The 45,915-nt window shown below is 50.3% G+C and carries 37 protein-coding genes and 1 pseudogene; 27 read left to right on the forward strand and 11 right to left on the reverse strand.

What is annotated here, in order from left to right; genetic code table 11:
• The first annotated feature begins 19 nt into the window (after positions 1 to 19).
• Positions 20 to 727, forward strand: a complete 708-nt coding sequence (locus AC2215_RS26440; RefSeq protein WP_486813026.1) for a uracil-DNA glycosylase — start codon at positions 20 to 22, stop codon at positions 725 to 727.
• 82 nt (positions 728 to 809) lie between these two features.
• Here AC2215_RS26440 and gshB read toward each other — a convergent pair whose 3' ends face one another.
• Positions 810 to 1,778 (reverse strand): glutathione synthase, encoded by a 969-nt coding sequence (gene gshB / locus AC2215_RS26445; RefSeq protein ID WP_486813027.1) that lies wholly within the window; start codon positions 1,776 to 1,778, stop codon positions 810 to 812.
• A gap of 286 nt (positions 1,779 to 2,064) precedes the next feature.
• Here gshB and AC2215_RS26450 point away from each other — a divergent pair, with 286 nt between their 5' ends.
• On the forward strand, positions 2,065 to 2,865 hold the full coding sequence (locus AC2215_RS26450) for a TPM domain-containing protein (RefSeq protein WP_486813028.1): 801 nt from the start codon (positions 2,065 to 2,067) through the stop codon (positions 2,863 to 2,865).
• Positions 2,866 to 3,072: 207 nt separating this feature from the next.
• Positions 3,073 to 3,702, forward strand: coding sequence for a precorrin-8X methylmutase (locus AC2215_RS26455; protein ID WP_486813060.1), 630 nt, complete (start codon positions 3,073 to 3,075; stop codon positions 3,700 to 3,702).
• Between the two features lie 67 nt (positions 3,703 to 3,769).
• Here the strand turns inward: AC2215_RS26455 and AC2215_RS26460 are convergent, their stop codons facing one another.
• Positions 3,770 to 4,612, reverse strand: a complete 843-nt coding sequence (locus AC2215_RS26460) for a YaaW family protein (RefSeq protein ID WP_486813029.1) — start codon at positions 4,610 to 4,612, stop codon at positions 3,770 to 3,772.
• 307 nt (positions 4,613 to 4,919) lie between these two features.
• Here AC2215_RS26460 and AC2215_RS26465 point away from each other — a divergent pair, with 307 nt between their 5' ends.
• Positions 4,920 to 6,101, forward strand: a complete 1,182-nt coding sequence (locus tag AC2215_RS26465) for an aldo/keto reductase (RefSeq protein ID WP_486813030.1) — start codon at positions 4,920 to 4,922, stop codon at positions 6,099 to 6,101.
• A gap of 45 nt (positions 6,102 to 6,146) precedes the next feature.
• Here AC2215_RS26465 and AC2215_RS26470 read toward each other — a convergent pair whose 3' ends face one another.
• Entirely contained in the window at positions 6,147 to 6,773 is a 627-nt protein-coding gene (locus AC2215_RS26470; protein ID WP_486813031.1) for a TetR/AcrR family transcriptional regulator, read from the reverse strand.
• Positions 6,774 to 6,911: 138 nt separating this feature from the next.
• On the opposite strand from AC2215_RS26470, the gene AC2215_RS26475 reads away from it, so the two are divergent.
• Positions 6,912 to 7,655: an SDR family oxidoreductase gene (locus AC2215_RS26475; RefSeq protein WP_486813032.1), complete on the forward strand. Its 744-nt coding sequence runs from the start codon at positions 6,912 to 6,914 to the stop codon at positions 7,653 to 7,655.
• Positions 7,656 to 7,734: 79 nt separating this feature from the next.
• Here the strand turns inward: AC2215_RS26475 and AC2215_RS26480 are convergent, their stop codons facing one another.
• The 4 genes from AC2215_RS26480 to AC2215_RS26495 form a co-directional block, all read right to left on the reverse strand.
• Positions 7,735 to 7,875, reverse strand: a complete 141-nt coding sequence (locus tag AC2215_RS26480; RefSeq protein ID WP_486813033.1) for a hypothetical protein — start codon at positions 7,873 to 7,875, stop codon at positions 7,735 to 7,737.
• Between the two features lie 197 nt (positions 7,876 to 8,072).
• Positions 8,073 to 8,963, reverse strand: a complete 891-nt coding sequence (locus tag AC2215_RS26485; RefSeq protein ID WP_486813034.1) for a PstS family phosphate ABC transporter substrate-binding protein — start codon at positions 8,961 to 8,963, stop codon at positions 8,073 to 8,075.
• Positions 8,964 to 9,346: 383 nt separating this feature from the next.
• Positions 9,347 to 10,858 (reverse strand): mechanosensitive ion channel domain-containing protein, encoded by a 1,512-nt coding sequence (locus tag AC2215_RS26490; RefSeq protein ID WP_486813035.1) that lies wholly within the window; start codon positions 10,856 to 10,858, stop codon positions 9,347 to 9,349.
• Positions 10,859 to 10,905: 47 nt separating this feature from the next.
• Entirely contained in the window at positions 10,906 to 13,476 is a 2,571-nt protein-coding gene (locus tag AC2215_RS26495; RefSeq protein WP_486813036.1) for an adenylate/guanylate cyclase domain-containing protein, read from the reverse strand.
• A 725-nt stretch (positions 13,477 to 14,201) separates the two neighbouring features.
• On the opposite strand from AC2215_RS26495, the gene hisA reads away from it, so the two are divergent.
• The 3 genes from hisA to AC2215_RS26510 all read left to right on the forward strand — a co-directional run bounded on the left by hisA (position 14,202) and on the right by AC2215_RS26510 (position 16,456).
• The gene (hisA, locus tag AC2215_RS26500; protein WP_486813037.1) at positions 14,202 to 14,975 is read left to right on the forward strand and encodes a 1-(5-phosphoribosyl)-5-[(5-phosphoribosylamino)methylideneamino]imidazole-4-carboxamide isomerase; all 774 of its coding nucleotides are present in this window, start codon (positions 14,202 to 14,204) and stop codon (positions 14,973 to 14,975) included.
• A gap of 84 nt (positions 14,976 to 15,059) precedes the next feature.
• Positions 15,060 to 15,263, forward strand: a complete 204-nt coding sequence (locus AC2215_RS26505; RefSeq protein ID WP_486813038.1) for a hypothetical protein — start codon at positions 15,060 to 15,062, stop codon at positions 15,261 to 15,263.
• A gap of 35 nt (positions 15,264 to 15,298) precedes the next feature.
• Positions 15,299 to 16,456 carry a response regulator gene (locus tag AC2215_RS26510; protein ID WP_486813039.1) on the forward strand — a complete coding sequence of 386 codons (1,158 nt, stop codon included), beginning with the start codon at positions 15,299 to 15,301 and terminating at the stop codon, positions 16,454 to 16,456.
• A gap of 89 nt (positions 16,457 to 16,545) precedes the next feature.
• Here AC2215_RS26510 and AC2215_RS26515 read toward each other — a convergent pair whose 3' ends face one another.
• Positions 16,546 to 18,303, reverse strand: coding sequence for a DUF2079 domain-containing protein (locus tag AC2215_RS26515; RefSeq protein ID WP_486813061.1), 1,758 nt, complete (start codon positions 18,301 to 18,303; stop codon positions 16,546 to 16,548).
• Positions 18,304 to 18,471: 168 nt separating this feature from the next.
• Between AC2215_RS26515 and AC2215_RS26520 the strand changes: the two genes are divergently transcribed.
• The 5 genes from AC2215_RS26520 to AC2215_RS26540 all read left to right on the forward strand — a co-directional run bounded on the left by AC2215_RS26520 (position 18,472) and on the right by AC2215_RS26540 (position 23,180).
• The gene (locus tag AC2215_RS26520) at positions 18,472 to 19,644 is read left to right on the forward strand and encodes a histidine kinase (protein WP_486813040.1); all 1,173 of its coding nucleotides are present in this window, start codon (positions 18,472 to 18,474) and stop codon (positions 19,642 to 19,644) included.
• Between the two features lie 173 nt (positions 19,645 to 19,817).
• The gene (gene pgl, locus AC2215_RS26525; protein ID WP_486813041.1) at positions 19,818 to 20,549 is read left to right on the forward strand and encodes a 6-phosphogluconolactonase; all 732 of its coding nucleotides are present in this window, start codon (positions 19,818 to 19,820) and stop codon (positions 20,547 to 20,549) included.
• 511 nt (positions 20,550 to 21,060) lie between these two features.
• Positions 21,061 to 21,795 carry a double zinc ribbon and FHA domain-containing protein gene (locus AC2215_RS26530; RefSeq protein WP_486813042.1) on the forward strand — a complete coding sequence of 245 codons (735 nt, stop codon included), beginning with the start codon at positions 21,061 to 21,063 and terminating at the stop codon, positions 21,793 to 21,795.
• A 58-nt stretch (positions 21,796 to 21,853) separates the two neighbouring features.
• On the forward strand, positions 21,854 to 22,312 hold the full coding sequence (locus AC2215_RS26535) for an FHA domain-containing protein (protein ID WP_486813043.1): 459 nt from the start codon (positions 21,854 to 21,856) through the stop codon (positions 22,310 to 22,312).
• Complete coding sequence (locus AC2215_RS26540; protein WP_486813044.1) at positions 22,302 to 23,180, forward strand: type IV pilin-like G/H family protein; 879 nt, start codon at positions 22,302 to 22,304, stop codon at positions 23,178 to 23,180. Before AC2215_RS26535 ends, AC2215_RS26540 begins: the two co-directional genes overlap by 11 nt.
• Before the next feature lie 258 nt (positions 23,181 to 23,438).
• Here the strand turns inward: AC2215_RS26540 and AC2215_RS26545 are convergent, their stop codons facing one another.
• Entirely contained in the window at positions 23,439 to 24,401 is a 963-nt protein-coding gene (locus AC2215_RS26545) for a DUF1517 domain-containing protein (RefSeq protein WP_486813045.1), read from the reverse strand.
• A gap of 166 nt (positions 24,402 to 24,567) precedes the next feature.
• On the opposite strand from AC2215_RS26545, the gene AC2215_RS26550 reads away from it, so the two are divergent.
• Genes AC2215_RS26550 through AC2215_RS26560 form a run of 3 tightly spaced genes read left to right on the forward strand, consistent with a single transcriptional unit; the run spans position 24,568 to position 27,585 of the window.
• A complete protein-coding gene (locus tag AC2215_RS26550; protein WP_486813062.1) occupies positions 24,568 to 26,313 on the forward strand; it encodes an Rqc2 family fibronectin-binding protein in 1,746 nt (581 codons plus the stop codon).
• Between the two features lie 52 nt (positions 26,314 to 26,365).
• Positions 26,366 to 26,821 (forward strand): hypothetical protein, encoded by a 456-nt coding sequence (locus AC2215_RS26555; RefSeq protein WP_486813046.1) that lies wholly within the window; start codon positions 26,366 to 26,368, stop codon positions 26,819 to 26,821.
• 17 nt (positions 26,822 to 26,838) lie between these two features.
• Positions 26,839 to 27,585, forward strand: coding sequence for a hypothetical protein (locus AC2215_RS26560; RefSeq protein ID WP_486813047.1), 747 nt, complete (start codon positions 26,839 to 26,841; stop codon positions 27,583 to 27,585).
• Between the two features lie 7 nt (positions 27,586 to 27,592).
• Here the strand turns inward: AC2215_RS26560 and AC2215_RS26565 are convergent, their stop codons facing one another.
• Complete coding sequence (locus AC2215_RS26565; protein WP_486813048.1) at positions 27,593 to 28,123, reverse strand: gamma-glutamylcyclotransferase family protein; 531 nt, start codon at positions 28,121 to 28,123, stop codon at positions 27,593 to 27,595.
• Positions 28,124 to 28,356: 233 nt separating this feature from the next.
• Here AC2215_RS26565 and AC2215_RS26570 point away from each other — a divergent pair, with 233 nt between their 5' ends.
• The 4 genes from AC2215_RS26570 to AC2215_RS26585 all read left to right on the forward strand — a co-directional run bounded on the left by AC2215_RS26570 (position 28,357) and on the right by AC2215_RS26585 (position 31,714).
• On the forward strand, positions 28,357 to 28,758 hold the full coding sequence (locus tag AC2215_RS26570; protein WP_486813049.1) for a RidA family protein: 402 nt from the start codon (positions 28,357 to 28,359) through the stop codon (positions 28,756 to 28,758).
• 5 nt (positions 28,759 to 28,763) lie between these two features.
• Positions 28,764 to 29,465 (forward strand): response regulator, encoded by a 702-nt coding sequence (locus tag AC2215_RS26575; protein ID WP_486813050.1) that lies wholly within the window; start codon positions 28,764 to 28,766, stop codon positions 29,463 to 29,465.
• 397 nt (positions 29,466 to 29,862) lie between these two features.
• Positions 29,863 to 30,957, forward strand: a complete 1,095-nt coding sequence (locus AC2215_RS26580) for a sensor histidine kinase (protein WP_486813051.1) — start codon at positions 29,863 to 29,865, stop codon at positions 30,955 to 30,957.
• Positions 30,958 to 31,366: 409 nt separating this feature from the next.
• Positions 31,367 to 31,714, forward strand: coding sequence for a hypothetical protein (locus AC2215_RS26585; RefSeq protein ID WP_486813052.1), 348 nt, complete (start codon positions 31,367 to 31,369; stop codon positions 31,712 to 31,714).
• Here the strand turns inward: AC2215_RS26585 and AC2215_RS26590 are convergent.
• Complete coding sequence (locus AC2215_RS26590) at positions 31,694 to 32,002, reverse strand: DUF4282 domain-containing protein (protein WP_486813053.1); 309 nt, start codon at positions 32,000 to 32,002, stop codon at positions 31,694 to 31,696. The two genes, AC2215_RS26585 and AC2215_RS26590, sit on opposite strands and share 21 nt — an antisense overlap.
• A gap of 721 nt (positions 32,003 to 32,723) precedes the next feature.
• Here AC2215_RS26590 and AC2215_RS26595 point away from each other — a divergent pair.
• The 7 genes and pseudogenes from AC2215_RS26595 to mrdA all read left to right on the forward strand — a co-directional run bounded on the left by AC2215_RS26595 (position 32,724) and on the right by mrdA (position 45,480).
• Positions 32,724 to 36,527: a CHAT domain-containing protein gene (locus AC2215_RS26595; protein WP_486813054.1), complete on the forward strand. Its 3,804-nt coding sequence runs from the start codon at positions 32,724 to 32,726 to the stop codon at positions 36,525 to 36,527.
• Positions 36,528 to 36,553: 26 nt separating this feature from the next.
• Positions 36,554 to 36,682 (forward strand): annotated as a pseudogene (locus AC2215_RS26600) (resolvase); the annotation flags it as partial.
• Positions 36,683 to 37,021: 339 nt separating this feature from the next.
• Positions 37,022 to 39,427, forward strand: coding sequence for a GUN4 domain-containing protein (locus tag AC2215_RS26605; protein ID WP_486813055.1), 2,406 nt, complete (start codon positions 37,022 to 37,024; stop codon positions 39,425 to 39,427).
• A 73-nt stretch (positions 39,428 to 39,500) separates the two neighbouring features.
• Entirely contained in the window at positions 39,501 to 40,946 is a 1,446-nt protein-coding gene (locus AC2215_RS26610) for a pyridoxal phosphate-dependent aminotransferase (RefSeq protein WP_486813056.1), read from the forward strand.
• A gap of 44 nt (positions 40,947 to 40,990) precedes the next feature.
• The gene (locus AC2215_RS26615; RefSeq protein WP_486813057.1) at positions 40,991 to 42,439 is read left to right on the forward strand and encodes a hypothetical protein; all 1,449 of its coding nucleotides are present in this window, start codon (positions 40,991 to 40,993) and stop codon (positions 42,437 to 42,439) included.
• Positions 42,440 to 42,575: 136 nt separating this feature from the next.
• Positions 42,576 to 43,421, forward strand: coding sequence for an SAM-dependent methyltransferase (locus tag AC2215_RS26620; protein ID WP_486813058.1), 846 nt, complete (start codon positions 42,576 to 42,578; stop codon positions 43,419 to 43,421).
• Positions 43,422 to 43,698: 277 nt separating this feature from the next.
• Positions 43,699 to 45,480, forward strand: a complete 1,782-nt coding sequence (mrdA, locus tag AC2215_RS26625) for a penicillin-binding protein 2 (RefSeq protein ID WP_486813059.1) — start codon at positions 43,699 to 43,701, stop codon at positions 45,478 to 45,480.
• Positions 45,481 to 45,915: the final 435 nt, after the last annotated feature.

The raw sequence follows: 45,915 nt of genomic DNA on the forward strand, positions 1-45,915 counted from the left end.
CTTATCTTAATGTCTAATAATGGCTAACGAAGACCAGCTCAGTCTCTTTAATCTGGGCGAGGGCGCGCCAGCCCAGACCGAACCGGAAATCGATCGCGATCGCATTCCCACCGATGCGGCCGTTCCCATTCCCCCCGGAACCTACCAATCCATTGACGAACTCGCCGTTCACTGCCGCCAATGCCATCGCTGCGGCTTGGGAGAAACGCGCATCAATGCCGTGGTGGGACGGGGCAATCCCGAGGCGGATATCGTCATTGTCGGGGAAGGACCGGGGCAAAATGAAGACGAGCAGGGTAAACCCTTTGTGGGAAGGGCGGGAGACCTGTTGGAAAAAATCCTCGCCTCCGTTAAACTCAGTACCGATCGCGATGTCTACATCTGCAATACGGTGAATTGCCGACCCCCTGCCAACCGCACCCCCACGCCGGTAGAAGTGGCGGCATGCAAACCGTACCTCCTCGAACAGATTCGCATGGTCGATCCCAAAATTATCCTGATGACGGGGGCAACGGCGGTGAAAGCCCTCACGGGAGACAAGCGTGGTATTACCAAAATTCGCGGTCAGTGGACAGAATGGGAAGGGCGATTGTCGATGCCGATTCTCCATCCGGCTTATCTCCTGAGAAATCCTTCGCGGGATAAGGGCAAACCGAAGTGGCTGATGTGGCAGGATATTCAAGCTGTGCGCCAGAAACTCGACGAACTGCGTGCTGAGGGAGGATGACACGGTGACGCGGAGACGCACAGAGGGGGAGAACGCGATTCGTGAATTTTGTATATTTACGATCCTTCAACCGGATTTGATATCACCCCCTCACCTTCTCCTCCACCCAAGCGATCGTTTTTTCTCCCAACCGAACATCGTTGAGTCGATCGATTTCTCGAATGCCCGTGGGACTGGTGACGTTGACTTCCGTCAGGTAGCCGCCAATAATATCGATGCCGACGAAGTACAAACCATCGCGCCGCAAAACCGGGGCGAGTTGGGTGCAAATCTCTCGTTCGCGATCGGTAATATCAACTTTGGCTACCCGTCCGCCAACAGCCATGTTCCCGCGAAATTCGCTGCCCGTGGGAATCCGATTGACAGCCCCCAGCGGTTCTCCTTCAATCAGGATAATCCGCTTATCTCCCTCTTTCGCCTCCGGTAAAAAGACTTGTAGCATCACCGGAATTTGCCCTTGCTGGGTACTCAGTTCCACCAGGGAGTTCAAATTGCGATCGCCCGCTTCGAGAAATAAAATCCCTTCCCCGGCTTTTCCCCCCAGGGGTTTGAGGATGGCGCGTCCTTTTTTCTCCACAAACTCCCGAATCACCTGCTTATCCTGAGTGACGATGGTTTCGGGAATCGCCCCGTGGAACTGGAGGGCGTACATTTTCTCGTTGGCCGCCCGCAATCCCCTCGGTGCGTTCACCACCAGGGTTTTATCTGGGTTGACGTAATCCAAAATGTAGGTGGCGTACAAATAGGGCACGTTTACCGGGGGGTCCGTGCGCATGAAGACCGCATCCATCGTTTCTAGGGGTAAGAGGACGCGATCGCCCAGTTCGTACCATCGATCGACGCTCACCCACCGATCGTCCGCCAGTTGCACCGGCGTGATTCCCACTGGCTGCATCGTTGCCCGTGCGATACCATCAGCCACTCCCAAATCATGGGCTTGAGTTATCCACACTTCGTGCCCTCGGGCGATCGCCGCTTCCATAAATGCCACTGTCGTATCGTGGCCGGGATCGAGTCTTTCAATGGGGTCTATGATAAACGCAAATTTCACCGAACTGTCAACCTGTTGGGTAATGGCTGTTACCCATTATTCCCTACCCGTGTCGCGATCGGGGAATGGATTTGGGCGCGGGAGGAGCGTCACCGTATCCTTTCCATTCCCCGTTCCAAATTCCGCGCTTCCGAATTCCGCATTCCGAATTCGATACTTTACGATCGAGCCGGTCTTGACGTAAAGTAAACAAATGTAACAAATATGAGCAGTAAGTTAAAATACATTAAAAATTTAAAAACAATCGTAATCTATCCACTGTCGATCGAATTTTATCGGTAAAGTCATGCAGCATCGCTTCTTTCATCGTTTTTTTGCCTCCCTCGCCGCGTTTGGTATTGCATTCTCTGCCTGGGCGATCGCACCACCCGCCTATGCCTTTGACAATCCCGAACTGCTCCCAGATATCCAAACACCAATTATCGACCTAGCGGAGGCACTGACTTCGTCCCAAGAAGAACGGCTGACGGCCGACCTGGCGAAACTCGAAGCGGAAACGGGTTTCAAACTGCGAGTGCTCACTCAGTTCGATCGAACCCCCGGTCGCGCCGTCAAGAAGTTTTGGGGTTTAGATGATAAGAGCGTGTTGCTGATTGCCGACCAGCGGGGGGGCAACCTCCTCGGATTCAACGTTGGGGATGATGTCTACAATCTTCTGCCAAGAACCTTCTGGATCGAACTGCAAACCCGCTACGGCAACCAATTCTTCGTCCGCGATAACGGCGAAGACCAATCGATCCTCCAGTCGTTGAAATCCGTGGAAGGCTGCTTGAGACAAGGGGGATGTAATGTGGTTCCCGGACTACCCCGAGAGCAGTGGATTCTAACCCTAATTACCTCCGTCCTCGGGGGTTTGGTACTCGGATTTGCCGCTCAACCCCGCGATGGCAAAATTGTGGCGTGGCAGTGGGCTTTAATTTTCTCTCCCCTGTGGGGTATTCTCTTCGTTGCCTTCGGGATCGGTCCGGTGATTACTCGCACCTCTGACTGGCTGCCTCTGTGCCGGAACGTTCTCGGTTTTGCCTTAGGGGCGCTGGTTGCTTACCTGACTCCCGTCCTAGCACAATCGCCCACCTCAGAAACTTAATAGCTCGAACCCCTCAAAAGCGCTCGACTGGGGCACAGACCTGGTAAGCTGATAGCTGATACTTTTGCGCGACGAGACTCGAGCTGGGAAAAATCTCTGCAATGGATATCTTTTCCCCTTAACTAAGCTAAATTGACTCATTTTCGAGCGCAAAAGGCGGGCTTAACGCAATCCGCCCATCCTTCTGGTCACTTACCCCCAGTCAATATGGAATGGCACGTTTCAGATGCCCAAGGTCTGGCAGTTATCGATCGCGAAATCGGTTCGCACATCTTCTCTCCGGCAGAATACGAAATTGTGCGTCGGGTCATCTACAATACTGCCGATTTTGAGTACAAATCTCTGATTCGGTTCGCGGATTCAGCTTTGCAAGCGGGGGCGGCCGCACTTGCTGCCCGCACGACGATTGTCGTCGACGTACCCATGGTGCAGGTCGGCATTGCCCCTCACATCCAAACGACCTTTGCCAATCCCGTCTATTGCAGCATGGAGGCTCTCACCCGACCGCAAAAGGAAAAAACCAGTGCGGCCTGGGGAATTGAAACCTTAGCCAAGCGCTATCCCGAAGCAATTTTCGTCATCGGTCAAGCGGCCACCGCCCTTACCTCCCTGGTGGAGTTAATCGAAGCCGAAGAAATTCGTCCTGCCTTGGTTGTCGCGACTCCGGCGGGTTTTGAAGGGGTGGATGTGGTTAAAGAACGCCTCAACGACTCGATGGTTCCTCATATTCGCAGTGCCGGACGCAAGGGTTCGGCAGTCGTGGCCGTAGCCGTTCTCAACGGACTCGTCGATTTGGCTTGGCAGGCTTACGGTCAAGAAAATGGGATGGGCAGTTAGAGGGAATCTCGACGGGAGACTCGAAAATAATCAATTAACTTTAAATAACGCCTCAATAACGTCAGTTCTAAGCTGCTTCCCACTGTTCCGTACGGGTTAGGCGAATTTGTGCCAGGGCGAAAATGGTGGGAATAATGCGACCGTAATTGGTGGCGATCGCCCGCCAGCCAATATCTGCAAAAAACCACGTCCACAGTGCCGGACCGACCAATGCAAACACGCTTCGCATTGCACCGTAGCGCGCCGCACTCAACGCCATCCCCCGACGCGCGCCCTGTAGAACCACGTAGGCTTTAAACTTAGAAGCTGCCGCCGCACCGCCTCGTTTGAGAACTTCCTTCGCCATCTGATGCCGCGCGAACTGGATGGCGAACTGGCGGGCTACTTGATGAAGTAACATCGGCTGAATTACCGAACTGAGGGCCAGGGCACTTCCCCCTTTGACGAGTAACCGCATCGGATCGCGCTGTACAGAGAGGGGCAACGGTTGGGTGAGGTTGGATTTGGCAAGCGATCGCTGCACCCGTAGCGTTAAAGCTTCCTGTTCTGAAGCGGGTAACTTCTGCCATGCTTGACCGATGAGGTGGAGAAAGACTTCCGCTTCTAAATCGATAGTGGAGAGGTTTTCGGAATAGGGGATTTTAAGGTAGCGACACACTTGAATTAAGGCTTGACGGTAGGTCACTCGATCGGAACGACCCCTTAAAACGGTAAAACCATCCGCTGCCAGGAAGCGAAATCGATCTTCGAGGGTTTCGATCCAAATCCCTCGACTTTGACTTTGTAAATCGATCGGGTCGGGTGCGCTGAGATAATCGAGGGGATTGAACCGAGGTTGAAACAAAATTTGTGTCAACCCCTGCAATTCTTCGTCGTTTGCCAACTCCAGAGCAGCTCTTAATTCGTTCACGGTGTTCCTTTTCAACCCCAGGGTGAAGTGTCTGTCTTTGATTTCATGTTTAATATTCTAGCGGAACCGATCGAACTAGCCATCGCCCCTGTAGCTCGCCCATCGGTCACCTCTAAAAGAGAAGATTTCCCAATCAAATCAATTATTCCCCCCCTTTCCCTTAACCCTTCCCCCTTTAACCCTTTTTCAACACACGTCTAGTTGGGATATCCCACACCGTAGATCCAAAAACCGCCATAGCCCCACGGTCGGGGGTACGCTACACTGCCAAAAGTTTCGCTCGATTGTTTACCCCATCGCCCTGAAGATGCTATACCGAAAATTTGGGAGAACTCAACTCCAAATGCCTGTTTTTTCCTGCGGTGGAATGCGCTACCAGCATTCTTGGAAAGACGTTCCCCCGATCGTGATTCCCGCGGAGAATCAGCGGAATTTAGATGCCACGATTCGGAGATCGCTCGACCTGGGAATCAATCATATCGAAACGGCTCGCGGCTACGGAACTTCGGAAATTCAATTGGGGAAAGTCCTGCCGAAACTCCCCCGAGAAAAACTTATCGTTCAAACGAAAGTTTCACCCAAAGCCGATCCGAAAGAATTTCGCAAAAATCTCGATAAATCTCTGAATAATTTAAATCTCGATTATATTGATTTATTGGGAATTCATGGAATTAATACCCCGGATTTAATCGAATATAGCGTGCGTCCGGGGGGCTGCTTAGATGAGGTTAAAAAACTACAGGAGCAAGGTCGAATTCGATTCGTCGGTTTTTCTACCCACGGACCGACAGATGTTATTGTCAAGGCGATTGAAACCGATCGATTCGACTACGTTAACCTCCACTGGTACTATATCAATCAATTCAACTGGCCGGCCATCGAAGCCGCAAACCGCCACGATATGGGGGTATTTATTATCAGCCCTTCGGATAAAGGCGGCAAACTCTACGCGCCGCCTCCAAAACTCGTCGAACTGTGCCAACCTTTAAGCCCAATGGTATTTAACGATCTATTTTGTTTGAGCCATCCACAAGTTCATACCCTCAGTTTAGGGGCAGCTCGACCGAGCGACTTTGACGAACATTTAAAAGTCTTACCGTTATTAGAACGCGCCAATGAAGTTCTGCCGCCGATTTTAGAAAAATTGGAAGGAGAAGCGATAAAAATATTAGGAGAAGATTGGGTTAAAACCTGGCATCTTGGCTTGCCAAAACCCGAAGAAACTCCCGATGGGATTAATATTAAAACCATTCTCTGGCTGCGCAATTTAACCCTCGCTTACAATATGGTTGAGTATGCTAAAGCGCGCTATAATTTGCTGGGAAATGGCGGGCATTGGTTCCCCGGCAATCGAGCGGCGAGCGCGGGGAATTTCGACCTGAGCAAATGTTTGGCAAACAGTCCCCATGCCGATCGCATTCCCAGCTTTCTTGCCGAAACCCATCAAATACTCGGAGGAACCACGCAAAAACGTCAATCGCAACAGTAATATCGAGTTGGGTTGAATACTTACAATGACCGTTGTGGTGAGAATTTACCGTGACGCAGTATGAGCCTGCGTTTTCTTCAAGGGAATTTTCCAACTTTGTATCAAGTCGATCGCGATCCGGACTGCACCTTGAGAGGCTCGTTTATCCCCAGCGAACCGATTGACGATATTGAAACCACTCATTGCACTCATTAAGTAGTCCACACAGTCTCCTAAATTGAGATCGGCTCGAATTTCTTGGCGTTGTTGCGCTCTTTGCAATGCTCCGGTTAGGGTCTGTTTGGTGTATTGCAGGTGAGATTGAACCCGAGTCTGCACCTCATTCCCGATTTGCGGTCCTTCCAAAATCATGTTGACAACCAAACAACCATAGCAAGATTCAGAGAACCCACGACTCGGGTCTGAAAAACTTTGTAGCAATGTTTCGATCGCATCGATTCCACCATCATCGAGGATGCGATCGAAAAACTGTTGGACTCGTTCCATGTAGAGCGTCAAGCTGGCGAGTAGCAGTCCTTCTTTATCTTGGAAAGTACTGTAAATGCTAAAGCGAGTAATCCCGAGTGCTTGTTCGAGATCGCGAATCGAGGTGGTTTCATAGCCGTACTGCCAGAAGGTCATCATCGCTTTCTGGAGCACTTGGCTGGGGTCGAATGCTTTAGTTCTGGGCATCAGAGCACTCCCGATCGAAAAAAAACGAAACTGTACTTGACAGTATATCAAAATGAACGTTATGTTATTTATATCAAAACGATCGTTTTGAATTACGGGTCAATTTTTCACTCATTCATTCTTTTCTCGGAGTATCCCATGAGCTATGACATTCAAGGCAAAACTATCCTCATCACCGGTGCAAATCGCGGTATCGGTCGCGTGATGGTCGAGTCCTTCATCGAACAGGGTGCGGCAAAAGTGTATGCAGCCGTTCGCAGCCTTGAGAGTGCATCTCCCCTGGTGGAAAAATATGGAGATCGAGTGGTTCCGATTCACATCGATTTGGGGAATCGTGCGTCTATTGCAGCGGCGGCCGAAACGGCCCAAGACGTCGAGGTGGTTATCAACAATGCTGGTGTTCTCAAAACATCAACACCCCTCAACGAGTATGCGATCGCATCCATCGAATTTGAGATGAACATTAACGTTTACGGACTCATTCACATGGCTCAAGCATTTGCGCCAGTTCTCAAAGCAAATGGCGGTGGAGTTTTCGCTCAGCTCAACTCGATCGTTTCGATGAAAACATTCTCAAACTTTACGACTTATTCCGCATCCAAAGCCGCGTCATATTCGATTACCCAAGGATTACGGGATTTACTGAGCGAACAGGGAACCATTGTCTTGAGCGTTCATCCAGGTCCCATTGCCACGGATATGGGGGATGCCGCAGGACTCACAGAAATTGCCGAACCGCCCTCCCTCGTCCCCGAAGCCATAATCGCAGCCTTGAAAGCTGGGGAATTTCATGTTTTTCCCGACTCCATGGCCAAGCAAATCGGGAGTGCGTACGATAGCTTTGCCAAAAACGTCGTAGAGGCCAGTATTTCCGAAGGCTAAGGCGATGGGGGGAGACACGGAGACACGAGGACGCGGTGACGCGGGGAGGGAAGATCTGACAGGTGTAGATTTTTGACAATTAGGAGGAGTTGTGGACAAAAAAAGAGTCCATCGGGGTGTGAGGAAAATGCCGCCAAGGAGAAAGGCGAATGGGCAGATTGTTGAGCAAATTGGCAATGCCTGCGTTCGATCGCATCATTGCTCGAAAAGCCAATGGCATAGCTGACTCGAGAACGTTCGCACACCCGGAGAATTTCGGGTCCCCGCATCGGCTCGCAAGAGAATCGAGACCTTGGGGCAGGCAATCGTGGTGGAGGAGTGAATGGACAATGGACAATTGACAATGGGTTAATTGCAACGATCTTTCCCCACACCCCACACCCTACACCCCATACCCTACACCCCTCTCACCGCAGCTTACTCGATCGCCTCTAGCCAGGTCGTTCTCGATCGGTTGAGATCCGACAAACTCAGGGGAAACAAACCCACATCCTCGATTTCTTTATTGACGTGGGCGAGGTAGAAATGAATAAAGGCGATCGCCTGGGACTGTTGTTGGAGTTGGTTGGCATCAGTATAGAGATACAGTTTCCGAGTCAGCGGATAGGTTCCGTTTTCGACAGTATCGCGATCGATCGCCACCCCCTCCACCGAAACCAGACGAAACGCGCGAGCCGCCTGTTGGTACGCCGAATAATTCAAAAACCCCACCCCGTGGCGTGCCGTACTCAGTTCTTGAATCAGCGGTGCGTTGAATTGGAAAAACGCGGTATTTGGTGCGTTCAGTACCGACTCTGCATTCCCCTCAAACACCTTCTCGACCATCAAATCCACCGATGGCGATTTCGGACCGATAGCAAATCGCTCGATCGCAACATCGGGCCAATCCGAGTTCGCCTCCGACCATTTGCGAGCGGATATGACATCAGCTAGCTCGGAGAGCGAGACATTTTTCACGAACGCATCCAGCCGATTCACCGCAATTGCCAATGCATCTTGCGCGATTTCCAATTCGAGCGGTTGGCGACCCTCCTCTTCGCACGCAATTCGTTCCCCTTCGGTCATCGGACGAGTCACTGTCACCAAATCGAACGTTCCCTTTTGGCACAATCCTCGAATCGCTGAGGTTGAGTCCATTTCGTTTAAATCGATGGTTCCGGCATAACCTTCTCGAATAAAACGCCGATAAATCCGCTCGTTGAGGGGATCGATGCTCGTCGCGCCCGCCAGCACCAGGTCTCCATCAACTTCCAGGGGAACCACCGCCGGCAATGGCATCCCTTCATTCTCCTTCCAGGCAGACTGCACCTTCACTCGACCTGGCAGATCTGATTCTGAGCTTAATGGCTCTAGTGGGGCAACCGCTTCGACAAACCGAACGTAGGGATCTTTCGGATTCTCCTCGTTGGGTTCGAAATTCTCTGATTCCAGACTTTGAAGGTTACACGACATGGGCAACAACATCAGGAGAACGAATAGACTTCTCCGGACAAGGGGGAAGGGGGAAGGGTTAAGGGGAAAAGCCAGAAGAAATTCATGATTTCGGTATAGAAATTGTAGGCATTTTTGATTTCTGGAGATGTCTAATAGATAGCGATAGGAGCGAGCTATCCACCGGTTCCGCATGGGTTTTGCGAATGGATGCCGAGGATCGTTCGCGATCGTCTCAACTTTTGCTTTCACGGGTCTTGTCATTCCTTTCCCTTCTGGTGCGTCAGCCGCTCTAGCAAGGAGCGTTCCTCCAAGGGCACCTTGCCGTTTTTACCGGCTTCTAATGCATTCTCGAGATTCTGAATCCGATGGAGCGATCGCTTGCGCTCTTCAATAAAGCCGTTCATTTCTTGGGTAAAGCGAGGGCTGCTGTCGATCGCCCGTCGAGCCAATTCCGGATACACGATAATCACTTCCACATCCTGGGTGGCGATCGCCGAAACGGGACTGGGTTCTCCCAGCAGCGCCATTTCGCCGAAGAAACTGCCCGGAAATACCCGATCGATGTCCTGTTCGGTACCCCGAAAATCCTGTGCCGTCAGCTTCACCTCTCCAACTTGGAGGATATATAATCCCTCATCCGGTTCTCCAGCCACAATAATCTGTTCCCCGACTCCGTAGGATTTCACCTTCACTTCCTCAATGAGATTGTCGAGAACCGCTGGGTTGAGAGCACTCAGATAGGGAAGCGAGCGCAGATAGTCCGCAATTTGCAATTGTTTTGCGGAGGCTGCCTCAAGCAGGCTTTGTTTGGAGGGAGGATCTTGCTCTGCAACCGGCATCGTCAACCCATATCGCTTTGCCGCGTAGTAAATGCGAGCTTTGATTTTGGCTGTAATTTCCCACTCTTGCATCGTAGAGGTTTGTATCCACAACTCATAGGTGGTCCAGTAGTCGTCATAAGAACTCAGAGACGGAAAGACATTCAGAACCCCATCAATACCCACCGTGGCGTTTTCGAGAGCCTCCAGCACCCGATTGGGCGGATCGTTGCGATCGAATCCTACCTCGATCGCACTCCACACAAGCCCCGAAACCTCGGGCGTCGAGGGATACTTTTTGATGGTCGCGCCCCCCAAAACTCCGTTGGGAATCTCGTAAGTATCGCCAATAAACGTCTTCAGTATCACCGATCTCCAGGTAATATCGATCGCTCGACCCTTAATCCCATCCACCTCAATCCAGTCTCCCACCTCGAACGGTTTGGAAGCCAAGAGTAAAAAGCCCGAGACCAGGTTACTCAAGGTATCTTGCAGCGCAAAGGCGATGGCTAAAGACCCTACCCCCAGGGCCGTGGTGATGCCCTTAATATCAACAGTCCAAATCGATCCGAGGACGTGGGCGGTAATTCCCAACACCACCAAACCTCGGAGGGCTTGGAATAAGAGGTTGGGTATCTGAATTTGAAACGTACCGGGTTCGCGAGTGGTCAATACGGCATTGAGCAAAGCCAACAACGTGACGATAACAGCGATCCAAAATCCAGTTTCTACCAACTTCAGGGCAAGGAAGGTATCCGGTAGCTGCAATAGCCGTTCCATCACCACCAAAATAGCCGCCGATGGCAACAGATATCCGCGCAGATGGCGCAAGACGGATGTGAGCCGACTTCCCCGACTCTCAAAAAGATGAATGCTCTCTCCGAGAACGATCGCCAATGTCGGAACACCTAAAATAATGACGAGTCCCCAAAATACAATTGATGTGTCCATCAGATGCTAAGCTCCCTCAAGGCGCTCGTTAACTAAATTCTCTTCCATTAAGCTTCGGTCGCCTCCACAGTCAGGGATGGCTCGCGCTCGACACGCTCTTCTTCAAGATGGTCTTTGTCAAAATCTTTGCCCGAATCCAACGATGCCTCTCGCATCGCACCGCTCAAGAGGGTATAGGTGTTAACCCAGGCTTTTTTGATGCTGGGGGTGAAGTTATCCCCGAGTTTTTGTTGGAGTGCCCACAACAGCACCTCGCCGACGGTTTGGTAATGTTTTTCTTCCACGCCACGGTCCGCGTACTGGCGGCCGAGGTCTTGAATCACGGGCAACAGTTTATCTAAATTGCTTAAGCCATTGACAGCGATTTGTAAGGTTGAGGCAAATTTCCGTTGCTGTACCGAAATGTCTTCGTCGAAGAGAGGGCGGATTTCCGGAGCCATTTCAAACAACCGGTCGTAGAAGAGCTTGGCAGTGGATTCGATCTGAGGCAGCAACTGAGTCAAGGAAGTTTGCACCAGACTCGCTTGTTGGGAGAAGGTACTGACTGGGGTAATTAAACTCCAAGTGGGCAGTTCTCCCACATCTTCAATTTCAATGGGTTGGTAGCGGGCAAATAGATATTGTTCTTCGAGGCGATCGCGCACCGACTGGGTGACTAAGATATTGTTTGCAGTTGCTCGATAGGAGAGTTGAGTGACCGTGCTGATGGTTTCGCCCCACAGTTTATAGACAAACTTCTTCGAGCCGACAATTCCTCCCTCGAGGGAACCGCAGTCAATACCGCCGTGCAAACTCAGTTCGAGCTCGAATTCCTGGTTCGCCCCTTGCAGGATTTCGAGCATTTCCAGGGCTAGCTTCATCGTCCGCTCGCTACTATCGAGATAGGCTTTGGACAAGCCGCAGATCGCCAGGTAAGTGGGGCTAATGGTATTTTGTCGCTCCAAGCCCAATTGCTCGGCTTTCTGGTCAAACTCATCGACGAGTCGATTCAAAATCGTATCGACCTCTGCGCTCGAAAGGTGTTGGGAAGCTTTCGCCAGACCGCCGAGTCGAACAAATAGAACTGTGGCTTGAGCGATCGAATCGACAATTTGCGTTTCTCCTTGCTGCACTCGTTCTACCACTCGATCGGGCAACAGATTCAGCAGTAGGGCTTCGTTCTCTTCTTTTTTGCGAGCGACTAACGTGGTTTGAGTTCTCAAATCCCGTGCCATGCCTTCAATGGCTCTGCCCAACTCGCCAAACTCATCTTCCGTATTCAGATTCACGGCCACATCTCGATCTCCCTCGGTCACTTGACGGGCGGCGCGACTGAGGGTTTCGATGGGCTTGACAAAGATTTGCGCCGCTAAGTTGGAGATGAAGGTAATGGCCAGGATGAGAATGGCAGCCAAAATAATCAGGTAAACTTGCAGGGTATCGAGGGGTTCAAAGGCTTCGGCGCGATCGATTTCTGCAAGAATTCCCCATTCGAGTCCTTCTACGTTCAACCGGGAGAAGGAACTGAGGACGCGAACGCCGCGATAGTCATCGACGATCGTCGTGCCCGACTCTCCAGTAATGGCCGAGCGAGCAGCTTCGGTTTCTACCGGTTGCAGGAGAATGGAGGTATTCAATCGTTTAATCAGGTCGATGGTTTGGCTCGAAATCCCAGCATCGTGCAAATCGGCTTCGTATCCTTCGGGATCTTGAATCAAAAATCGAGAAATCGATCGCATCAATAAATCCGCACCCACCAGGTACACTTCCCCGGTTTTACCCAAACCATTTTTTTCCCAGTTTTGGTTCCCCGTCATCACGTTATTGATGTTATCCACGGGCAACTGCACCGCGAGAATTCCCACGATATGGGGACCGTTATAAATCGGGGCGGCAAAGAATGCAGCCGGTGCGCCGTAGGAGGGAACGTAGGGTTTGAAATCTACCACTTGTACGAACCGCTGACCGGGATTATCTCGCACTTTCTCGATGGCACTGGCAAGATTGCTGCGTCGGTACGGGCCGCGATCGAGACTGGTGGCATAGTCGGTTTCTTTGTACACCGAGTAGACAATTTCCCCGGTCTCGAAATCCACTAAAAATAAATCGTAGTAGCCAAATTTCTGAATTAAATTGCGAAATAGGGGATGATATTTTTGGTGAGCGCTGCTATATTGGCTACCATCTTTGGCATCGGTTAGTTCGTCTTTTTCCCCGACCGGTGATGGATTGCCGGCCAGGTAGAGATCTTGAAGGTACAAACCGGCTTGAGTCGTCGGTCGGTAGTTGGAAAAAACCTGCTCTCCTTGAATATTTTCTGAGAGTCTGGGAAAGAATTCTTGAGTGTAGTAGTTTTCGATTTTTTGAGCGGTTTCTGCAGAAATCACCTCATTTTGCAGCTCTTTAAAGGCAGAGTTAAAATTCACCATGGCCGAGACCACCATCCGATCTTCACTGAGGGTTTCTACGTGATTGCGCAGAATTCTCATGTAAGATTCAATTTGATTTCCCTTGGAGGCTCGGACGCTGGTGAGTCGATCGAAAGTTTGAGTGGTGAAGGTACTTCTAAATCGCAACCAACTCAACAATCCCGCAATCAGCAGCGATCCTAAACTGACCCCTAAGAGTAGGGCCATCATCCGAGACTTAATACTGAGCTTATTCAGAAACAACACCGAAGCTAAATCCCTTATTATAATAAACTTTTAAATCTGTCTCGATTTATTTTTGTAAAGTCTACCGTTAACCCAATTATTCTGTTTCGTGTTGGGCTGACTGGTCTTTATAGAAGGCCAAGAAAAAAGCGCGATGAGAAGAAAATATCATAAAAATCGTGAATTGAAAGATTCATCGGTGTCAAGATATCGCAATTCTCGCCTCTTATGAGGTATACCCAAATTCTATTTTCCATTCCCTATTCCCCATTCCCCATTCCCCATTCCCCGTTCCCTGTACCCTAAAACCAGAAACTCTGTACCTCATGAGTATGAGAACCGCTACATTAATTGAGTGCATTCGTGCAACGCGATCGATCCCAAATCAGAGATCCGCACTGTAACCCCCGATCTCGAGACCGTCTAAACTCCAATCGCGATCGCTCGTGCCATCCCATCTCACCGGCCAGTCCCCCCGGGTGGGTAACCCTTTAAACCTTGAAAACTTGGTAAGATCGAACCCAGAACGTACTAAACTCTAAACTTAAACCAACCTATTTAAAACATTTGGCAAACAACCGGCACAACGGCAGCGCCGGCGCTATCCACTAAAGATAGCCCGATGCGCAAGCCAGAGAACTTGGGTCTGATGTCGAGGGTTCTAAATTGAAAATAGGGTCGAGATCGAGTGACGAGGCGATCGAACGTATATGCATATTATTCCAGCGATTGATTTACTAGAGGGACGCTGCGTCCGTCTGTATCAGGGAGACTACAATCGCTCTGAGACTTTTAACGACGATCCCATCGCTGTTGCCAACCAGTGGGTGGAACGAGGGGCGCAATGGTTACATTTGGTCGATCTCGATGGTGCGAAGGTCGGTCAACCGAGAAATCAAGAAATCGTAGCCGAGATTGCCCGCACGGTACCCGTGCCCGTTCAGGTAGGGGGTGGGCTGCGCGATCGCACCAGTGTCGAAAATTTATTGTCTTTAGGGGTAGAGCGAGTTATCCTCGGGACGATCGCGGTCGAACAACCGGATTTAGTCGCCGAGCTGTGTCGGGAGTTTCCCGGCAAAATTGTTGTTGGCATCGATGCCCGGAACGGACGGGTGGCAACACGGGGGTGGTTGGAAACTTCTGAAGTCCTGGCAACGGATCTAGCGGCGCAAATGGCGGGTTTGGGTGCGGCGGCGATCGTCTACACGGACATCCATCGGGATGGAACCCTCAGCGGTCCGAATTTAGATGCGCTGCGGCAGTTGGCTGGGGCGATCGATATTCCGATTGTGGCCTCGGGGGGGGTGAGTTCGATTACGGATTTGCTGAGTTTATCGGCTCTCGAGCCGCAAGGTGTGACGAGTGTTATTGTCGGACGAGCGCTCTATACGGGTGATGTGTCTCTCGAAGAAGCGCTAAAAGCCGTCGGACCGGCTCGCATTCTAGACGTTCCTCCGGATTTTGGATCGTCGACTTGGGCTTAGAAAATTGGTGAAGGCACTCGATTCTCCGTTGAACTTTTGTTTAGCGAGGTCGATTGCCAATTTGATGTCAGCAACCGCGATAGGATGCTGTATTTTGCATACTCGATCGAACAATTTTTGGGTGCGTTTATTGTGAAAATTACGCCAGAAGAACTTCAGTATTTAATCCGAAAAACGGTTACGTACCTAGAGTTTCACAACGATAACTCTGCCATGGAGTTGGTGGCGCAGTGGCAAGAGATTCTCGCTCGTATCGATCGCCTGAAACAACAGAAACGCTCGTTATAAGTTTCAATTCCATCAGTGCATTCCCCCTAGATACTATGCCGAATTATCCTCCTGTCAACTTCTTGCACGATAAGCTCATTCAAGCCAGTCAAAAGCAACTCACAGGTCGGCTGGAGGTTCAATCGGGTCGTGGGAAAGGGTGGGAACTTTATTTTTGCGTGGGATACCTGTCTTGGGTTTCGGGAGATTGGCATCGAATTCGCCGCTTTCGCCGGCAATTGAAGGCTCAAAAAGTGAAAATTGACTGGAATCTCTTGTCCCTGCGAGATAACGATGAAATGTTTCCTTGGGATTTTCAAGCCATTCAATTTTTAAAAAAACGGGGCGTCCTCACGGAAAAGCAGGTTTTTGAAATTGTCGATGCGATCGCCATCGAAGTTTTTTTTGATATCTTATTGTCCGGAATGAATTCCGATCTGAGTTATACGACTAACTTACAAGAAGATACGCTTTTATTTCTCAAAATGCCTTCGTTTAAGTTGAGTATTAAATCAATTTTTGCGAAAGTTGAAAAGCAAATTGATACCTGGATTCGCTCGGGATTGAGTTCAATTTCTCCCAACGATGCTCCCGTCATTAAGCATCCCAAAAGCTCTATAGATAATTCTAATAAACTATATCAAAAAATTGCGTCTAAAATCAATGGAAAAAGAACCTTAAGGGAACTCTCGCAAGGATTCAAGACCGATGCCTTTAAACTGGCGAACTTCATGACTCCCTATATTCGAAAAGGGTGGATTGAAATTATTGAAGTTCCAGATATTTCCTATAAATCAATTCCCACGTCACAACTGCCTAAATCTCAAACTCCGGAAATACCGTTAATTGTTTGTATTGATGATAGCATTCAAACCATTAAAACCATCGAGCCGATCGTCAAAGCAGCGGGCTATCGATTTCTGGCAATTCAGGACTCTCTCAAAGCGGTTTTGACCTTAATCGAAACTAAGCCGGATTTAATTTTTCTCGACCTCATAATGCCTGTTGCCAACGGATACGAAATTTGTACGCAGCTTAGACGAATTTCTCAATTTTCGAAAACGCCGATTATTATATTAACCTCCAATAAAGGAACGATTCCGCGAATGCGAGCCTCCGCAGCTAAAGCAACCGGTTTTATGAGTAAACCGATTTACCCGCAAAAAGTGTTGGCGGTGATACGTAAATACTTGGGAAAGTCGGAGCGCGCTTAACGTCAGTTCGGGATCGGACAGTTTCTGGCGCTGAGTGGGCTGTGGGGGATCGGAGTTTTACGGTTCGAGCCATTGACTTTGTCTAAACTCTAAAGTCTAAAATCTAAATCGCCCCCAAGGGGTGGCAAGTCGATTTCTTGCCGCCAAGCGTTCCATTTCGTCTCGGCTTCTGGATCGGAATTCGCGTCGCGCTGCAGCAATATTATCCCATCCTGAAAGTCGAGGATGCCGTATTCCCCCGATGCTGTCAATCCATCGATCGCCCAAACTAAGGCTTGCAGTAAATAGCGATCGTGTTTGAATGCCACCTGATATTCCTGAAGATGCCACAAATCGGCGATCGCGTAATCCATCCGCACCACGTTTCTCGCATCATCGACCACTTCCAACAGCGGAAACCGAAAGGTTTCCCCAGAACCCGAAGTGGGATCGCGCAACACCAGCATCGCTGCATTCTCGAAACCGACAATTCGGTTATCTTCCGCATAACGAGACAAATCCGGGTGGGGTAAGCGCAACACTTTTCGCCGTCCCGACAGCTGGGGAATAAAACCGGTGGTTGCCGCGACGCCCGCATCATCGGGAATCTTTGCCAGCAGCGGATAAGCCTGACGGGCGTGTTCCCACTGACGACCTAAGGGCACGTAAACCAAAGGTTGAATCGAATCGGGAATGGCAAACGACAGCGTCCGGTTGGGATTAGAAACCAAGGTAATTATGAGCGACAGACTCATGCAAAAGATCCAGAACCGGCGAATTGAAACCTTGTCAAACCGTTCGGGATTCTTCGACCACCATTGAATCGCGCCATAACATAACCCCGGTACGATCGTCATCGCATAGCGAATATTAATCGAGAGCACCGTTTGTCCTTGAGCGATCAGGAGTTTGAATAAAGGCACCCCAGCAATGACCCAAGCGGTGGGGGAAAGTGCTGGAACGAAGGCTAGGGGAAGCCACTGACCCAAAATGTAGTTAATGGTGCGATCGAAGGGGGTTATTAGTTCGCGAATCAAAATCTGAGGCTGGCTCAACATCCCCCAAATAATTTCCAAGGTTGAGGCTTCGGTACCATCGGCATACTGACCGAAACGTTCGATGGTAAATCGCCGAGAGACATCCTCGGAAAATAAGGGCATAATTGCATTCGTCAGCACCAAAATATAGCCGAAACTCAGGACGCAGACTGCTAATCCCGCGCGGGGGTAGCGGCGACTCAACACTAAATATACCCCCACGCCAAATAAACTTACCCCCGAGTCTTCTCGCACCATCAAAATACACCCGGCGAGCAGCCAAAATAACCACCACCATCGCTTTTCCATTGCTAGCAGCAAGCTAAACATAAACAGGGGTAGCTGGCAGCTATCGTGAAAGTTGCCCAGAGTCGGACCGAGAATAGCGTTGGCGGTGTAATAACTGATGGTAATTGCGGCGGCAATGGGAGAGGAAACTGACTGCCGTGCCAGAATGTAAAGAACGATCCCAGCGGCTGTCACCAGAACCACTTGCAAAACGCTCAGCGTCACTGCAGTGGGAAACAGGGCGTAGAACGGCAGCCAGATCAGCAGAGCCGGGGTAAAATGCTGTCCCAGGCGGCGATAGTAGACTTCTGGAACTTGGTTATCTCCCACCACGTCGATCGAAAGGGAAGAAGACAAAGAGCTTTGAAACCAGCGACCGTGGGCATTATTCCAAAAAACTTGATTGAAAATGCCCTGATCGAAAGATGCATAAAACGTATAGTAGCGATGAAGAATCAGTACCAAACAAACCCCAAAGAAAACGATCGCCGCTCTCACGGTCAGTCGGAACCAAGGATTTTTGTGCCAATCGAGAGATTTTATCAATCTACTTCTCCGAACTGAGAATACAAGGACGACAGAATGTACCGGAACAGGCTATTATATCGAAACCTAAAGAAGTTATTAAGATAGAAAAAAAGTCATTTAATTTTCTCTCCTTCGGCTCAGGTCCCTCGACTCGATCGTTAATCATCCTGCCATCGAGATGGTATGCCAGCATCTCCCTCTCCATTTAAGTCTTCAGAAGCTCCCCTGCAATTATTGCTATTTGTCGATGGACGCCCCGATTCTTGGGAGCAACTTCGGCAGGTTCGCCAGTACCTCAAAGATAAGAATAACGAAGTTGACTGGGAACTCGAAGCCATCGAAGTGGGAGAAAAACCGTATTTGGTCGAGCATTTTAAGTTGGTCGCGACTCCGGCGCTGGTTAAAATTCATCCCGAACCCCAGCAAACCTTAACCGGCAGCGATGTTGTCGAGCAACTCGCTCGGTGTTGGCCGCGCTGGCGGCGTTCTGTTGAAGATTATATTCGGCAACGGACCCAAGCGAATTCAAGATCCCTCGGGGACGGGAGCGAACATTCCCTCGGTTCGATTGCCAACTCCGCTCAAGTCATTCAACTCTCCGACGAAATTTTTCAACTCAAACAAGAAAAAGAGGCCCTTGAAGAACAGTTGCGGTTTAAAGATCGATTGATTTCCATGCTCGCTCACGAAATTCGCAATCCACTGACGGCCACAGCAATGGCGATCGATACCCTCGATGCTGTCGGGTATACCAATCTCGCCGAAGGTAAAAAGCTAACCCCCGCGCAGTTTACCAGCCTCATCAAACTCGCGCGATCGCAAACTCGCGCGATCGATAGCATGATCGGCGATATTCTCCAAGCTTCCCGAGGGGAATCGAAATTACAAATTCAACCCAAGCAACTCGATCTGAGCGATCTGTGTTTTGAAATTCTCGAACAGCAGCACGAGCGACTGCAAGCGAAATCTCTACAGCTTCAAACCGATATTCCCAACGATTTGCCCTATGCCCATGCTGATGGCGAGCGCATCCGACAAGTGGTGATGAACTTGCTCGACAATGCACTCAAGTATACCCCTGAAGGCGGTTGCATTGGGGTCTCGATTTTGCACCGCACCTCCCAAAAAATCCAAATCGGCATCAGCGATACGGGACCGGGTATTCCCAGCGACGAGCAACAGAGTATTTTTGAAGAGGAATTTCGACTGCAACGCGATCGAAGCAAAGACGGTTACGGCATCGGTTTGGCGTTGTGCGAGCGCATCGTCCGCTCCCATTACGGCAGAATTTGGGTGGATTCGGTTTCCGGTCGGGGCAGTACCTTCTACTTTACTTTGCCCGTCTATCGGTCTTAGGATGGTGACGCGAGAAAGTAGGTTCGCCCACACCTCGCATATCGGCATCAAGGGGAGTCACTAGACATCTCGAGGAAAAGGGGGAAAGGGGAAAGGAAAAGGGGAAATCTAGAAAAAACTGAGAAATTCAGCCTTAAAATTGATTCTATTTTTGATTTCTGGAGATGTCTGCCATGAAGACAAAAAATATTGAAGTTTTACCCGATAAGGAAGCTCTCGTGAGGCGTGCGGGGGAACTGGTGCTCGAACAAATGCGATCGAGTCTCGAAGCGCGAGGTCAATGTACGATCGCCCTGTCTGGAGGGAGTACGCCCAAACCCCTGTACGAGTTTCTCGCCACCCAAGATTTACCCTGGGATCGGGTGTACGTTTTCTGGGGAGACGAGCGTTACGTACCCCCTGATGATTCCCAAAGCAATTACCGGATGGCGCGAGAAGCGTGGCTGGGGAAAATTGACATTCCCACCCAGAACGTCTTCCCCATGCCGACGATGGCCCAAGATCCAGCTGCAGATGCGCGTACTTACGACGGTCAACTGCAAAAGTTTTTCGGTCTGGAACCGGGAGATTTTCCGGTCTTCGATATCATTTTGCTCGGACTCGGAGACGACGCGCACACCGCATCCCTCTTCCCGAACACCGAAGCCCTGCAAGTGTGCGATCGCTCGGTTACCGTGGGGAACAAAGATGGCGAACCCCGAATTACCTTGACCTTTCCCGTCATCAATCTCGCTCGTACGGTGACCTTCGTGGTTGCCGGTGCCAGCAAACAAGCCGCTCTCGATCGCATTTTTGCCCCCGAAGAAGACGATCTGATCTATCCGGCACGGACGGTTTCGCCTTTAGAAGGAGAACTGTGGTGGTTGCTCGACGAAGCCGCGGGTGCGGCCGTATCCCCGTCGTAGTCCGCGTCGTAGTCCCCCACGGACTTTCTGCTTCAACCCGGACTGTCTCCCAACTGTATCCCACTCGATCTGGGAACGGGAGGTTCGCTCTGGCTCTGATTCATCCCCCTGGATACGTGATAGATTGAACTAAGTGGAAGCGGCGATCGACCGCGACAAAACCCAGCATTTAACCACGATGCCGAACCTTGACAATTGAATCTATTGCGTTCTACTTCATTGTTCTAGATATCCTCCTAGAAGTGGGTAAAAGATTCATAGGAACTAGACGATCGGCCCGAAAGATCGAACAAATTTGGCAACAATGCACGATGGTAAGGCCTACCAACAGTAATACTTGGTCGGAGAACGACCTCTAGCTGGGACTTCCCAAGGAATCCTATCTGAGTAGACTCCACCCACCAAGAATCTCTCGTCATTTGCACGGGAGAGTGTCAAAATTTGAGCAGATCCCCTGTTTTCATAGCAGGAGCTTCACCGTTCATCGCAAATAGGATTTAGGAAAAGCAGGATGATTGTCTGCCCGAATTGCGAGCACCAAAATCCCGATGGCGCTCTAGCGTGCGAAGCTTGCTACACGCCTTTACCCGTGATGACTGAATGTCCGAGCTGTCATGCACCGGTCCAAGCCGATGCCAGCTTTTGCGGTCAGTGCGGGTTTAGTCTTCAAGGAAACCTCGCGGGGGAAGCGGCAACGAGTCCCGAACCCCCCGAAGCATTAGTTCCGCCGACGGTCGTTCCCGATGCCGCCACCGTCCCCGAACCGATTGTCCCCGAACCGCTCCTCGAACCCAGATCGGAAACCCCACTGCCCCCAAGTCTTGGAGTTGCGCCCGATCCGACACCGCCTCCCCCAACCATCGAAACCCCCGTCCCCGTGGCGGCTTCCCCACAGGGCTCTGCAACGCAGCTACAGGTTCCTCAAGCTCAACTCTTGCACGTGCAAACGGATACGATCGTCAGTTTGCCTTCTCATTTGAGCGTGATTCACATCGGCAAGCCCAATAGTCGGATTCCGCCCGATATCGATGTCTCTGGTTTTCCCAACTCGGCCGTGGTCTCTCGGGTTCACGCCGATCTTCGCATTGAAGCCGGAATTTACTACATTGAGGATGTGGGTAGTTCTAATGGAACGTATATCAATCACGCTCCCCTGGCCCAAGGGAATCGACACCGCCTGCGACCGGGCGATCGCATTGCGTTGGGGAAAGGGGATTTGATGACGTTTTTGTTTCAAACGCCCTAAACGAATCCACCGCCTCGATCCGAGCCAATCTTTTCTACTTTAGCGTTGCGCTACGAATGTGATTAAACTGACCCTTCTACACCCCAAGCAGGCGATTCCCGTCAAAAGTTGGATTTTCGAGCGCGAATCCGTTATCCGCATCGGACGCTCGAATAACAATCACGTCGTACTTTACAGTGCCGTGGTTTCTCGCCATCACCTCGAATTGAGACAGCAGGGCGATCGCTGGACGATTATCAACCTCGGCGTCAACGGAACCTATTTGAACGACAAACCCATTACCCAAATTTTGGCCGTGGATGGGATTTCGATTCGACTGGCTCGATCGGGACCGCAAATCCGGATCGACTTCGATGCCGATGCGGGCGATCTGGCACCGGAAAACGAACCGCCTTTACCGGTGGAGATGTCCGAACCGACCGATGATATCCCAGAAGATACCAGCTTGCTGGGAACGACTCTGTTAACGGAAGAGTACGACGAGGATGGATTGTCGGGAGAGTCCGATGAAGGGTAAGTTCGGTTGGGGGTTCCTGGGGTCGATATCGGTGCTGGTACTCGGAAGCTTGGATGCGATCGCCCAAATGCTTCCCCAAGACATTCTCGAAGTACCGGTGCATGTCGCCCAAACCGCCAATCGAGAGGCAAACACCATCCCGAACCCCATCGGACGGTGGTATTCCCCCGATGGTCTGTTCGGTCAAGAACTGACCTTAATTTTTACCCCGGAAGGGGTTTTATTTTTTATCGTCCGCTTGCCGGTGGGGGCACTGGCGGCTGAGGAATTTGGCTACCAAACCTATCCAGAGAGTCAACCGTTGGCGATCGATCTGACCCTCGCCAACGGGGATGTGGTGGAAACGATTTGGGAAATCGCCCCCACCGGTCAACTGCGATTGCAAATCGCCGGAACGGCCCCCGGACAACCCAGACCGCGATCGTTTAGTCCGGAAGCGGGTTTGTTTGAAAAAGTCTCCGATTCGATCGCCCTGCCTGGGGAAATCGTCGAACGGGAAGCCCAAGATAAACTCGTCGAGATCGCTCGCGCCCAACGCACCTACTACCTGGAATTTCGGGTGTTTGCTGGGTCGATCGAGCCGCTCTACATCGATTTTCCCATGGAGACGGAGAACTATCTCTACGAAATTCTGCCCCAGGGAGATGGCACCGAAAGCGTCCGAGTGACGGCAAGGGCGTTGCGGGATGACCTCAGAAGCTATACCAGTGCGGTGTTTATGGTGAATAACGAGCGCGGCTATCCGGTTTCGGTGGTGGGGACTTGCGTAACGAACGAACCCTCGATCGTTCCCCCAGAAATGCCTGCCGCACCTACGATTCCCGAGACGAGTGCGATTCAATGTCCGGCGGGTTCGAGGGCGTTTTAAGTAATGGGGAATGGGGAATGGGGAATGGGGAACGGGAAACGGGGAATGGGGAATGGGGAATAGAGAATGGAAAAAACCTATTTCGCGCGCGATCGTGTAAATAAACTGCGGGCGAAGTGAAGCGGAGGGGTTGCGCTATAGATACCGACGTTATAAATTTGTTGTCCCTTTTCCCCTTTCGCCTTCCTCTCGGTTCGAGATGAATAAAAAATCGCGCCCACCCAATTGCAAGCGCGAAATGTGGTTTTCAAAAACGATTCAAACGATTTTCAAATCCGGGTAGGCGGCCACCAAATCATCGGCAGTTAGGGTATCCCCTTGGGCTTGCGGCGTCCACAGCACTTCTACAGCTAAAAGTCGATCGCTCGATACGCCACCGAGTAGGCGCAACGCCGATGATAAGTCTTCAGCATCGTCGATTTTCGGTAACTCGACCTTTCCTTGCACGCCAGCGACGATCGTCACCACGATGTATTCTCCCGGAGCATCCTGGGAGGGGACGATTTCCCCGGAGATTTCCCCCGGTTGCGCTGCATTACTGACTCCTTTGAGCTGCGCGTTATAGTTGGAGAGGGTTTCGTCGGTAAACTTGCTGCGTTCGGCGATCGACCATTGATTGAACTTCGCCTCCGCACTATCCAGACGCGCCTGTTGAGCTTCGGCGGTTCCGTAGGCAAAATATTCCGGATGGCGCAGGAGTGCTAAAGTAGACTCTTGCAGCACCTGAGCGCGACCCGCAGCTGTACCGGTATCGGCAACGTTGGCTAATTGGTCTAACTCTGTTTGCAAACTCCGCGCTTCGGCGAGCAGTCCCACTTGCACCCGGCTGACGGAGACCGTCGGATTGGTATATTCCTCTTGTTCGGCGCGATCGCTCACATTGCGAACGGTATTCACCAAGAAGTTGGCGATGGCGATAAAAATCAGGATGCTAAACAGTCCGCCGAACCCACCCCCGAAACCGAAAAACGGCATCAGGAAGGGAAAGCCGAATCCGCCGCCATAACCGTAACCGTATCCCCCCCGCGCCGGTGCGGAGTAGGTGCGAGTCGGCGCGCCATAGCTGCGACTCGGGGCGCGAAACGATCCGCCACCAATGCGTCCCCCACTGCGAGCAGCCAGGGCGCCATCCGCTTGAGAGAAAAAGAGGACGAAAACCAAACCCAATAAAACCAGGGATTTTAAAGCGGGTTGGATCGCACGTAAAAACTTTCGACCCATATAATGATGTAAATTTAACGTCAGTTTTTATCTTAACGCCGGCTCTGATTCTGGAGCAGTGGCAATTTCCGGGGGTGAAATCCCCACCGCCACAGCAGTTCCCACGTCCGAACCCCACATCGCGATGGGTTTTGTCGCGATCGCACCTACTCCCCCACAAACTGCCATGCAACCCGTTGACTTTACCACCCTCACTGCTGCCTGCACCGAATTACGCACCCAGTGGCTGCCGGCAAGAATCGAGCAAATTTTCCAGCGCGATCGCACTCACCTCTACTTTGCCCTGCGAACTCTCAACCGTCGCGGCTGGCTGACTCTCTCCTGGCATCCCCAAGCCGCACGAGTTTGCATCGGCACTCCCCCCCCGAAAGCACCGGATACTTTCACCTTTAGCGACCAACTGCGCCACCAACTCAAAGGACTCGCCTTAGTCGCAATCGAGGCGATCGCCCCCTGGGAAAGGGTTCTAGACTTCCAGTTCGCCCGCCGTCCCGGCGATCCGATTCTCTGGCACCTCTACGCGGAGATTATGGGAAACTACAGCAACGCCATTCTCACCAACGCCACCCATGAAATCGTCACTGCCGCCCACCAAGTTAGTGCCGATAAATCCCGCGTTCGTCCAGTTCTCACCGGCGATACCTACGAAGTTCCCCCCGCACTCACCGATCCGATGCCGAGTTTGGAGGAATCTCAAGGGCATTGGCAAGAACGGGTGAGTTTGGTGCCCGGAACCTTGCGTCGGAATTTGGTAAAAAACTATCGGGGGTTGAGTTCGGCGCTGGTACTGTCGATGGTGCGATCGAGCGGTTTAGATCCCGATCGCAATACCGATACGCTCAACCCCACTGAGTGGCAGCAGCTCTTTCAACAATGGCAAGCATGGCTCAAAGCTTTGAAAACCCAAGAATTTCAACCGAGTTGGACGAGTGGGGGATATACAGTACTCGGGTGGAATGTGCAACGAGAAGCCGAGACTATCCAAGTGCTGCTCGATGAGTATTACACCGAACAACTGAACCATCAAGAATTCAAGCAACTTCGCCACCAACTGGCGCAAAAACTCAAAAACTTGCTGGCAAAATTGCGGGTGAAACAAAATACCTTTCAGGAACGATTGCAACAATCCGACGATGCGGATTCTTTCCGGCAGCAAGCGGATTTATTGATGGCATACTTGCATCAATGGCAGCCGGGAATGAAAAAAATTATGCTCGAAGATTTTGAAACGGGAGAGCCGGTGAAGATTCCGCTCAATCCGGAAAAAAATGCCGTTCAAAACGCACAATTGCTGTATAAAAAACATCAAAAACTCAAACGCGCGCGTCTGGCTGTCGAACCGTTACTGGCGCAAGTTAATAGCGAGATTTCCTATTTAGAACAGGTAGAATTATCCCTCGATCGAGATAGCGAATACCAATCCCCCGCCGACCTGCTCGCCCTCGAAGAAATCCGCGACGAACTCATCGAACAAGAGTACTTACCAGTTCCCCAATACCGCAGCCGCAGCAATGCCGACAAGGCTCAAAATCACTTTTATTCCTATCAAACCCCCAGCGGTTTCGAGCTTCTCGTCGGTCGCAACAACCAACAAAACGATCGCCTTACCTTCCGGGTTGCCAACGATTACGATTTGTGGTTCCACACCCAAGAAATTCCCGGCAGTCACGTTTTGTTGCGTTTGGAACCGGGGGCCGTTCCCGATTCGAGCGATTTGCAATTTGCGGCCAATGTTGCGGCTTATTACAGTCGTGCGAGCCAAAGCGATCTCGCCCCTGTAATTTATACCGAACCGAAACACGTTTACAAACCCAAAGGCGCAAAACCGGGTATGGCGATTTACAAACACGAGCGGATTGTGTGGGGTCAGCCGCAGGAGGCAAAAGCCAAAATATCTAGGCTAGAATCGTGAAAAGAAGCGATTTTCTTGAGAATCCGACGTCTGTTAAGGTGTGAAGAAGTCTATGCCAGGATTCGTTGGCATCAAAAAATCTGTCTCGACAGAAGAACTCCAAACATTGTTAGAACGCTTAGAGAATCCAGACTGTTACTACTGTCTTCGATGGCACCATCGAGTCAGCGATATCGTCAAAAAACTGCACGAAGCCTTTCCCACTCCCGAAGGACGGATGTTCGATGCCGATCGCGAACTGCGCTGGAGACAACTCTCCGGGGATACCTTTAGCCTCCTGCTACTCAGTAAAACGGAGGAAGCGTTCGCAGAGGTCGCTGTGGAATTTGAACCCCTCATCGGTACTTGGGAATATGAAGATCGAGCCTCATGTGCAGATCGAGATCTCGAAGCTCACCTTCCTGGCAATGTGGTGCGTAAATTCGAGGAGATCGGACAGCGTTACTTTCGCGATGGCGATACCTCTACAGTTCATTTTATCGCGTTAACCATTATCGAGCGATCGTAAAGTCGTGCGAGTCAACCATGAATACGCGGACTCGATCTTCAAAAATCATCAAAGTCGATCGCATTCATTCTGTCGGTGAAGCTTCTGAGTTCGATAACTTAGGAGTTGATATTGTGAGTGTGAGTTTCAGCGATGAAATTCGATTTATAGATCGACGAAAAGTTACCGAAAAACAAGCGATTGAAATTCGGAAAGCTTTAAAATATGCGAAAGTTTGCGGTCAGATTTCCTTTCAAGATTTTAATACTCAGTCTTGCCTGAATCTCATTGAAACCTTTGGACTGAGCTACGTGCAGATTCCGTTCCCAGAGATTCCGCCCCTCAATTTTCGTCAAAAATTGAAAGAAATGGGGGTGGGTTTAATTTATGCAGGACTTGAGGCATCCTACGAGGACGATCCCTCCTGGATTTTAAGCCGTTTAGAGAATATAGGCGAGCTAAATGCCGCTTATTTTCAAATCGAACTTCTGCCGATCGTTCAAAATTCCTGGCATTTCTTCACAACTGAATGCCCAAAATATCCAGAAGAACTTCAAATCGAAGATATTAACGATCTGGCAAAAATAAATCCTTTTCTAGCTTCAGTTGATTTGAACTCAAACAATATTTTAGAAGTTATAGAAAAATTGCATCAAATTCGGGGCATTGGATTGACGCTCGGCACCCTGACTTCAAACCAATACTCACCTCATACTTTAGAATTCGATCGGGCGATCGAACTGGTGAAAATTCTCCGCTCGCCTGTCGGTGAAGCGACCGAATAAATCCCCGTCAAACTGCTTGCCGATCGAGCTGCAATCGGTGCATGTGCTCGAATAACTGCCAGCAATACTGCTCTGAAAGGCCGCACGTCACCGCACCCCGCAACACCACTTGAAAATACCAATCGTTGGGGGCGAGTTCTCGGGAGAGTTTATCGACGACGGTGTACGTTCGCACTTCGGTATAGCGACGATCGCCCGATTTAACTTCGATGGTTTTCCGGCGATAGCCTCCGGTCGGTACTTCTTCCCGTTCGTCGAGGCGATCGCTCAATCGCCACGGCAGCCGATACAGCACCCCTTCGACGTGAGACTGGGAATCGCCAACGATATCGAGCACGCCGCAGTTGCGATGGTGCGATCGACGATTGAAACCCAGTCGGTGTTGTTTGAGAATTGCCCTGCCCACGACGTAGTTGCGGGTATTTTCCCCCAAAGTACGCTGCAAATCCACAGGACACATACAACTGCCGTAAGCAAAATAGTAGAAAGTCGGTTCGATGGAGGGAGGTTGAACGACTCGATGAGTTGGATTCGTCACGATTGCGAATTATTTACACTGAGGATAATTGCTTTGGGTGCATTGTAGACCATCTTTGAGGCGATCGTCCCATGCTGCCCAGAAGCAATTGAGGGCGATTGCGATCGTAAGATAAATAGACAAGACAATCGGTCACAATTCCAACTAAAAGCCGCTCCTTTTCAACTCGATCGCACTTTTAGAGAAAAACGGGAATTGTCCGTTCGTCAATTGTCCGTTCGTCAATTCTGAATATGAGCCATCAAGTCATTCGCACCGATAACGCACCGGCCCCCGTCGGACCCTACAATCAAGCGATCGCCGCCAGCGGAAAAATGGTGTTCGCTGCCGGTCAAATTTCCATCGATCCGCAAACGAGTCAACTCGTGCATACCGGCGATGTGGCCAAACAAACGGAACAGGTGATGGCGAACCTCAAAGCGGTTCTGAGTGCAGCCGGGGCAACATGGACCGATGTGGTGAAAACCACGGTGTTTTTGGCGGATATGAACGACTTCGCCGCCGTCAATGCCGTTTATGCTAACTATTTCGATGAAGCAACCGCACCGGCGCGCGCCTGCGTGGAAGTGTCCCGATTACCCAAAGACGTACTTGTAGAAATTGACTGTATCGCTGCGATCGACCCCTCGGCGTAATCCCGATGAAAATCCTCATTGTCGAAGACGACCTCGAAATCGCCCGCCTCATCGAGCAAACTTTGACGCGGGAAGGTTTTGAGTGCGTTCTGGCTGCAGACGGTTGGGGGGCGTTAGATGCATTTGCGCGATCGCAACCGGATGTGGTGGTGCTCGATTTGATGCTGCCGCAGTTGGATGGGTTGGAAGTCTGCGCCCGCATCCGCCAAAAACCGGGGGAGAAAGACCCCTATATTTTGATGCTGACGGCGAAGGGGGAAGAAATCGATCGTGTCATCGGCTTATCCACGGGGGCCGACGATTATCTCGTTAAACCCTTCAGTCCTCGGGAGTTGGTGGCGCGGGTGAGAGCCTTGTTGCGACGCAGCCTGCGCCAGGGAGGACAAAGCAATACCTACACCAGCCCCCATTTTACCGTCGATCTCGATCGGCATACGGCATCGCGCCACTTAGAAGGGGTCGGTTCCCAACCCCTAGATTTAACTACCCTTGAATTTAAGTTACTCGCCACGTTTTTGAGCTATTCCGGACGAGTGTGGAGTCGCGCCCAACTGATTGAAAAGCTGTGGGGAAATGACTTTTTTGGCGACGAACGGGTTGTCGATACCCACATCGCCCGACTGCGAAAAAAAATTGAACCGGATCCGTCTAATCCCCAATTTGTTAAAACCATCGTGGGGGTTGGGTATAAGTTTGAAGATGGCTGATTTGGGGTGTGGGGTGTGGGGTGTAGGGTGTAGGAAGAATAAATTGACAATGGGTCAGCGTTTGCAAGTAATAAGTTTGACCGGTGCTGAAAATCAGAGGATTCAATAAACGAATTCGGTCTAAATTTTTTCTTCATGAATCAAGAGGCAAACATTCCGTTGAATTCTGGCTTCACCTATACGAATTATTACTTATCACTTATTACTTGGATTTAGTGAAGATGTTCCCCGACATGCATTTTGAATTCTTCATTCTCTCCCCCCTCTTCGCGTCCCCGTGTTACCATATCTTCCCTAAACTCTGGAGGGCGAAGCATTTGGATATATAAAGTATCGTTTCTGCAATGAGATATCGCCCAAATGCTTTGCCCCTACAGCACCACCTCCCAATTCTACCGTGGCTAAAATCGATTTGCGATCGCGATTGTTTCTCTCCCATCTTTTTGTAATGGGGGTGGGATTGGCGAGTTTTATTCTAATTAGTAAAGTCTATTCTCCCCGACAGTTCGTCCTCCAACTCGAACGACTCGAACCGATGCCGTTTTTCAACGTGAGATCGGTACGCACTTATTTGGTAGAAGGGTTTGAAACGACTTGGAATCGGAGTACGTTTTGGTCGGTATTGGTGGGTGCAACCGCTGCCGGTGGGTTGAGTTATTGGGTGGCACAACGCATTACCGAACCGCTGATGCAGATGCGCCGCATCACCCACCAATTTGCCGCCGGACATTTGGATCGGCGGATGGCGAAAAGCGAGATTCCCGAACTCAACCAACTCAGTGCCAGTTTCAATCGGATGGCGAACAGCATTGAAGGCATCGAGCAGCGGCGGCGAGAACTCGTCAGCGATATGACTCACGAACTGCGAACGCCACTGACGGTGGTGCGGGGATACCTTGAAGAGATGGCGGAAGGACGCATCGAACCCTCCCCGGAAATTTACCAACAACTGGCGCGAGAAACGCAACGCCTCGAACGGTTGGTGAACGATTTGCAGGAACTCTCAAAGGCGGAAACGGGATATTTAACTGTTGACGTGCAGCCGCTGGATGTGTATCCGCTGTTGGAGTCGTTGGTGGAGCGATTTTCCGAGCAGTTACTCGAAGATGGACCGGTTTTGAAGTTGGATTGTCCCGATCGCTTGCCTTTGGTACTGGCCGATCGCGATCGCACCGAACAGATACTGATCAATCTGATTGGTAACGCCATGCAGTATACGCCGTCGGGTTCGATCGTCGTGCGCGCTTGGCGGGGAACCGATCGGCTTTGGTTGGCGATCGTCGATACGGGAATTGGCATCGCCCCCCAGGATTTACCCCACGTGTTCGAGCGATTTTGGCGCGCAGAACCCTCTCGTTCTCGCAATTCTGGCGGCACGGGCATTGGATTGGCAATTACCCGCCGTTTGGTGGAGTTGCAAGGGGGAGAAATTCAGGTGAGAAGTCAGTTGAAGCAAGGGAGCGAGTTTCGCTTTTATTTACCCTTAGCTTAATGCCGCTACGGGTCATTAAAAATGCGTCTTGAAAAGTTGAACGGGACTCAAACCGACACCGCTCACTGTCCGCAAAATTAAAAATTAAAAATTTGTACTCTACATAGTTTTCAATGATTGAGGGCTGGTCATTTCTTTCTGCCGCGCTGCAATAGGGAGTTTTAGATTTTCGATTTGAGGCGAGTTTTCTGAGTGGCAATTTCAAAGCTGTTTTCGATCGAAATCTTGTTTTACGTACGATAAATAGATATAGTATTCCCCTAGATTTAAGTTACCACATCGCCAAAAGCCGGTCAATTCGTTCCTAGAATGACGCGATTCTCAATCATTTTGACCGTATACCGGTTTCAAAAAGCGGTCAAACAAAAATTTTTGTAACGAAAATTGGATTCACCCTTGGCGTAGCGCTATGGATTTTCGATTTGAGGCGAGTTTTCTGAGTGGCAATTTTAAAGCTGTTTTCGATCGAAATCTTGTTTTACGTACGATAAATAGATATGGTATCCCCCCAGATTTAAGTTACCACATCGCCAAAGCCCCGTCAATTCGTTCCCAAAATGATGCGATTCTCAATCATTTTGACCGTGTACCGGTTTCAAAAAGCGGTCAAACAAAAAGTTTTGTAACGAAAATGGCGACGTTCGATTTCGGGAGGTCAGGAAAGAGAGAAAAACGCATCAACCAGTTCGGAGCGAACGATACAGCCAAACTTAATGCTCCCCCAAACCTCGATCGACTATGGATTTCTGCGCCTTAAATACTCGACAATCCGTTGTGTATTTTCTGCAGTCCGAATGGAGGCGACAAATCCTTCTAAACTGACCCGGACGATAATCGCATAGAGCAGGAAAAATAGAGGAGCGACAATAAGTGCGCCCAGTCCGTGCCAACTGCTTTGAAGAAAGCCTCCAATGACGATCGCAATTGCGGCAAAGCCAATAACGACTAGCCCCAAAATGTAAAGTACGCCAATAATTTGGACGGCGACAAATTCGGAAAAGGAAAAGTCAAATAACTTGCCAAAAAACTTTTTTTGATGTGCCATGTTAATCCATCCTATTTTCTGTACGAACTGATTTGCCTTGCATCGGCAAAACCGATATCGTGCGAACTGCCAGACTTGAAGTCGATCGATGAAATCATTGAGATGAGTAATTTTCGATCGGTCGAGTCCAAGCCATTCGATCGAGTCAAATTAGATTTTCGGGCGGGGAATTGAACGATCGCATCACGGCAAAGCCAAATGGTTTATATTCGAGATTGCATTTCCCACAATATTAAATTGGAAAAAATATACGGAGATAGAGTCAGGGAATATTTAAATGAAATCGGCTTTACCGATACTGTAATCGATCGAATATAAATCGACGACCCTTCGAGAAAAAAGTTAAAGATACATCCACCAAATGGGGTACATGTCGTCGTGGTGTCAGCTTAATCTGGTGGGTGTTGATTCGCGAGGAACTCGAAAGCCCCAATCGTTCCAAAGAAGACAGCTTGTATTGCGAATCACCGGCGAATCTCCTACCCGATCGGGGACTGGCAAAGAAAAAATACGGGGTAGGCGTCAAAGACCCTCACCGACAGTGGATCGATTATTATTTGGCGTATTCACCATCGGATTGACCGGTCATGGTCAATTTCCGATCGCCACTGCATATTTTCGATTGATACGATACCTATAGAAAAGTCATGGCTCCAATTCGCGAACTGAAGCTGTTTCAACTCCATACCCGATGACAGGCTTATCGATCGAGGAATTATCTATGCGTCTGATTTCTTTGAGTGTTGCCACGTTACTGCTATCAATATCCCCTATCGAAGTGCCGACTTTTACGCCAACGGTTGCCCAGGCGCAAACCCGTCAAGATGGCACAGCCCAGGCAGAGGAATTGCTCCAAGAAGGGATCGATCTTTTGGGGGAAAATGTAGAAGCCGCCGTTGCCAAATTTGAGGAAGCGTTATCGATTTATCGAGAACGGGGCGATCGGATTACCGAAGCGGAGGCGTTGTCGAAAATCGGAGATCAATTCAATCGCTACAGCGATCCGGTCTTATCGGAACGGATGTTCGATGCATACCAACAAGCACTGGCAATTTATCGAGAAATTGGCGAGACAGAACTCGAAGCGAGAACCCTACAAAGGATTAGTGATATCTACTTTCATCGACGAGAATACGAGAAAGCATTGGAATTCGATCGCACTTATATTACCCTTTTAGAAGCACAAGGCGATCGCGATGCTCTGGCAAAAGCCCTCTGCCGACTGGGAGACAGATACCGCTTTCGAGACCTGTTCGAGGCAGCATTTGAGTTTTATCAACACTGTTTGGCCATTCGGCAGGAACTCGGCGACGAAATCAAAGAAGCCTGGGCTTGGTTGCGGCTGGGCCAAGCCTATATCGATGCCGAACAGTACAAACCGGGATTGGAATCTTTTCAGGAAGCCCTCACCCGGCAACAACGGCAAGGCAATCGATTGGGAGAAGCCGAGGTTCTCCAATCGCTAGCTTGGGCGTATTGGAGGCAAGATTTAACAGAACAAACCGATGAGTTTTTGCAACAGTCTCTCGATATTTACGCGGAATTAGTAGAAGCAGAAACCGATCGAGAAAAATTGACGAGAATTGACCGTTCTCTATGGTTCTGGGAGGATACTTGGCAACTGAGCTCCCATCGACTGGAAGTGGATTTCTTTGAGATGAGATTGAGTCTCGCTCGCAAGTTGGAAGATCGGGAAGGAGAAATTTATGCTTTGGAATCTTTGGGATATGCGTATTTAAATCGAGGAGAAGCGGAAACCGCTGTTGAAATTCATCAGCAATATTTAACTTTACAACGAGAACGGAATGGGATCGAACGAGAATACACAGTGTTATTCCTTCTCCTGCATGTCTACAGCTGGGATGGAGAATTCGATCGCGGTTTAGAACTGTCTCAACCTTATTTAACCTTCGTTCGCGAGTCGGGAAATCGGGAGGCCGAAGCCAAGATTCTCTCCGAATTAGGAGTAACCGCAGGCAAAGCGGAACAATACGATCGGGCGTTGGAATTTTACCAACAGACGTTATCCATTTACCAAGAGTTAGGGGATAGGGGAAATCAACTCGATCCCTTGTTTCGCATGGGTGACATATACGTTAAACTTGGGGAATACGATCGGGCGTGGGAATTCTACGATCGCTATCTTGCCATTAATGAAGCGGTGTACGGTCGCGATTCTGTTGCTCACTCCCTCAGCAGGTATTTATCCGAAATTTTTTTTGAAGCGGGACAGTACGATCGAGTTATTGCTTTTCGCCAAGAAGCCTTAGAAATTTATCGAGAATTAGGCGATCGAAGTTCGGAAGCCCGAGTTTTACAAGGTCTGGGGAATACCTATCGACAATTGGAACGGAATGAAGAAGCCCTAGAGTTTTATCAACAAGCCCTGGAAATTTCTCGAGAGTCAGGCGATCGCCATCGAGAAATTTCAGTTGTGCAATCTTTGGGGGAACTGCATCTGGAATTACAACAAACCGAACAAGCCTTAGATGCCTACCGACAAGCCGTTGCCATTCAGCAAGAATTAAGTAGCAATATTGCGGGTGAAATTGAGTTACTCGAACAGATTGGTAATCTCTATTTAAGCACTGGAGAAGCGGAATCTGCCCTGGAATTTCACCAACAATATTTAACCCGAATTCAAGCCGCAGACGATCGCCTTCAAGAAGTTGCAACTCTTAACGAATTGGGGGAAAGCTATCAGGAGCAACAAGAATTCGATCGGGCTTTCGCATTTTACCAAGAAGCCCTCAGCCTCAGCCATGCCCTCCAACAACAACCGGAGTTTGCCGCTTTCGATTTCGTGGGGACGACGATGGGAAATCTCGGCAGTTTGTTTGCTGAGGAAGGGCGGCGGGAATTGGCGATCGTTTTCTACAAAGGGGCAATTAACGACTACGAACGAATTCGGGGGGAATATGCCGGAACCGGCTTGGCTTCCGAATCGGAATTTGCCAAGGTATTTTTGAGCAAACGCGAAGCCGAATATCGCGCCCTCGCCGACTTACTCCTGCAACAAGATCGCATCCTCGAAGCCCAACAAGTCTTAGATTTACTCAAAGTCGAGGAACTCGATAACTACCTCCAGGATGTTCGGGGGAACGATTTCACTAGCCGAGGCATCCCCAGTTTACCCGCAGAACGAGAAATTGAAGCCGGTTACCAAGCCATTCTCGATCGCGCCATTGCCGTTGGGGAAGAACTCAGCCAACTGCGGCAGAACGACGATCGCACCCCCGAAGAAGAAGAACGCCTCGCGCAACTGATTGGCGATCGCGAAACCCTGATTCGCGATTTCAACGCCTTCATCGACAGCGACGACGTGCAAACCCGCATCGCCCAACTCTCCCCCCAAACTCGCAAACCCGACTTAGTCGATGACCTCGAAGACTTAATCGGCTTGCAGGACAACTTGCAAAACTTGCAACAAAACGCCGTTCTGTTATATCCTCTAATCCTGGACGATCGCCTCGAACTCATCCTCTCGACTCCCCACTCGCCCCCCATCCGCCGCACGGTAAATGTGAGTAAAGAGGAACTCGCCCAAACCATTCTGGAATTTCGTCGCGCCTTAGTTCGTCCCCACCGACCCATTTCCAGCGTCCGAACCCCCGCCGAACAACTCTATCAATGGCTGATCGAACCTCTGGAAAACGACCTGGAAGCTGCCAACGCCGAAACGATTCTCTACGCCCCCGACGGACAACTGCGCTACATTCCCCTGGCTGCCCTACACGATGGCGATCGATGGTTGGTGGAGCGCTACCGGGTTAATAATATCACCGCAGCGTCCCTGACGGATCTCAACAGCCAACCTTCCGAGAAACTGCGAGTTCTCGCCGGGGCATTTACCACCGGAGAATATAGCTTGACGATGGGAGAAGAGGTTTTCGATTTCCAAGGGTTACCCTACGCTGGGGTAGAAGTTGCCCTCCTCGCTGCCACTGTTCCCGACACCACCCAACTATTGGATGCGGCGTTCAACCTCCAAGATACGAAGCCGAAACTGGGGGAACGGAACGTGTTGCATTTTGCCACCCACGGGGCGATGGTGGTGGGAACTCCCGAGGAATCCTTTATCCTGTTCGGCGATGGAACCCCGGCTACCGTTGCCGACGTTCGCAACTGGAATTTGAACGGGGTGGATTTGGTGGTACTCTCCGCCTGCGAAACCGGCTTGGGGGGCAATTTAGGATCGGGGGCAGAGATTTTAGGCTTGGGCTACCAGATGCAGCGGGCTGGAGCTAAAGCTTCGATCGCCTCTCTGTGGATCGTACACGATGGCGGTACCCAAGCGTTGATGAACGTGTTTTACAGCCAACTGCAAAATGGCAGTACGAAGGCGGAGGCTTTGCGGCAAGCCCAACTGGCGATGATTTCCGGGGAGGATTTGGCTTTGACGCAGCAACCCGAAATACTTGATGCGGTGGCGATTCCGGAAGAGTTGAGAACGAACATGAGCGATCGCCGTTTGCAACATCCCTATTATTGGGCTTCGTTTATTTTGATTGGGAATGGATTGTGATATAAAACCCATTTGACATATTTTCCTACTGGCAGATGTACCCCCCCAAAGGACTTTCGCGCCTCGTTCCCCAAGGCATGCGATCGCCCCCGCCTCCGATCGACGATATCGTTGCCATCCTCCTAGTCGAGCGATATCTGAATTCGCAAGGCTAAATTCGGTATACCGAATAAAAAAGGTGAGGAAAAGCGAACCCGGATCTCAAAAATTTCGATCGCGTCCCCAATTTTTCTGAGAATACCCCTAATTTATTGAGAATCAAAAATTTTTTCGGCACGAGTTGGCTGGGTTTCAAGCGGATGATATAATCATCAATATGAATTCCAAGGGGAAAGTGTGTCTATTTTTAGTACGCTTATCAAAAAAACTTTAGAAGCACTTTCGATCGCGATCGCGCCTTAGTAACGCTCTTAGACACCGATTCCTTCCAAGCCCCCAAAAACCGAAAACCCCAGACCCTTCCCACTCGCTCGTAGGGGTGGTAAATTGTCCCTATGCGTGCGTTTCGCCTATCCAACAGACAACCCGTAATCCTGTCAGCGGAACTCGGTGGTGGCGGGGAGGGAAAAATCTACGCCGTCGCCGGAGAGCCTTCCCTGGTGGCGAAAGTTTACCATACCAACCAACAAACTCCCGATCGGGGCAAGAAACTGCTGGCGATGTACGCCAACCCCCCGGATGACTCCTTTTCCATAGCCTGGCCGGTAGATTTGCTCGGCAGCGGCGATCGCATCCTCGGTTTCCTGATGCGCCGAGTTACCGAATCCCATCCCCTGCACGAAATCTACAACCCCAAAACCCGACGGGAAAAGTTCCGCTTTTTCGACTATTTCTACCTCCACCGCACCGCCCGCAACCTGGCAGCGGCCACCGCCACTCTGCATAATAAGGGGTACGTCATCGGTGACGTGAACGAGTCGAACATTCTCGTATCCGATCGCGCCCTCGTCACCCTGGTGGACACCGATTCGTTTCAAGTTCGCGATCGCCGCTACCGCAAAACCTATCGCTGTCCCGTCGGCAAGCCCGAGTTTACCCCCCCCGAACTGCAAGGGGAAACCTTCGCCCGGATCGATCGCACCCCCGACCACGATGTGTTTGGCTTGACGGTGCTGATTTTCCAACTGCTGATGGAAGGAACCCACCCCTTCGATGGCGTCTACACCGGCAAAGGAGAACCCCCCGCCAAGGAAGCGCGCATTGCCGCCGGCCATTTTCCCTACTCCCCCCATATCTTCAACTACCGCCCCAAACCCTTCGCACCGCCCCTGTCCATCGTCCATCCCAAAGTCGCCCAACTCTTCGTTCGCTGTTTCGAGAGCGGTCATATCAACCCCAAATTGCGACCATCGGCCAAAACCTGGGTGGAAGTCCTCAAAGAAGCCGAAGAAGAATTGCGCGAATGTCCCCACAATCCCCAACACCGCTACGGCCAGCATTTACCCACCTGCCCCTGGTGCGAGAGAGCGCAAAAACTCGGCGGACGGGATCCCTTCCCCCCCAAAAATCCCAAACCCGTCTCTCGCCGTCCGGTTGTCGCACCGCCCAAACCACGGACTAAACCCGTCGTTGCCCTCCCCAAACTCAAGATTAAGTTCGATCCGGCTTCCCTCATCCCCCCGCGCCCCCAACGACCGCGACGGCGCATCAACTTCAACCTGGCTAATTTGCTCCCCTTACCTATCGGAGTGGGGGCAGCTTTGGTGTTGATGGCGGTGGGAGATTTTAGCGATTTTCGTCGCGGATACGAAGAGGCTTTGGACGTTGCCGGCGAGACGGTCAACCTGCTTCGAGATGCCACCGATGCCGGTCAATGCTCCCCTCACATCCAGAAAATCTGGCAAAACTTACCCCTGCGTCCCCAAAGCAGCGAGCGCTTGTATCGATGTCAGGTGGATAAAGCCCAAGAACTGGCCGGTTCGGGTAAATTGGGATTGGCGATCGCCGCCATTACCGAACTGCCAGCCCCCCTCAACCAGGAAACTGAAGCAGTCGAACTCGTCGATGGTTGGTCGCGGCAACTGCTCGACGAAGCCACCCAAAAGTATAACGCCGGTCAGTTAAATCTTGCCTTGGCTTTGGCTGGAGATATTCCCGAGATGAGTTCCCTGTTTGCTGCCGCCCGAGATGCAACGGAGCAGTGGAGTCGAGAATGGATGCAGAATCAAACCCGCCTGGAACTGGCTCGCAAAGCCATGAACGAAGAGCGCTACTACGATGCCAAAAAGGCCCTCGAACGGGTCACCACCCCCCACTGGCAAGAACAAGCCCTCGATATTTTCGACGAAATTTATGCTTGGGAGGTGCAACAAGCCCTGGATGGGGAACGCTTTGCAGAAGCCAAAGCCGCCGTGGCGCAGATTACGAATCCCTACCGGAAGCAACAAGCCGAACAAACCATCGTCTGGGTGGAAGAAGCGGTGGTGGCGCGCAAAGAAGATGCCGAGAATCTCGAAGCTGCCCGCCAAGCCTTAGCCAACGGTCAATTCCAAGAAGCCAAAACTCGAGCCTCTCAGGTGGAATCGAGAACCAACGAGTCAACGGCAAGATCGATCGCCCGCCAAGCGGATACCTACGGTCAATTGCAAACGTTACTTGCCGCCGGAGATTGGGATACCGCCAGCCGCCGCACCCGTACTCAATTGTTAATTTTGGCGCGGGCGAATGTCTATTGCGAAGATTTAATTCTCATCGATCGATTGTGGTCGAAATATTCCCAGGGAGAGTATGGGTTAAGCGCTCAACTGCGGTTTAAAGAACGGGAAAAAATTATCGGATTGGGTTGGGAAAATATAACTCCAGACCAACAGATTCAGCTCAATAAAATCTATCCCTCTCGACCGAATTTGGGGTCTGCGGGGGCGAATCTCGATGCTCGATTGAAATCTTGCGGACTGTAATCTTGGCGTAAAAAAAAACTAAATTTTATATAGTTTTTAGACGTAAACTTTAAGCAGAAGGAAAGCAAATTTAGTGGTCAAAATTTCTGAAAGAATTCAAAACTTAAAAGAGTCACCTTTTGTGATGTTTGCTGCCTTAGCCAGCCAATGCAAAGGAGTTGTGAGTTTGAATAGTGGCTCTCCGGGGCATGGGGCCATTCCTGGCGTGCAGGAGGCTATTCATCAAGTGAGTACGAAGGACATATCCCTTTACCGAACACCTCACTATGGTTCCCTTAAAGCTCGCCAGGATGCAGCTCGATATTTCCAACAGCGGTACGGATTAGAATTCGATCCCCACCGGGAGATTAACCTCACCACTGGGTTTACCCATCTATTTCACTGTCTTTGTACCACTGCGATCGATCCAGGGGATATCGGTCTGTTTATCGAACCTTGTTTTCCTCAGTACGAGCAACCCTTTGCTTTAGCTGGGGGAAAAATGGTAACGATCCCCACTCGGGAACGGGATAAGTGGAAACCTCAACCCGAGGCGATCGAAACTGCATTTCGCAATTATCCAGAGGCAAAGATAATTGTTTTTAACTATCCCAATAACCCCTCTGGAGCCACCCTCACACTAGAAGATTGGGATGAAATTATCGATATCTCGATCGAGGAAATTACCCGAAGAAAACAGCACCAAATTTCGCCACCTCTGATTGTACTAGATGAAGCTTATGTTCCTCTCTTTCATCATGGAGAAGTCAACGAACATCCAACGTTTGGTTTAGCTTTACACAAGCGACTTCAGAGCGCCCAAGCATCAGAGAGAGCTTGTCTCCATGAGTTAATAGAATCGGTGCTGATTGCTTGTACTCTCTCTAAGGAAGGCAATTGCGGTACATTACTCGGTTTGGGGGCTTCTAAGAATGTTAAGTTGCTTCAAGCCATGCGAATTCCTCAGAAATCTACCGTGATTACTTCCAATGGGATGGGAGAAATTGCGTTAAGTGCTGTAATTCAAAGAGATCCCCAAAAAACGCTTCAATGGGCTGGAAGCCTGTATGAAAGTCGATTAAATCAATTGGCTGAGGGCTTAAATACTATCTTTGAAAAACAGGGTATCACTCACTCTGATGGAATGGATCGGAAGCCCGCTCGCTTTGTTCCTGAAGCCGGAATGTATCTTTACGCCAACTTTTCCGCTTTTAAAGGTTGTCAGGTTACTGCTGATTTCTTAGAAAAGCTTCAAGTTCTCGCACAAGGCAAACTGAACTTAGAGTCTTTGTATCTCCAGAACCAGATTCATACGAGTTTTGAAGTGGCATTGTGGTTGTTGGTAGAAGCGAAAGTTTCTACGGTCCCGATCGGCCGTCCAGACGATTGCTATCTTCGTTTTGCTGTCGGTTTGCCCCAAGCAGTTATCGAAACTTCGGCTCGAACTATCGATCGACAAAAAACGGAAGAATCAGGTCAACAGTTCATTAATCAAGCCCTATTACAAATTGAGCAAGCATTGCCAAAGCTCATCAGCTGAGTATTCGTAGTTCAGTAATTCAATCCGGAGTAATCCATTCAAAAATGTCTAGGAAACAAATCGGAATTATCGAACTCAAACCCGAAACGCAAACAGAGATCGCCCATTACTTAATGGATGTAGCCCGCAAAGGATATGATGTTCAGCACTTCAATCCCCAGCTCAAATATGGGGGAACCAAACGTTCTCTGTCCCAACAGAAAGGCTATTATCCCAACTGCGATTCGATCGTGCTCAAAAAATTGGGCTACGCCGTTACCGAAATCCTGCAAGAAAACCGAGAACAAGAGGCTTTAACCTGCTTCCAAGCTTACCGGAAATTATTCTCCGCAGCGAGCCAGTGCCAAGATCGCAACGATCGATCGATTCCCTACATTCAAAAAATCCAGTTTCTACCCGACGATCTGTTTACCGACATCGATCCGACCGATCTAATTTCCCCTAATGGGTTTCGGATTCCAGAATCCCTCAAAACCCGGGAAGAGATCCAAGACTATTCCGCGAAGTTGCTGGTGCCAAAACTACTGCTCGCTGCCATTTGTGGCATCCACAACCAATTTCCCTGGATGGATGCAGACATGGATCTCAATTCCACCATGCACACTATGCGACCCGATCGAGACAAGTATGATGTGAATGCTGGCTATGGCGGTGGCTATATCAAGCAGCACACGGATGGGTATTGGAACGAGCGCAGTAATGTGCCTCTAATTATCGTTTTTCTGAGCATTAGCAATCCCAACCGAGAACCCACGGGTTTTATTCCCGTCGAGGCGATTTTTCGGATTCCTTCCCCCAATTCTCCAGTTTACGATCGCTGGCGTGCGGTCTTCGACGATCTGATTCCACCCGGTAAAAGTCCCGAACAATTCGTGCAATGGGTGGTTCGTGAAGCAACTAAACCCCAGTTTTCCTTTGTGATGGGTGTGCTGGGTGGGGATGCGAAACGAGGGGTTTACGAGACTCCCCTGTTAGAGAAAGACCCCAATTATGGTGGCTACCTGTTTCGAGCCAAATCCACCTTTGAGTCTTCCAATCTCAATGCTGCACCGGTGGTAGAGTTCATCAATCGCACGATCGAGTTTCTGGGAAGCGAGAAAGTACCAGATACATACCTAGAAGTATCTTTATCACCGGGAGAAATCTATCTGGCTCTCAATGGTGCCGGATTATCAATTGATGCGAATCCTGACGATGAAGCAGATGGTTATGCCTACCCAGTCAAAGGAGCAGCAACGATTCACGGCCGGGGTAAATTGACAGCTAATCAAGGTAAAATTGACAGAACCTTGGCACGGGGGAATACCTTAAAAAGCCAGGAAAGAACGTTTTACGCCCCAGATAATGGAGCCAATTTGCTGTTAGAAGAATTGCAACAATGTTTTTCTAATTCTAAACTAGCATTGCTCGATCGAAATCGCTTCTTTCCAGACCGGGGAATTGTCAGTCAGCTTCTCGAGGAAGGCATTCGCGGTAACCACTTGAAACGATAACTGACGTGAATCAAAATCCGGTTTGGCTCAATGACGATCCGATCGGGTCAGTTCGAAAAATTTATAGACTTCACCCACTCAATTTATAACCCAAATTCGTCTCGCAAATATTCTCTGAAAACCTAAAAACACGACCATGGCTAATTTATCAGTAATTGACACTTTTAATCAAAGCTATTTCAATAGCCAAGATATGGACTTGTTTTACCGAAGAGTCTCGGGGGAGCATACCCATTGCGGTATCTTCGAACATCCGAATGAAGATGTGTATATTGCGAAGAAGCGGACGACCGAATATATGACATCATTGCTGACCTTGGATCGAGAGAGTCACCTGCTCGATTTAGGTTCTGGCTATGGTGGCGCAGCACGATATATTGCGAAAAACGTCGGCTGTCAGGTCTCTTGTATTAACCTCAGCGAACAACAAAATACCATCAATATCGAGCGCAATCAAGAGGAGGGATTGAGTGATTTCATTCGCGTGCATCAAGGGAGTTTTGAAGAGTTACCCTTTCCTGACGCTACATTTAATGCAGCTTGGGCACAGGATTCGATGTTTTACAGCGATACTCAATTGCAAGCCTTGAGAGAAGCCCATCGAGTTTTAGTCAAGGGTGGTGAGTTTCTGGCTTGTACTTATTTCTTTGGTGGCGATCGTCTTTCTCCAGAAGAGGTTGAGAATGTTGTGAATTTGTACACCGGCGGCGGAATTCACAAGGTCTATTTCTTGCACGTAGATGATTATCGACAAGTTGCCCGAGAAATTGGGATGGCTGAAGTTCAAGTAATTGACTTAACTCATCACATTTGCGTGAATTATTTGCAAATCTTGAAAAAGATGGAAGAAATCCAAGCTGAGGAACAGCTCTGGAGTGATGAGTTTTTTGAGAAGAAGAAGCAACGGCTGCTCGATTGTTCTCAAGTTGGGCAAAGCGGCTTAGTTCAATGGGGCATTTTGCATTACCGGAAAGAACATTAGCGCTCGAGCATCGTCCACAGCAGGGGATCGGCAATACCTTCACGAACCACCTCCAACATCAGGAGATTGAACTGGATTTCGCCAAAGAACCAGTGGGTTCAGTTGAGACTCAGTACCCACGGTGACAGTCCTCTCTTCCTGCTTACCCTTGCAATCTCCTCATACTCCTGACCTAATTTCGCTAGAGGGAAGCACCGACTAGCATCAATACCATCTTTGTGTCATTATCTTATGTCAGTTCGTATGAAGAAATATTTCTCGCCTATTGAGTCCCTTTATGACCTCAATTCAGTCTGCCCCCTTGACAAGTGGCACCAAACGCACCGTTGGGCGCTTTTACCAATCTTTATCGGTGATGTTGGCGATTAGCGCTGTGATGCTGGGGGGTATCGGTACTCGTTTAGCTTACTTGCAACTAGTCGAAGGCAGTCGCAATCGCCAGTTGGCAGAAGACAATCGGATTCGCATCATTCCCACCCAACCCGCACGGGGAAATATTTTCGATCGCAACGGCAAAGTCATCGCCAGTTCTCGCATCTCCCACACCCTCTTTTTATGGCCCCTGGCGCAAAAACCTAAAGAATGGGTCGCCACTCTCTCGAAACTCGCACCCCTCATCGGTCGTTCCCAGAGGAGTTTGCTCGCCCAACTCGAACGGGCTGGTTACTATTCCCTCTTGCCGGTGCGGGTGCAACGCAGTCTTACCCCCTCTCAAGTAACCGCCCTCAAAGAACACAGTCGCGAACTTTTAGGGGTGGAAGTGAGCGTGGAAGGGGTGCGCCGGTATCCCTACGGCGCAACGGCCGCCCACGTCCTCGGCTATACGGGGGAGGTGGACGAGTACCAACTCGAACACGCCGAAGAGGGGGAATACCGCATTGGCGATATTATCGGTCAGTTGGGAATCGAAGCGGCCCTAGAGAAACAGTTGGGAGGAGAATGGGGCGGACGGCAAGTGGAAGTCGATAGCCGGGGACAAGTCATTCGCGTCTTGGGAGAAAAACGAGCAGAAGGAGGTGAAGACGTACAGTTAACCCTCGATATCGAACTCCAGAAAGCCGCCGAGGAGATTTTGGGGGATATCAAGGGAGCGATCGTCGCGATGAACCCTAATAATGGAGAAGTGCTGGCGATGGTCAGCCGTCCGGGCTTCGATCCGAACCTATTTTCCGGACGGATGAGCGATGAAGACTGGCAAAAGCTGCAAAATGCCGACCATCCTTTCGTCAATCGGGCGCTTCAGGGCTTTCCCCCAGCGAGTACCTTTAAAATTGTCACGACTACGGCGGCGATCGAATCTGAAGTCTTTTCTCCCTACACCGTCCTGCCCACCTACCCCTTCATCACCGTCGGCGGGATTCAGTTTTGGGACTGGAATAACGCCGGATTCGGCTATCTGGGATTTCCCGGTGCCATGGCCTGGAGTAGCGACACGTTTTTCTACCAAATCGCCCAGGGAATTGGCGGCGAAACCCTCATTGACTGGACCCGCCGATACGGGTTTGGCAGTTTAACCGGGATCGAACTCGCTGCCGAAGAGTCGCCGGGACTGGTTCCCGATAATGCCTGGAAGCAAGAAGCCCTGGGGGAAAGTTGGTTTCTGGGGGATACGATTAATATGTCCATCGGTCAGGGATACTTGCAAGCCTCGCCGTTGCAAGTGGCGGTGATGTTCGCCGTAGCGGCTAATGGCGGATACCGGGTGAAACCCCATTTGGTGAAAAAAGGGTCTCTGGAAGAATGGCGGGAGTCCCTGAATCTGATGCCGGACACCCTGGAAATGTTACAAGAGGGATTGCGGCAGGTGGTGACGAATGGAACGGGAACAAAAATGGATTCGGCATTGATGCCTCCCACTGCCGGTAAAAGCGGTACGGCGGAAGCCCCCCCCTACGAGTCCCATACTTGGTTTGGGGCGTATGGGCCCTATGACGACCCGGAAATCGTAGTAGTTGCGTTTGGGGAACATTCGGGAAAAGGGGGGGGTTCCTTTGCGGCCCCGTTGGCGCGTCAGGTGATGGAAGCCTATTTTAGTTTGAAAGCTCAGCGGGGAGAGTAGGGGTTTGGGGGCTTTGGGAGTGTCGGGAGCTTCGGGAGGTTCGGGATCTAGGGAAGAAAGATACCAGTTGCGTTTCACAAGTGTCCTAAGGGACTTGCCAAAAAATATAGCGCTACGCGAAGCGGGAACAGGGAACGGGGAACGGGGAACAGTAGACTCTCAGATAGTTTCAGGATTTATAAATGTCCTAACTAATTTGCGTAGTGCTATAAGATACCAGCTTGCCAACAATCTGCTGTAGGGGTCAACGGCCGCATTCCCCCTACGGTTGGTATGTTATTTTCCCGCAGATCCCTAACCTGGATGATTCATGAGGTTCGACAAAAATAGCTCAAAGCCTCGCTGAACAAGCAAGTTGGCAATTTACCCGCAAAATAGTCTGTTTGCGTGAGGTTCGCTTGCCATCGGGATCGAGCGCGTTTGGTGAATTATCCA

The organism is Zarconia sp., from assembly GCF_057467645.1.

Excerpts from the sequence above, each read along its gene's own strand:
- AC2215_RS26440 (WP_486813026.1), top strand. The coding sequence starts at position 20 with ATGGCTAACGAAGACCAGCTCAGTCTCTTTAATCTGGGCGAGGGCGCG.
- AC2215_RS26450 (WP_486813028.1), top strand. The coding sequence starts at position 2,065 with ATGCAGCATCGCTTCTTTCATCGTTTTTTTGCCTCCCTCGCCGCGTTT.
- AC2215_RS26455 (WP_486813060.1), top strand. The coding sequence starts at position 3,073 with ATGGAATGGCACGTTTCAGATGCCCAAGGTCTGGCAGTTATCGATCGC.
- AC2215_RS26465 (WP_486813030.1), top strand. The coding sequence starts at position 4,920 with ATGCTATACCGAAAATTTGGGAGAACTCAACTCCAAATGCCTGTTTTT.
- AC2215_RS26470 (WP_486813031.1), bottom strand. The coding sequence starts at position 6,773 with ATGCCCAGAACTAAAGCATTCGACCCCAGCCAAGTGCTCCAGAAAGCG.
- AC2215_RS26475 (WP_486813032.1), top strand. The coding sequence starts at position 6,912 with ATGAGCTATGACATTCAAGGCAAAACTATCCTCATCACCGGTGCAAAT.
- AC2215_RS26480 (WP_486813033.1), bottom strand. The coding sequence starts at position 7,875 with ATGCCATTGGCTTTTCGAGCAATGATGCGATCGAACGCAGGCATTGCC.
- AC2215_RS26490 (WP_486813035.1), bottom strand. The coding sequence starts at position 10,858 with ATGGACACATCAATTGTATTTTGGGGACTCGTCATTATTTTAGGTGTT.
- AC2215_RS26495 (WP_486813036.1), bottom strand. The coding sequence starts at position 13,476 with ATGATGGCCCTACTCTTAGGGGTCAGTTTAGGATCGCTGCTGATTGCG.
- hisA (WP_486813037.1), top strand. The coding sequence starts at position 14,202 with ATGCATATTATTCCAGCGATTGATTTACTAGAGGGACGCTGCGTCCGT.
- AC2215_RS26505 (WP_486813038.1), top strand. The coding sequence starts at position 15,060 with ATGCTGTATTTTGCATACTCGATCGAACAATTTTTGGGTGCGTTTATT.
- AC2215_RS26510 (WP_486813039.1), top strand. The coding sequence starts at position 15,299 with ATGCCGAATTATCCTCCTGTCAACTTCTTGCACGATAAGCTCATTCAA.
- AC2215_RS26520 (WP_486813040.1), top strand. The coding sequence starts at position 18,472 with ATGCCAGCATCTCCCTCTCCATTTAAGTCTTCAGAAGCTCCCCTGCAA.
- pgl (WP_486813041.1), top strand. The coding sequence starts at position 19,818 with ATGAAGACAAAAAATATTGAAGTTTTACCCGATAAGGAAGCTCTCGTG.
- AC2215_RS26530 (WP_486813042.1), top strand. The coding sequence starts at position 21,061 with ATGATTGTCTGCCCGAATTGCGAGCACCAAAATCCCGATGGCGCTCTA.
- AC2215_RS26540 (WP_486813044.1), top strand. The coding sequence starts at position 22,302 with ATGAAGGGTAAGTTCGGTTGGGGGTTCCTGGGGTCGATATCGGTGCTG.
- AC2215_RS26545 (WP_486813045.1), bottom strand. The coding sequence starts at position 24,401 with ATGGGTCGAAAGTTTTTACGTGCGATCCAACCCGCTTTAAAATCCCTG.
- AC2215_RS26550 (WP_486813062.1), top strand. The coding sequence starts at position 24,568 with ATGCAACCCGTTGACTTTACCACCCTCACTGCTGCCTGCACCGAATTA.
- AC2215_RS26555 (WP_486813046.1), top strand. The coding sequence starts at position 26,366 with ATGCCAGGATTCGTTGGCATCAAAAAATCTGTCTCGACAGAAGAACTC.
- AC2215_RS26560 (WP_486813047.1), top strand. The coding sequence starts at position 26,839 with ATGAATACGCGGACTCGATCTTCAAAAATCATCAAAGTCGATCGCATT.
- AC2215_RS26570 (WP_486813049.1), top strand. The coding sequence starts at position 28,357 with ATGAGCCATCAAGTCATTCGCACCGATAACGCACCGGCCCCCGTCGGA.
- AC2215_RS26575 (WP_486813050.1), top strand. The coding sequence starts at position 28,764 with ATGAAAATCCTCATTGTCGAAGACGACCTCGAAATCGCCCGCCTCATC.
- AC2215_RS26585 (WP_486813052.1), top strand. The coding sequence starts at position 31,367 with ATGGATTTTCGATTTGAGGCGAGTTTTCTGAGTGGCAATTTTAAAGCT.
- AC2215_RS26590 (WP_486813053.1), bottom strand. The coding sequence starts at position 32,002 with ATGGCACATCAAAAAAAGTTTTTTGGCAAGTTATTTGACTTTTCCTTT.
- AC2215_RS26595 (WP_486813054.1), top strand. The coding sequence starts at position 32,724 with ATGCGTCTGATTTCTTTGAGTGTTGCCACGTTACTGCTATCAATATCC.
- AC2215_RS26605 (WP_486813055.1), top strand. The coding sequence starts at position 37,022 with ATGCGTGCGTTTCGCCTATCCAACAGACAACCCGTAATCCTGTCAGCG.
- AC2215_RS26615 (WP_486813057.1), top strand. The coding sequence starts at position 40,991 with ATGTCTAGGAAACAAATCGGAATTATCGAACTCAAACCCGAAACGCAA.
- AC2215_RS26620 (WP_486813058.1), top strand. The coding sequence starts at position 42,576 with ATGGCTAATTTATCAGTAATTGACACTTTTAATCAAAGCTATTTCAAT.
- mrdA (WP_486813059.1), top strand. The coding sequence starts at position 43,699 with ATGACCTCAATTCAGTCTGCCCCCTTGACAAGTGGCACCAAACGCACC.